Genomic DNA, 57,671 nt, shown 5'->3' on the forward strand with positions numbered 1-57,671 from the left:
ATGCCAGACGTTCCACGATCAGCCTCAGTGTTCCAGAGGGTGCCTTTGCCGACTGCGCAGCGTCCTCAAGGCCAGTTGCAATCGCTTGCGCAGCTGGCTCGATTTTCAAAAGTAAATTTTTTCCCGCCTCTGTGAGCGCCATCTTGCGAGTTGTGCGATGGAAGAGCGGTAAACCAAGGCGATGCTCCAGTTTCTGCAACGCTTGGCTGATTGAACCTGGGGTTTTGCCAAGGTCAAGAGCAGCTTTACGAATACTCAGCCGCTTAGAAATGGCTAGAAATTCTGATAATCCATCAAAGCTGTCGGGGTGGTTCATCTCGTCTCTTTATAACGTTTAGCACGTCAACAGTCGGCTGCTTACGTGCACTGTACGCCGATTTCAAGGGCCAATCCAAAGCAATTAGATTGTTTTTTTAAACAATCCATTCGGTTTTGGGTGGCTATTTTTAGCCGCTGGTCGCGGATACAGTGATCTCGACAGACAACAAACTGAAGGAACTGAACATGTGGATGGCAAAGTTTTTTGCTGGTCTTGCAGGCGCAATTGCTGCGCTTGCGATTGCTGCGCCCCCTGTTACCGCTCAAGAAAACCTGAACAGCGAAAGAATACTGATTGTGGTCTCCAGCCTGGACAAGAAAGCACCGAACCTCGTCGGTGGCTTCTGGTTTCCAGAGCTGACGCATCCCGTCGAGGTCTTTGACGAAGTCGGACTAAATTACGATATTGCAAGCCCAAAGGGTGGTCTTGCTCCGTTCGATGGCTTCGACCTTAAAGATCAAGCGAGCCTTAACTTTTGGACCCAACCTGAACACCGGAACAAACTCGGTAACACCCTCAAGCTTTCGGATGTCGACCCGTCGAAATACGCCGCAGTCCTACTTGTCGGCGGTCATGGCCCGATGTGGGATTTCGTCCGCAACCCTGAACTTGATGAAATCGTGCGCACCATCTACGAAAACAACGGCATTGTCAGTGCCGTATGCCATGGCCCCGCAGGACTGATCGACGTCAAACTCAGCAATGGCCAGAGCTTGATCAAAGACCGTCGCCTGACAGCATTCACAGCGGAAGAAGAGAGTGCGCGCCAGTACGACAAGATCGTTCCGTTTGCACTGGAAAGCGCTTTGAAGAATGCTGGCGCAAAATTTGAAGAAGCCCCCATCTTCGAAAAGCGAGTGGTGGTCGATGGCCGTCTGGTCACTGGTCAAAACCCAGCGTCAGCGAAAGCTCTCGGAGAAGCAGTGATCAAAGCCCTTCAATCGAAGTCAATATGAGTTAGTTTGGTCTTGGTGTTGGCCAATACGAAGCCCGACGCCAAGATTACTGCCCGCTATCAAATAGGGACATGGATATTTTCTGCTTACTCGTCGCCTTTTTAACAATCGAATAACTGAGAAAAAACTCAGTACATCGGGGATGTATGACATGCAGCGGTTTAACTTCTTATTGAGGTACACAACATTACTGGGTGTTTTTTGGGCGCTGCAACTGGGAAACTGCGCCAAAGCTACCGACCTCCATGTTTTGGCTACAACAGCACTAAAACCTTTTTTCGAGCAACTGGCCCCCGATTTTGAACAGGCAACCGGGCATCACTTGATGTTTGTCTGGGGCGCATCTTTTGGAGCTGCTTCCGATGCATTGCCCGTACGAATCAAAAACGGGGAAGCCGTTGACGTGGTCATTATGATTGGCACGTCGATTGATGAACAAATAGAACTGGGGTACTTGCACAGGGAAACCGCTTCTTATCTTGCAACATCTCGCGTCGGATTAGCTATCAAGTCTGGCGCCCCAAAGCCAGATATCACGAGTATTGACAGTTTACGGCACACCCTGCTCGCGGCAAAATCAGTCGCATACTCAAGCGGGGTAAGTGGGGTTTATGTTGCCGGGACGATGTTCCCTCAATTGGGCATAGCGGATCAATTGAAGTCAAAGAGCATTGTTGTCGAAGCACCAGAGCTGGTTGGACATGCCCTTCTACGTGGTGATGCAGAGGTTGGGATACAGCAAATGAGCGAACTCTTGGCGGTGCCGGGAATTCAAATCGTTGGGCCGCTACCAGATGAAGTTCAAAGGGTGAATGTGATTGCTGCGGCCATCGCAAATAATGCTGAACAACCGCAGGTGGCAGAAGCTTTGATCGCCTTTCTGCAAGGCTCTCACGCCGCACAGAAGCTAAAGGCTTCAGGATTTGATCCCATCATTTCGCAATAGCCTCTGAAGGCCCTTGGCAGGAATCAGGCAATGAGAAGCCTCTGAAAATCCAGACTTGAACCCGGCCGTAAAAAGGCGCCATGCTCAGAGGAAGGGCATGGAGCCAGACGGCAACACATCAAGCCCCCGAATCGAAAGGTTCGGTTTTTTTTGTGGGCAAAAAAGCGCTGCAGGTTGAAAAAGCCTGTCGAGGTCGCTGCCAGAACAATAATCCGGCGCCAAAAAGGCAATATGGTCCGGATCCTGCTTTCTTTTTCCGACAACCCAAGCTGTCACGTGAGCGTCATGACAGGGCCGCAAACTGGCACTGTCCGCCAACAACAGCTTCAAAACAACAAGGACGAAGCTATGCCCACGCAAAATCCTCACCGCATTGTCGGCCTGTGCACCTCCAGCAAGGTGTACAACGTACTGACCGAACTCAAGCAACTGGAAGGCCACCGCAGCGCCAAGTTCCTTTCCCTGCTGGCGGAAAACCTGGTGCGCAAGGGCCTGCTCAACGAGCAGGAAGTGGTGCACATGCTCGATCTGGTCGTCGATTGAGCGGCATCGATTCCTACTATTGAGCCAGTTGATTTTCCGTCCTTCCCCCTGAGCCGTAAGGTAGCCCCATCGATTGATGGAGGTTTCCCATGCCCAAGGTTCAAATCATGTCTGTCATTGGCAGCGCCGTCCCCGCCCCACTCCGGGAGCTCGGGTTGCTGGCCTGCTGGTACCTGGTGCAGGACGGCGTGACCATCAGCGGCCCACTGACTTCACTGCCCGCCGCCCAGGCACTGTCGCAACGCATCGGGCCCTACCTGCTGAGGGCCTAGGGCAACTGCACACGCGGCGTGCTCTCGACGAACAAGGCCCAACAGGACATGAACAGCGCGGCGATCAGCGGCCCGATCACGAAGCCGTTCAGCCCGAACACCGCCAGCCCACCCAGTGTCGAGACCAGCACCATGTAGTCAGGCATCTTGGTGTCCTTGCCCACCAGGATCGGCCGCAGGAAATTGTCCACCAGGCCGATTACGAACACCCCGAACAGCGTCAGCACCACGCCCTGCCAGATTGCCCCCGAGAGCAGGAAGTACACCGCCACCGGTGCCCAGACGAGGCCCGCCCCCACCGCCGGCAACAACGACAGGAACGCCATCAGCACCGCCCATGGCAATACCGTCGGAATCCCCAGGATCCAGAAGATCAGCCCACCCAGCGCACCTTGGCTGATGGCGACCAGCAGGTTGCCCTTCACCGTGGCCCGCACCACCCGATTGAATTTCAACTGCAGGCGGCGCTTTTGATGTTCCCCCAGGGGAACGGCCATGCGCACTTTGCGCACCAGTTCCGCACCGTCGCGCAGAAAGAAGAACAGCAGATAGATCATCACGAAGAAGCTGACCAGGAACTGAAAGGTGCCCTGGCCGAAACTGAAGGCCTGGGTGGCGAAGAACTCGCTGCCCTGCATTGCGCTCTTGACGATCTTGTCGCGCAAGCCGTTCAGGTTGCCCAGACCGAAGCGGTCCAGCAGGTGCTGGAAGTACGGTGGCAAGGCATCCTTGAAGCGGGCCAGGTAATCGGCAATGTCCAGCTCGCCGCTTTCCAGGCTCTTGTACAGCGCCGCGCCCTCCTGGACCAACAACGTACTGATGATGATCACCGGCAAGATCGCGCAGACCACACAAATGCTCAACGTGACCAGCGAGGTGACATTGCGGTGCCAGCCGAACTTCAACTGCAGGCGGCGCTGCATCGGCGCAAAGACGATACCCAGGATGACCGCCCAGAACACCGCACCGTAAAATGGCAGCAGAATCCAGATGAAGGCGACCGTGACCAGCACCAGGAGCAACATCTGGGCTTTGTTTTGCAGCATCTTTCGATTCATCAGCTTTCCATGTCCAAAGGCGGGATACACATTAGTCCGCCAGGACTCGCCGGAGTGCCTTCACGTTTGCGCTGCACATTGATTCAGGTCAATGAGGCCTGGCCGACCCTGGCGTAGCCTCCCCGCTTTTTGCGACCTGACCCCACCATGACCCTCGCCGCCCCCGAACTGCTGGCGCCCGCCGGCACCCTGAAAAACATGCGCTATGCCTTCGCCTACGGTGCCGATGCGGTGTACGCCGGCCAGCCGCGCTACAGCCTGCGGGTGCGCAACAACGAATTCGACCACGCGAACCTGGCCTTGGGCATTGCCGAGGCCCAGGCCATGGGCAAGCGCTTCTATGTAGTGGTGAACATCGCCCCGCACAACGCCAAGCTGCGCACGTTCCTCAAGGACCTGGAGCCGGTGATCGCCATGGCGCCGGACGCATTGATCATGTCCGACCCGGGGTTGATCATGCTGGTTCGCCGGCATTTCCCACAGATGCCAATCCACCTGTCGGTACAGGCCAATACGGTGAACTGGGCGAGCGTCGAGTTCTGGCAGCAGCAGGGCTTGAGCCGGATCATCTTGTCCCGGGAATTGTCCCTGGAGGAAATCGCCGAGATCCGCGAGCAGGTGCCGGCCATGGAGCTGGAAGTGTTCGTCCATGGGGCGCTGTGCATGGCCTACTCCGGGCGCTGCCTGCTCTCGGGTTACATGAACAAGCGTGATGCCAACCAGGGCAGTTGCACCAATGCCTGTCGCTGGAAGTACTCGGCGCAACCGGCGGTGGAAAACGTCGTGGGCGACATTGTGCAAAGCTATCCACCCGAACCGACCCTGGGCCTCGGCGCGCCCACCGACCAGGTGTTTCTGCTCCAGGAAGCCAACCGCCCGGACGCCTCCCTGCCAGCCTTCGAGGACGAACACGGCACCTACATCATGAATGCCAAGGACCTGCGGGCCGTGCAGCACGTCGAGCGCCTGGCGCGCATGGGCGTGCATTCGTTGAAGATCGAAGGCCGGACCAAGTCGCACTTCTATTGCGCCCGCACCACCCAGGTGTATCGCCGGGCCATCGATGACGCGGTGGCCGGTCGGGAATTCGATCGCAGCCTGATGACCGACCTGGAGTCCCTGGCCCAGCGTGGCTATACCGAAGGTTTTCTACGGCGCCACGTGCACGACGAATACCAGAACTACCAGAACGGCAGCTCAGTCTCGGAGCGCCAGCAGTTCGTCGGCGAACTGACCGGCGAGCGGCGCGAACGCCTGGCTGAAGTGCGGGTCAAGAACCGCTTCGGCCTGGGGGATCACATGGAACTGATGACCCCCAAGGGAAACTTCCACTTCGACCTGCACCAATTGCAGAACATCAACGGCAAGAGCATAGAGGTGGCACCGGGGGATGGGCATGTGGTGTACGTGCCCATCCCGGATGCGGTGGATCTGCGGTTTGGGTTGTTGATGCGGGATGTGCGTGAGCCGTAGCACTGGCGCTGATCCAGGTGCCGCAGAACAACTGTGGGAGCGAGCTTGCTCGCGATAGCGGTGTGTCAGCCAAATGAATACTGCTGATCTGACGCTATCGCGAGCAAGCTCGCTCCCACAGGGTTTTGTTGTGTTGGCGCCTGTTGAGCCCGGCAGGAACTGCCGAAGGCTGCGATCCTTCTTTCCCGATAAGACCCGGTTGCCCAGGTGAAAACATCTGGATCGAGAGCGAAAGATCGCAGCCTTCGGCAGCTCCTGAGGGTCAGGTCAGATCCGGAACTGCCCCACCAATTTGCCCAGGCGCTGGCCCAGGTCGGCCAGGCTGCGGGAGGTCTGGGCACCGAGCTGGGTTTCGTCGGCGACGCTGTCCACGGCCACGGCGATCTGATGCACGCTGCGGTTGATTTCCTCGGCCACCGCGGTCTGCTCTTCCGCGGCGCTGGCGATCTGGGCGTTCATCGAGTTGATGGTGCCGATCAGCTGCGCCATGGTGTCGAGGGAGGCGCCCGCCTCGTTGGCCCGCTCCGAGGTGCCATCGCCGGCCTCACTGGAACGGCGCATCGCTTCCACCGCCGCGTGGGTGCCGGATTGCAGACGGTCGATCATGCCCTGGATTTCCTGGGTACTCTGCTGGGTCCGGCTGGCCAGGGCCCGCACTTCATCGGCCACCACCGCGAACCCACGCCCCGCCTCACCGGCACGCGCGGCCTCGATGGCGGCGTTGAGGGCCAGCAGGTTGGTCTGCTCGGCAATCGAACGAATCACCCCGAGCACACTGACAATCGAGGCCACGTCCTGCTGCAGGCTGTCCAGGGACACGCCGCTGCTGCGGATATCGTTCACCAACGCATGAATCTGCTGGATGCTGCCGGCCACCACGCGCTTGGCGGACTGGCCTTCTTCGTCGGTCTGCTGGGCCGCGACGGCGGCGCCCTGGGCACTGCGGGCGACTTCCTGGGCAGCCGAGGACATCTCGTTGATCGCCGTGGCGACCTGATCGGTTTCGTGGCGCTGACGTTCCATGGCTTGCTCGGAGCGCTGGGCCTGCTCGGAAACTTGTGTCACCAGGCCGGTCAGTTGCGAAGTCATGTCGGTGATCTGCCTTACCAGGCCATGGATCTTGTCGACGAAGCGGTTGAACGAACCGGCCAGTTGGCCAAGCTCGTCCTGGCTGGTGATGGTCAGCCGACGGGTCAAGTCACCCTCGCCCGCGGCGATGTCGTCGAGGTTGTCCTTCATCAGGTGCAGGGGACGCAGGATCGTGTTGGCGAGCACCAGGCCCACCACCGCAATCACCAGCAACACCACCGCGGCAATCCCGACGATGCTCAAGATCACGCCTTGCAGGCGATCGTGGACCTTGGCCTCCACCAGTGCCACCTGGGCTTCGATGCCGTCCAGGTTGACCGAGCTACCGACCGCGAGGTCCCACTTGGGCAGGTATTCGGTGTAGCCAAGCTTGGGCACCAGGTCATTGCTGCCGGGCAGTGGCGAGCTGTATTCCAGATAATGCGTTCCGTCCTTGGCGACTTTCACCAGGTCACGGTTGACGTAGACACCGTTCGGGTCGCGGTTGTCCTTGAAACTCTTGCCCACGCCATCGGGGCTGTTGGCCTTGAACAGACGAATGGTCTCGGAGTCGTAGCCGAAGAAGTAGCCGTCCTTGCCATAGCTGATATTCGACAGCAACTTGATCGCCTGGGCACGCGCCTCGTTATCGCCAGGCGCGGCGGCATCGTAGAGCGGCTTGATGGCGGTGAGGCCCACCGCCACGTAGTTCTGCAGCGTGGCCTTGGCCTCGCTGAGCAGGCGTTCGCGGGTCTGCTGGACCTCTTTGCTAGCTTGCTCCTTCAAGATGAAAGCCGTGGTCAGGCTGATGATCACGGCGGACAGCAATACCGGCAGTATCGCAAGGGACAGGACTTTAGCCTTCAGGCTCAGGCGCATGCTGTTCACTCTTGTAGGTGTTATTGGCGTGGTTAGCTGTATTAACGGCACCGCACGGCAAAACTGTAGGACAAGGTGAACGGCCCGTTGGCTGGGTCGCTGAATTCAAGGGCCTCATCGCGAGCAAGCTCGCTCCCACAGGGTTCGGCGGCGTCCACAATGCTTGTGTTCACACCGATCCACTGTGGGAGCGAGCCTGCTCGCGATTGAAGCGATTCGGTCTCGAGGCTACAACACCATCGCCGCCACCCAACCAAACGCCAGCAGCGGCAGGTTGTAGTGGATGAAGGTCGGGACCACGGTGTCCCAGATGTGATGGTGCTGGCCGTCGATGTTCAGGCCGGAGGTCGGGCCCAGGGTCGAGTCCGAGGCGGGCGAGCCAGCATCGCCCAGGGCGCCGGCAGTGCCGACGATGCAGACGATCGCCAGCGGGCTGAAGCCCAGTTGCAGGCACAGCGGCACGAAAATCGTCGCCAGGATCGGCACCGTGGAAAACGACGAGCCGATGCCCATGGTCACCAGCAGCCCCACCAACAACATCATCAGCGCGCCGATGCCCTTGTTGTGGCCGATCCAGGCCGCCGAGGTCTCCACCAGGCTCTGGACTTCACCGGTGGCCTTCATCACTTCGGCAAAGCCCGAGGCGGCGATCATGATGAAGCCGATCATCGCCATCATCTTCATGCCTTCGGTGAACAGGTCGTCGGTCTCGCGCCAGCGCACCACACCCGATACCGAGAAAATCAGGAAGCCGACCAGGGCGCCGATGATCATCGAGTCGACCAGGAGCTGGATGGCGAACGCCGCGACAATCGCCAGCCCCGCCACCAGCAGGGTCATGGGGTTGTAGCGCACCGCCACCTGCTCGACCCGGGCGATCCTCTTCAGGTCGTAGACGCGTTTCTTGCGGTAGCTGAACAACGACAGCAGCAGGCCGAACACCATGCCCAGCGCCGGAATGCCCATGGCGTGGGTGACGTTGATGCCACTGACGTCCACGCCGCTGCGGGCGATGTTGGCCAGCAGGATTTCATTGAGAAAGATATTGCCGAAGCCCACCGGCAGGAACATGTAAGGGGTGATCAGGCCGAAGGTCATGACGCAGGCGATCAAGCGGCGGTCCAGTTGCAACTTGGTCAGCACATAGAGCAGCGGCGGCACCAGCAACGGGATGAAGGCGATATGGATCGGCAGAATGTTCTGGGAGGCGACCGCGACCGTCCCCAGCAGGCCGATCAGCACCCACTTGACGCCCGTGCCACCGGCGGCGTCCTGGCGATCCACCAGGGCCAGGGCTTTGTCCGCCAGGGCGTGGGCCATGCCAGACTTGGCAATCGCCACGGCGAAAGCGCCGAGCAAGGCGTAGGACAGCGCCACCGTCGCACCGCCACCCAGGCCGGCATTGAACGCCTTGAGCGTCGCCTCGATCCCCAGGCCACCCGTCAGGCCACCCACCAACGCGCCGATAATCAGCGCGATCACCACATGCACGCGGGACAGGCTGAGCACCAGCATGACGCCAACCGCGGCAATTACTGCATTTATCATCGTTACCTCAAAGCACAGCGATGGAAAGCCACCGGACAAAAAGGTCGCGACTTTGCAGCAAGCGGCGGCAAGCTGCAAGGGCCGTGGGGCGGGTTTTCAAGTCTCGCAATATTGACGACCACCACCGCCCCCCCCTCTGTGGGAGCGAGCTTGCTCGCGATAGCAATCTTTCGGTGGCTATCCATGTGGCTGAACTGACGCCATCGCGAGCAAGCTCGCTCCCACAGGGGGGACGGTGCCGTGAGATCAGCGCTTGGGCAGCTCGATCACGACCTTCAATCCACCCCACTCGCTGTCGTCCAACGCCAGCATTCCGCCCCAGGTGTCGACGATGTCCCGCACGATGCCCAGGCCCAGGCCGTGTCCATCGGTCTGTTCATCCAACCGCGTGCCGCGGCTGAACACCTGGTCGCGGCGGTCCGCGGGGATGCCCGGGCCGTCGTCCTCCACGGCCAGGCTGAAACCCTCGGCCGTCTCGGTCATGGTCAGGCGGACCTCGGCATCGGCCCATTTGCAGGCGTTGTCCAGCAGGTTGCCCAACAGTTCCAGCAAGTCTTCACGGTCCCAGGGCAGGTGCAGGCCTGGCGGGGCGACGTAGCTCAGGTGCAGGTGTTCACCGTGGATCATGTTCAGCGTGGCCAGCAACCCCGGCAGCTCGGCGTCACAGTCCAGGTGCGCGCCGGGCAAGGCATCGCCGGACAGGCGGGCGCGGTTGAGCTCGCGGTTCAGGCGCTGGCGGACCTGTTCCAGTTGATCGAGCAACAGTTTGCGCAGCTCGGGATACGGGTCGAGCTTCTCGTTCGACGCCAGGCTTTGCAGCACCGCCAGTGGGGTTTTCAAGGCGTGGCCGAGGTTACCCAAGGCATTGCGCGAACGCTTGAGGCTGTCTTCGGTGTGGGCCAGCAGATGGTTGATCTGCGTCACCAGCGGTTCCAACTCCCGTGGCACCTGTTCGTCGAGTTGCGAACGTTGCCCGCGCTGCAACTGGGCAATTTGCTCCCGGGCGCGGTCCAGCGGACGCAAGGCTCGGCGCACGGTGATGCGTTGCAGCAACAGAATCAGCAACAGCCCCGCCAACCCGAGCCCGAGGCCGATCTGTTGCATCCGGCGGAAGCTGTCACGCACGGGGGTGTAGTCCTGGGCCACGCTGATGGAAATCGCCTGGCCCAGCCGTCGATAATCGGTACGCAGCACCAGCAGCTTCTGGCCCTCGGGCCCCAGTTGCAGGTTGCTGTGCAGGCCGGGGTGGTCGAGCCGAGGCAACTCCTGGTCCCACAGGGAGCGGGAACGCCAGTGCGCATCGGCAAAATCGATGCGGAAATAATGCCCGGAAAACGGCCGCTGATAGGCCGGCGACAGGCGGCGCTCATCCAATTGCAAGCCCTGCGGGCCGCGCACCAGGGCCACCAGCAGGTTCTCGCTGTCGTTACGCAGCCCCGCTTCCAGGTAACGCTGCAGGCCCAGCTCGAACAACCACAGGCTGGTTTGCGCCAGGACCAGGCCGACCACCACCATCACACCGATCAGGCCCAGGCTCAGGCGCCGCTGGATGGATCTCACTGCGCCTGCCCGCCGAACAGGTAACCCTGGCCGCGGCGGGTTTCGATCACGCTGCGTCCCAGCTTGCGCCGCAGGTGATTGACGTGGACTTCCAGCACGTTGGAATCGCGCTCGGTCTCACCGTCGTACAGATGTTCGGCGAGATGGCTTTTGGAGAGGATCTGCTCGGGATGCAGCATGAAATAACGCAACAGGCGAAATTCGGCCGCCGTGAGCTGGATGTCGGTGCCGTCGCGGACCACGCATTGGCGGCTCTCGTCCAGGTGCAATCCGGCAGCCTTGAGCGTCGGCTGGTTGACTTGGCCATGGGAGCGGCGCAGCAGCGCCTGGATCCGCAGGTGCAGCTCCTCAGGATGAAAGGGTTTGGTCAGGTAGTCGTCGGCCCCGGCCTTGAGGCCCTCGATACGTTCGGCCCAGGACCCGCGGGCGGTGAGGATCAGCACCGGCGTGGCCAGGCCGCCAGCGCGCCATTGGGCCAACACGTCGAGCCCCGGCACGCCCGGCAGGCCGAGGTCGAGGATGATCAGGTCATAGGGCTCGCTGCTGCCCTGGTACACCGCATCGCGACCATCGGCCAGCCAGTCGACGGCGTAACCCTGGCGTGCAAGCCCGGCCATCAGTTCATCGGCCAGGGGCACGTGATCTTCCACCAGAAGCAGGCGCATCAGTCTTCCTTATCTTTGAGTAAGCGGCCGGTCGTGGCCTCCAGGTCCAGTTCGCGCACGACGCCGTCGGTGTCCAGCAGCTCGACCTCATAAATATAGACGCCGTGTTTCTCCTCCAACTCGGCTTCCAGCAGTTTGGCGCCGGGGTGCAGGTCCAGCGCCTGTTGCAGCAGGTGCTCGAGCGGCAGGATCACGCCCTGCTGACGCAGTTGCAGGGCCTCGTCCTGATCCAGGTCCCGGGCCATGGCCAGCGAACAAAACGCCAGCAGCGCCAGCGCCCATCGACCATGGGCGCGTAGATTAAGCTTCATTACGTATCCTGATGATTCTTGAGTACCTCGCCGTTGACGGCATCCAATTCCAGGTCCCACTCAATGCCCTTGGCATCGCGCAAATCCACCTTGTAGAGGTACTTGCCGTACTCTTCCTCCAGCTCGGTGTCGGTCAAGGTAGCTCCAGGGTGCTCGGCCAGGGCAGCGGCGTCGAGTTTTTCAAAGGACAGGATGGTACCAGCGTCTTGCAGTTTGCGGGCTTCGTCCGCGTCCAGGTCTCGTGCCTGAGCCAGGCTCGTACCTAGGGCCATGAGGGTCGCGATGAAAAAGGCAGTCAGGCGGTTCATGGGTTGTCTCCTTTTTTATAATCTTTCACGGGGGCGACTGTATCGGGGTGAACTTAACTGAAACTGAATCGCCATCATGCAACCCACATCAATAATGTGGGAGCGAGCTTGCTCGCGATGACAGTGGGTCAGCGTGTAACGATGCAGGATGTGCCGCCGCTATCGCGAGCAAGCTCGCTCCCACAGGGTCTTGTGTCGTTATAATCATCCGCTTGTACGCATTCGAGACCGGTATGACCGCCATCCACATCAAGTTTCCCGCCCTCACCCTCAAGGCCGGCCCCCGTGCGTTCGGGCGGATTCGCCAGGCCGGCTTGAACGCCGCCGACGTCGGTATCCTGCCCGGCGCCGCCGGTGGCCCCAAGGCCCTGGGCATCCAAGGGCTGGACCTGGCGCTGTTCGGCGAATGGCTGCCCGCCGCGCCCCGGGAACGCTCGCTGATCGGGGCCTCGGTGGGAGCCTGGCGCTTCGCCAGCGCCTGCCTGCCGGACGCCGCCGAGGGGATCCGGCGCCTGGGCACCTTGTACAACGAACAAAGCTTCGCCAAAGGCGTGACCATGGCCGGTGTCAGCCAGAGCTCGCAGCGCATGCTCGAAGACTTGCTCGACGGCCGCGACACCTCGATCCTCGACAACCCGCGGTACCGGCTCAACATCATGGTCGTCAAGAGCCACGGCCTGCTCGCCCAGGATCATCGCGGCCGGCTGGGCCTGGGGCTGTCGTCGGTGATCGCCGACAACCTGCGAGGCCGTGCCCGGCTGTCGCGGCATTTCGAACGGTTGATCATCCATGACCCGCGCCTGGCCCCGCCCCTGCATCCGTTGAATGACTTTCCGTCGCGTTTCGTGCCGTTGGCCGCCGGCAACCTGCGCCAGGCCCTGCTGGCGTCAGGCTCGATCCCGATGGTGATGGAAGGCGTGCGCGACCTGCCGGGCGCCGGTGCCGGCACCTACCGCGACGGCGGTCTGCTGGACTATCACCTCGACCTGCCCTACAGCGGCGAGGACATCGTGCTCTACCCGCATTTCACCGACCGGGTCATTCCCGGCTGGTTCGACAAGGGCCTGCCGTGGCGTCGGGGCAACGTCGACCGTCTGCAGGACGTGCTGTTGCTGGCACCGTCCCGGGAATACCTGGCGCGCCTGCCCTACGGCAAACTGCCAGACCGCAACGACTTCAAGCGCTTCATGGGCGATGACCCGAGCCGCCGCAAATATTGGCGCACGGCGATGGACGAGAGCCGCCGGCTCGGTGACGAGTTCCTCGAGCTGACGGCCAACGGCGGTTTGGGCGAGCGTTTGCTGACCCTTTAGTCAGCACGGTCGCGCAACGCCGTTATCAAACTGATAAACTCCGCCGCCTGCCTCGCGACCGCTACCTTAAAGAGCCCGAACCTGTGGAAATCTTCAAAGAGTTTACCTTCGAATCCGCCCACCGCCTGCCCCACGTGCCGGAAGGCCACAAGTGCGGCCGCCTTCATGGCCACTCGTTCAAGGTGGCGATCCACCTGAGCGGCGATATCGACCCGCACACCGGCTGGATTCGCGACTTCTCGGAGATCAAGGCGATCTTCAAGCCCCTCTACGAGCGCCTGGACCACAACTACCTCAACGACATCCCTGGCCTGGAAAACCCCACCAGCGAAGTGTTGGCCAAGTGGATCTGGAACGAGTTGAAGCCGTTGCTGCCGGAGCTCAGTGCCATCCGCATCCACGAGACCTGCACCAGCGGTTGCATCTACCACGGCGAATAAAACCTGTGGGAGCGAGCTTGCTCGCGATGACGGCGGCACATTCAACACCTAGGTGACAGACAGACCGCAATCGCGAGCAAGCTCGCTCCCACAGGCTTGGCTGCCATCACTGTGTTTTCCTGTCCCGTCAGCATTGGCCTATGCTTGCTCCCCTGAGCCATTTTCAGGGGAGTATCGAGCATGACCCACTGGCCGCTGGATCAAATCTACGACTTCAACGGACACCCCATCCGCTACGCCATCCACGGCGATGGCCCGCCGTTGGTGTTTGTCCACGGCACGCCCTTCTCTTCCTACGTGTGGCACCGGATCGCCCCGTTGTTCTTCGCCACCCACCGGGTGCATTACTTCGACCTGCTGGGGTATGGCCAATCCGCGCAACCCGATGCCGACGTGTCTCTCGGCGTGCAAAACCTGTTGCTCGCACAATTGCTGGAGCATTGGCGCCTGGATTGCCCGGACGTGGTGGCCCATGACTTTGGCGGTGCCACGGCCCTGCGCACGCACCTGCTCAACGGCAAGGATTATCGCAGCCTGACCCTGATCGACCCCGTGGCGCTGTCGCCCTGGGGTTCGCCCTTTGTACAGCATGTCCGCCAGCATGAAGCGGCCTTCAGCGGCCTGCCCGACTACATTCAGCGGGCCATCGTGCCGACCTATGTCCGCGGCGCGATCAAACGGGACATCCCGGACGTGGAACTGGCGCCCTACGTGCAGCCGTGGCTGGGCGAACCGGGCCAGGCGGCGTTCTACCGGCAGATCGCGCAGATGGACGAACGCTACACCCGTGAAGCCGAGGGCCTGTATCCGAACGTGCGCTGCCCGACCCAGATCCTGTGGGGCGAGGATGATCAGTGGATCCCCATCGAACGCGGCCGGGACCTGCAACGGCTGATCCCGGGGGCACAATTGCACCCCGTTCCAAATGCCGGGCACCTGGTTCAGGAGGACGCGCCGGAGGCCATTGTCGCGGCGGTTTTGCGGTTTCTGCCATTGTTCTCCCCGACCTGAAAAACACTGCATTCCCCTGTGGGAGCGAGCTTGCTCGCGATGGCGGCATGGCAGTCACCTTGATGCTATCTGACACACCGCTATCGCGAGCAAGCTCGCTCCCACAGGGGCTCGTCGCGAATGAGATCTGTGTTCCAACTTGAATCACTCGCGCACCGCTTTTGATCCCTGCGCCCACCCAATCCCCAGGATTGTCTATAAATAATCTCGCGATCACCCGCTTGGCACGGCCGCTGCACGCTTGCGACATCCCTCACCCGCAAGGACCGCCACATGACTCAGAACGATCCAGGCAATGACTATCCCCTGAGCGAAGTCCCGCTGCACGCTCGCAAGGGCCTGGCCTCCACGGCCATGGTGCTGCTGGGTTTCACCTTTTTCACCGCCACGATGTTTGCCGGTGGCAAGCTGGGGGTGGCGTTCGGTTTTGCCGAGATGCTCACCGTGATTGTGATTGGCAACCTGCTGCTGGGCCTCTATGCCGCCGGCCTGGGTTACATCGCTTTCAAGAGCGGGCTCAATTCGGTGTTGATGGGGCGTTTCTGTTTCGGCGAGGTGGGCAGCAAGCTCAGTGACTTGATCCTCGGGTTCACCCAGATCGGCTGGTACGCCTGGGGCACGGCGACCGCCGCCGTGGTGCTGGGCAAGTATTTCGAATTGAGCGAGAGCACCGTGCTCGGGTTGATGGTGCTGTTCGGCCTGGGGTTCTGCGCCACCGCCTACGTCGGTTATCGCGGGCTGGAAATCCTTTCGTACATCGCCGTACCAGCCATGATGTTGCTGCTGATGCTGTCGATGTGGGTGGCGACGGTGAAGGTCGGCGGCTTCGAAGGCTTGCTGACGGTGGTGCCTACGAGCAGCCTCGATTGGTCCACCGCCATCACGCTGGTGTTCGGCACCTTCGTCAGCGGCGCGACCCAGGCCACTAATTGGACGCGGTTCTCCCGCTCGGCGAAGGTCGCGGTGCTGGCGAGCCTGATCGGCTTCTTCCTGGGCAACGGCCTGATGGTGCTGATCGGCGCCTACGGAGCCATCGTCTATCAGCAACCGGACGTGGTCGAAGTGTTGCTGCTGCAGGGCTTCGCCATGGCGGCGATGGCGATGCTGCTGCTCAACATCTGGAGCACCCAGGACAACACCATCTACAACTTCGCCGTGGCCGGTTGCAACCTGCTGCGCACCCGCCGGCGCAAGACCGTGACCCTCTGCGGCGCAGTGATCGGCACGCTGCTGGCCCTGTTGGGCATGTACGATCTGCTGGTGCCGTACCTGATTCTGCTGGGCACCGTCATCCCACCGATTGGCGGGGTGATCATGGCCGATTTCTTCTTCCGCTGGCGCGGCCGTTATCCACGCCTGGCCGAAGCCCGGTTGCCGGCGTTCAACTGGCCTGGGCTGTTCGCCTATGGGCTCGGCACGGTCGCCGCGTTCAATTCGCCGTGGGTCGCGCCACTGGTAGGAATCGCCACCGGCGCGCTAACGTATGTGCTATTGATCGGCGTAATGGGTATTCGCACCGCTGACGCACCTCTACAAGACCTATAAAGGATTTGCCCGATGCACATCATCAACGCCCGCCTGCGCAACCGCGAAGGCTTGCATGAACTGCACCTGGAAAACGGCCTGATCGCCAACATCGCCCGTCAGACCGAAGCCCCCAGCCTCGGCCCGGAAGACCTCGATGCCGGCGGCAACCTGGTGGTCCCCCCTTCGTCGAACCACACATCCACCTGGACGCCACCCTCACCGCCGGCGAACCGCGCTGGAACATGAGCGGCACGCTGTTCGAAGGCATCGAGTGCTGGGGCGAACGCAAAGCCACCATCACCCAGGAAGACACCAGCACCCGCGCCAAGAAAACCATCCAGGCCCTCGCCGCCCATGGCATCCAGCATGTGCGCACCCACGTCGACGTGACCGACCCCGAACTCACGGCCCTCAAGGCGATGCTGGAAGTGCGCGAGCAAAGCCGTCATCTGATCGACATGCAGATCGTCGCGTTTCCCCAGGAAGGCATCGAGTCCTACCGCAATGGCCGCGAGCTGATGGAAGAGGCGATCCGCATGGGCGCCGATGTGGTGGGCGGCATTCCCCACTTCGAGTACACCCGCGACCAGGGCGTCAGCTCGGTGAGATTCCTAATGGACCTGGCCGAACGCACCGGCTGCCTGGTGGATGTGCATTGCGACGAAACCGACGACCCGCACTCGCGCTTTCTCGAAGTGCTCGCCGAAGAAGCCCGCAGCCGCGACATGGGCGCCCGCGTCACCGCCAGCCACACCACGGCCATGGGTTCCTACGACAACGCCTACTGCGCCAAGCTGTTCCGTCTGCTCGGGCACTCGGGCATCAGTTTTGTCTCTTGCCCCACCGAAAGCATTCACCTGCAGGGGCGTTTCGACACCTTCCCCAAACGCCGTGGGGTCACTCGGGTCAATGAGCTGCTCGAAGCCGGGATGAACGTGTGCTTCGGCCAGGACTCCATCGTCGACCCGTGGTATCCCCTGGGCAACGGCAACATCCTGCGTGTGCTGGAAGCCGGGCTGCATATCTGCCACATGCTCGGCTACCGCAACCTGCAAAGCGCCCTGGACCTGGTCACCGACAACAGCGCCAAGGCCATGGCCCTGGGCGAGCGCTACGGGCTGGAACCCGGCCGCCCGGCGAACCTGCTGATCCTGTCGGCGGACAGCGACTACGAAGTGATCCGCAGCCAGGGCTTGCCGCTCTACTCGATTCGCAATGGCGAAGTGCTGATGAAGCGGCAGATGCCGGTGGTGGAGTTTGCGCAGCAGCCCGGCTGATTTCCCTGTGGGCGAACTTGCTCGCGACGGCGGTGGGTCAGTTGCATTGATGTTGGATGTAGTGCCGCCATCGCGAGCAAGCTCGCTCCCACAAGGGATCTTCAGTGGACATAAATGTTGAGTCCGGCACAGGGCCCCTGTGGGAGCGAGCTTGCTCGCGATAGCGGTATGAACCGCACCGCAAAATCTCCAGAACGCCCTACGGCACAAGCCGCGCCGTACCGAACAACCTGACCCGCACCAACTCGCCCGCCGCTTCTTCCAGCAAAATCGGCGCCGTGCCGCCGGGCATCACCACCCTCACCACGCCCGCCTTCACCCAGCCCACCCGCCACGCAGCACTGGCCACGGCACTGGCACTGGTACCCGAGGACGCGGTAGGGCCTTCGCCACGCTCAAACACCCGCGCCGCGATTCGCCCTTCGGCTGCCAGGCGGGCCCATTGCAGATTCACCCCGGCGGGGCACGGCAGCCCGGCGCCGCCCGGGGCGGCATAGGCGATGCGAATCAGGCTTTGCGACAGCGCCGCAGTGCGCATCTGCGAATTGCTCGGCAACGCCTCGGCACCGTCCACCAGCGTCACGCAATGGGGGTTGCCAATGTTCACGAATTGGCTGTTGCCCCACGCCGGATTCAACCGTTCAAGCGCCGCCACACGGCTGACCTCGCACTGGTTGAACATCACACGCTCGACGTCCTGGGCACCGACGGCCCCGGGCCCGAACAGCGGTTTGCCCAGGTCCAGCCAGAAGCCTTGGGTGCCTTCGAATTCAGCAGCGCGAACCGAGGTTTGCAGCGGTGACAAACCGTCGGATTTATCGTGATGAACCTGCAGCAAGCAATCACCCATCCCCGCCAGCAAGCCCTGCTCTTGCAAGGCCTGGGAGAAAATCGTCAGGCCATTGCCGCTGCGCTCGGCCAGTGTCCCGTCGGTATTGACGATCAATAGATCAAAGGGCGGTTCACTCTGGAACGGGCCAATCAGCAACCCATCACTGCGATGAGCCTTGGCATCCGGCGGCGCCTCACCCGGCGCCCAGGCGCAGAACGCGTGCACGGCCGCCGCTGCCCAGGACTCGCGGGTCTGCGCGGCCTGGGCGGCCGACGGAGGCAGATCGATGCCATGGTCACGGGCCTGCTGCGGTGAAACGACTCCATAGGTATTGCCGCGTGCGTCGTAGAACGGTGCCATGCATCGGGTCCGGAGAAAGCCAGAAGGGGCCGGTAGTTTAGGCGAAGCCTGCTTCATACAGCCAAATCTTTGCGCCGCAACCTGTCAGGTTCGACAGGTGCGCAGCTATCTGGTGAACCAGTACTTTAGGCACGCAAGCTCCCAGCACAAGGACGCCCCCATGAAGAGTAAACATCCCTCCAGTCCCATGGCCGAGCTCTACAGCGAAGGCCGAAAACATTTCATCGAGCTGGTGCCGGACGGCGGCGCACGACTCGACGCGCTGTTCCATACCGCGCCAGCGCTCGGTGAGTTGGCGGTCGGCGTCGTCTACGGCCATTTGCAGAGTCGCCCCGGCCTTGACTCGCGCTTGCGCGAAGCCGCGACGCTGGCAGCCATCGTCGCGGCCAGCACGGTGGGGCCGCCCTTGAGCGTACATTTCAGGACCGGCGCAGCGTCCGGCCTGGCGCCAGGAGAAATCGTCGAGCTGGTCGTGCAAGCTTCGGCGTTCACCGGTTTCCCTAGAGCTGTCTCCGCGGCCGATCAACTCAATCGGCTGTTCGAAGAAGCGGGCCTTGTCTCACCCCCACCACCAACGCCACGAGAAGTGACGCTGGCGTTTTGCGAAAGCGTGCGCAAGGGCCGCCCGCCCATCCCGGTCTCCCCCGAAATCAAGCGATTGTTGCGCCAGGCCCGACGCTTCTCGGCCCAGGCAACGTCAGCCCGAAACGTGATCGTTGAGTGCTTCGATGAGCAACAGGTATTCCCCATCGCTCTTATTTATTTTGATGTGGAGGCAGACCGGGTGGTGAGCATCAGGCTGTACAAGGCCCAGTGACCCACGGTGTCCAAGGAGGGTGCTTCAGGGCTTCGGCACCTTGGGGTCGCGGTGCGGTCAGTGAATATGCAAGCATAGCCCCCCTGCCTGTACCACCGCACTGCACCGCCCGAAAACCAAGGACGCTTCATGACTGCCATCACGCCCCCGCCCACCTTTGTCCCCGGACGCCTGGAACAGATGTCCACCCGCATCGCCTACCTCATCGCCGGCATCGGCATCGCCGCCTGGGCGCCGCTGGTGCCTTATGCCAAGGTGCGGGCGAACCTGGATGAAGGCACCCTCGGCTTGCTGCTGTTATGCCTGGGGGTCGGGTCGATCCTGGCGATGCCGATTTCCGGTGCGCTGGCGACGCGGTTCGGCTGCCGCCGGGTGCTCAGCGGCGGCACGCTTCTGATCTGCCTGGCATTGCCGTTGCTGGCGACGATGACTTCCCTGCCCTGGCTGGTGGCGGCGCTGTTCCTGTTTGGCGCCGGGCTTGGCACCGTAGACTCGACCGTGAACCTGCAAGCGGTGATCGTCGAGCGGGCCAGTGGCAAGACCATGATGTCGGGTTTCCACGGCATGTTCAGCCTCGGCGGGATCATTGGCGCGGCCGGCGTGAGCGCCCTGCTCGGCCTGGGGCTTTCGCCGCTGGGGGCGACGCTGGTGGTCAATGGCGTGCTGCTGGTGGCGTTGTTCAAAGCGGCGCCGCACTTGTTGCCCTACGGCAGTGAAAGCTCGGGGCCAGCGTTCGCCATTCCCCATGGTGTGGTGCTGTTTATTGGCATCCTCTGTTTCATCGTGTTCCTGGCCGAAGGCGCGGTGCTGGACTGGAGCGCCGTGTTCCTGACCACCGAGCGCGCGGTGGATACCGCCTATGCCGGGCTGGGTTATGCCGCCTTCGCGCTGACCATGACCGTCGGCCGCCTGACCGGCGACTCGGTGGTGCATCGCCTGGGGGCCAAACGCGTGATCATCTATGGCGGGTCGATCGCCGCCGCGGGGTTCCTGCTGGCGACCCTCGCCCCGATGTGGCAAGCGGCGCTGCTGGGGTATGCGTTGGTGGGTGCCGGGTGTTCGAACATCGTGCCGGTGTTGTACACCGCCGTCGGCAAACAGACCCTGATGCCGGAAGCGATCGCGGTACCGGCCATCACCACCATCGGCTATGCCGGCATCCTCGCCGGTCCGGCGCTGATTGGCTTCGTCGCCCATGGCAGCAGCTTGAGCTTTGCGTTTGGGTTGATTGCGTTGTCGCTGGTGGCGGTGGCGGCCAGTGGCAAAGTGTTGAAGGTCTGAGTTCTCTACAGACCTTGTAGGAGCAAGGCTTGCCCGCGATGAAGATGACGCGGTCCTTTTGAGACCGAGGTGCCTGCATCGCGAGCAAGCTTTGCTCCCACAGCGTAAAGCTCACTCAATCCTTGGCCCGATCAGAATCCCACACTCGCCTGCACAAAGAACGTACGCGGTGCGCCGACGTAAATGCCCGAGTTGTTGTCGCTGGAACGGGTGTAGTACTGGTGATCGAACAGGTTTTTCACCCCGGCGCCGACTTTCAGGTTCGACAGCTGCGCACCGAAGTCATAGCCGGCGCGCACGTTCCAGAGCACGTAGCCCGGCATGTCGCCGTACTGCCCATCGGCGGTGCCGTCGGTGATGTAGTCGCCGCTGAAGCTGCCATCGGCGTTCACGTTGTTGCCCGGTGAGCGCTGCTTGGACTGGGCAAAGGCGTCGAGGTTATAGGTCCAGCGATTGACCTCGTAACGCAGGCCCACGTTGGCCACCTGGCGAGAATAGAACGGCAGGTCACGGCCCTTGAAGCTCGGGATCTCGCCTTCGTAAGTCGCGCGGGTGTAGGTGAAACCGGCGTTGGCGGTGAGGCCTTCGAGGCGCGGGTCGAACGCGGCCATGTCGTAGTGCACCGAAGCCTCCAGCCCCTGGTGCTTGGTCGCGCCCATGTTGGTCCAGCCCACGTCGTTGCTGATGTATTGCAGTTCGTCGTCGAAGTCGATGTAGAACAGCGTCACTTCCCCGCCCCACACGTCATCGTTGTAACGCGTGCCGATCTCGTAGGTCTTGGCTTTCTCCGGGCTCAGGCCATTGGCGGTGTTGTTGCCGTCGCCGCCCTGGCCGAGCTGGAAGTATTGCAGGCTGCCGAACGAGGTCTCGTAGTTGGCGAACAGCTTCCAGGCATCGGACAGGTGATACATCACGCTCAGGGCCGGCAGCGGTTCGTTGCTGTCGATGCTGCGGCGTTTCTCCTGCACGGGGCGGCCAGCGGTGTCGAGCACCGGGCGGTCGTGCCATTCGGTGCTGATGCTTTCGAAGCGGATGCCCGGGGTGATGGTCCACTGGCCGACATCGATCTTGTCATCGATATACACCGCGTGGGCTTCAGTGCCGCCGGTACGGTCCTGGTAGACGTGGCCATCGGCCCCCGGACGCACCACGGGTTCGTTATTACGCAACGCCAGGCGGCTGGCCTCTTCGTGCATGCCTTCCTTGAGGTAACGATAACCGACGCTGGCTTCCTGGGTGGTGGGGCCCAGGTCGAACACGTGGGACACCCGGGGTTCGATGCCGAAGGTGTAATAGGTGCGCGGGTAGGACACCAGGTTGCGCTGGTCCCGGGAGGCGATGGTGCTGCCCCGGTAGCTGTCGGAGTAATAGGTCAGCACTTCGGCCCGGGTGCGCTCATTGATCTCGCGGATCCACTTGAACGACACATCCTTGCGCCGGCCACTGAAGTTGTCCCAGTCGCGGTCGGACTGGTACGGGTCCGCGTCGTACTGGGCCTGGGTCAGGCCGCCGGGCATGTCGGCCTTGGCGTCGTAGTAGTGGAAATTCAGCGAGAAGTCGTCGACATCGGTCGGCGCCCAATGGGTCTTGAGAATCACGTCGTCAATGTCGTTGCCGTTGTTGCTCTGGCGATACCCGTTACCGTTGACGCCCGAATACAACAGTGCCACGCCCAGGCCGTTGTCAGCGGTGCCGCCAAGGAAGGCCGTGTCGATGTGCTTCCAGCCGCCGTGCTGGGAGGTTTCCAGGGTGGTGCCGATTTCACCGGTGGCTTTCTGCGGAATCGCACGGGTCACGAAATTGATCACCCCACCGACGTTCTGCGGCCCGTAGCGCACCGAGCCTGCGCCACGCACCACGTCGATGCTGTCCAGGTTGCCCAGGGCAATCGGCGCCATGGACAGTTGCGGCTGGCCATAGGGCGCGAACGCTGCCGGTACGCCGTCGATCAACACCGTGGAGCGCGGCGACAAGCGCGAGGTCAGGCCACGTACGCCGACGTTCAGGGAAATATCGCTGCCGCCGGTGCCGTTGGCGTCTTGCACCTGCACCCCCGGCACCCGCCGCAGCACGTCGCCGAGGTTCATGGCGCCCTGCTCCACCATCGCTTGGCGGCGGATCACCGTACGCGCACCGGGGTGGTTCTGCACCACTTCGGCGTTGGCATCGCCGAGCCAGTCACCGACCACCTGGATTTCAGTCGCCCCCAGCTCCAGCGGGCCGGCGTTGGACGCCGAAGGTGCTGGCGACACGGTCACCGAACCCTTATCGATCTGGTACTGCAGGCCGCTGCCCTGCAGCAATTGGCGCAAGGCCGCTTCCGGGGACAAGTTGCCGTCCACCGCCGGCGCTTGTTTGTCGGCCACCGATTCGGGGCTGAAAAACACCTGCAACGCGGTCTGCTGGGCGAGCTGGGTCAAGGCTTGCCCCAACGGTTGCGCCTGGATGTGAATAGCGGTGGCGGCCTGATCGGCGAACGCCTGGGGCACAGCGGCGCCGACCGCCAGGGTCAGGGCCAGGGGCAGCCAGCGCACGTGGGTACGGTTGTTGTTTTTGGCGGTTGTTTTCACGTCGAACCTTGTCCTGTTGATCGCAAGAATACGCGTCTGTTAATGCAAACCAGTTGCAGTTGGACAAGAAGACGAAGAACTCGGAAAAAACCTGAATCTATCGTGCGATTATTTCCTGGCTGCCGTCATCCAGGTTACGCACGGCCACCGGCAGGATGTTCGGCAGCGCCTTGAGCAGCGCCTCGGGGTCGTCGGCGCGAAACACGCTGGTCAGGCGCAGGTTACCCACCGCCGCGCTGCCGACCCGCAGGGGCTGGGGGCGATAACGAGAGACTTCTTCAGCCACTTCCTTGAGCGGCGCGTCGTTGAACACCAGCTTGCCATGGCGCCAGGCGGTGAGCGCCTCGGTGTTGACCGCGTAAGGCGTGGCGACTTTGCCTTGGGCATCGATCTGGGTGCCGAAGCCCGCTGTCAGGCTGACCAACTGAGCCGGGGGCGCGGCGTGGCCCTGGACCTTGACGCTGCCCTGCGCCACCGCCACCCGGGTCTTGTCGGCATCGCGGCGTACATCGAAGCGCGTCCCGGTCACCGTCACCTGGCCGTTGCCCGCATCGACGGTGAATGGCCGGCCAGCATCGTGTTCGACGCTGAACAGGGCCTCGCCCTCGACCAGTTCCACCCGGCGCTGACGGTGTGCGAATTGAATACGCACCCGGCTGCGGCTGTTGAGGTCGATCACCGAACCGTCCGGCAAGGCGATATGCCGACGCTCGCCAAGGGCGGTGGCGTATTCGCCGCTGTAGTCGGTGGAAGAACTCAAACCGCTGAACAGCCCCAACCCCAGCGCTACCGCGAACAGTCCGGCGGCGACGGCGTAGCGCAGCAGCGGCCGACGCTTGGGACGTTCGGCGGGAGGTTCGCACAGCGCTCGCAGGCGTTCCTTGGGCAGCAGGTCCGTGGCGCTCCAGATCCCCTGGAGCAATTGAATTTCGTCACGGTGGTTGGCATGTTCGTCCAGCCAGGCTTCGAAACGCTGGCGCTCCTCGACACTCATGGCCGGCGCTTGCAAACGCACGAACCATTGCGCCGCCGCGTCGCGAACCCTGTCCTGCCCGCACGGGCATTCACGGCTATCCATCATGGAAGGTCCTGTGGCTCAGGTGGAAGAGGACGACGGATCATTGGCCTGGTCCGTCCAGGCGATCACGCAGATGCCGCAGGGTGCGGATCATATACTTTTCCACCATGTTTTTTGACAGGCCCAGGCGCTCGGCGATTTCCGCCTGGGTCAGGCCTTCGATCTTCTGCCAGACGAACACCGTGCGGCAGTTGGCCGGCAGCTCGGCAAGCGCCCGCTCGATGGAGTCCGCCAGTTGGATCGCGTGCATGAAGTGCTCCGGGTCGCCCGAAAACGACTGACCAGGGTCGATGACAGCCTCTTCCATGGCCCCCCGTCGATCTTCGCGCCGATAGCCATCCACTGCAATGTTGCGCGCGGTCTGATGCAAATACGCCCGTGGCTGCTCGACCCCGCTCGAATCGGACTCAAGCACCCGCACGAAGGTGTCATGGGCCAGGTCCTCGGCCTGCTGGCGATTGCGCAGGCGACGGGTCCAGGTGCCGATCAACTCTTCGTAATGCTCGAAAAAGCCGGGTCTGCGGGGCAGCTTGGGGGTCATCGCGGCGCGCTGTGGAAACGGGGCGTGAATAGTAATGGTTACTATTCATGTGAAGCAAACCTATTACGGCGCCTGTCGTCCGAAGCTTTAAAACTGAGGCATAAACCTTTGTGGGAGCGAGCTTGCTCGCGATGGCGGTGTGTCAGTCAAGGGTGCATTGACTATCAGACCGCTATCGCGAGCAAGCTCGCTCCCACAGGTTTTTTTCTTCTTCGCCCGACTACGCCTCAGGCATCTTGCGAAAGCCCACCGCCAAGCGGTTCCAGCCATTGATGGCGTTGATCGCCACGGTCAGGTCGACCATTTCCTTGGGGCTGAAATGCTCGCTCAGCAGGGCATAGTCGGCGTCCGGCGCGTGGGTGTCGCTCAGGCGGGTCAGGGCTTCGGTCCAGGCCAGTGCGGCGCGTTCGCGGCCGGTGAAGAACGGCGCTTCGCGCCAGGCGGTCACGGCGTACAGGCGACGTTCGGTCTCGCCGCCCTTGCGGGCATCGGCGGTGTGCATGTCGATGCAGAAAGCGCAGCCGTTGATCTGCGAGGAGCGCAACTTGACCAGCTCCAGCAGGGACTTCTCCAGGCCCAGGTTCGAAGCGGCGTTTTCCAGGGCCAGCATGGCTTTGAAAGCGTCAGGGGACGCGGTGTAGAAATCGATACGCGGTTGCATGGTGAACTCCAGAACAATGAGGTGTAGCGCTACGTTAGCCGTGCAGTGGCGCGGTACAAATAGCCAATTGTTGGGAAGTTCGGGTGGCCAATGGGGAACGCGTCGGGGTTTACCTGAAGGAGGGCTGGAGGCGCTTGTGGCGAGGGCGCCACAAGGGACATGGGGACTTCAAGATAGGCTTCAGGCCCGGCTGCGCAGCCACTGCAGGAAGCGCTTCTTGGCGACGGGCTTGGGCAGGTCGCGGGTGAGGTTCTGGGCCAGGTGCATGCGCACGTCCAGCAGGTTTTTCATCGCATCGTTGATGTCGCGACGGGCCTCGAGGCACGGCTTGAGATAGCTGTTTTCGATGCGGTACAGGGTGCAGAACGTCTTGGCGGAAAAAGTCGCCAGGGCCGCCTGATCCGCGACGATCCCGGCTTCGCCGATCACTTCCCCCGGCCCCATGCGTCCGCCCTCGAGTGGCTGGCCGTTGCGCATCAGGGTGACACTGACCACCCCTGACTCGATGATGAACAGATGATCGCTGACCTCCCCCGCCGCCAGGATCACATCGCCGGCGCGGAAGGTTTGCAGGGTCATGTTCTGGCTGAAGGTGTCTTTCTCATCCTGGCGCAGGGTGGAGAAAATGCTCGAGCTTTCCAGCAATGCCCGGGGCCGCGACACCGCCTGGGGCGTGGCGCTTTCACTGGTGGACAGCAGGCTCACGCCCGACGCCTGCAAATGCCGGAACGCCAGGTCGAACAACTGGTTGCGCACCGTGCGTTTCAGGGCCATGGAGGCGACGAACCCGCTGACTTCATACTCCGCCCCGCCACTGCCGCTGCTCTTGAGCGCGACGCTGGGTGCCGGGGTGGCGAGCAGGGAACGACAGCCAATCATGGCCCGCTCCAACGCATCGATCACGGTTTGTGGCCGCGCATGCGGGCTGACCTGGATGCTGATGGACAGGCCATGGACATCGCTGGGGCGACTGAAGTTGATGACCTTGGCCTTGGCCGCCAACGAGTTGGGAATCACCGCCATGCTGCCCTGGGCGGTCTGCAAGCGCGTGGCCCGCCAATCGATGTCGGTGACCCGGCCTTCAGTGCCGTCGATGGAAATCCAATCATCGAGCTGATAGGGCTTGGTGGTGTTGAGCACGATTCCGGAGAACACGTCGCTGAGGGTGCTCTGCAAGGCCAGGCCGACGATGATCGCCATCGCGCCGGACGTGGCCAGCACGCCCTTGACCGGTAAATCCAGCACGTAGGCCAGTGCCGCGATGACAGCGATCAGGAAAATCACCGCGCCGAGCAAATCCTGCAACAACCGCCCGGTGTGGCCGACCCGTTGCATCATCGCCGCCACGATCAGCACCGTCAGGGTTCGCGCGGCGAACAGCCACCAGGTGATCTGCAAACCGGTAGCGGCCAGGTGCCTCGGCACATCGTCGACCCACTGCGCCGGGACCATGGGGTTGAGGCCTTCGTTGAACAGCAGCACGCTGAACAACGAAAAAATCACCAGCCTTGCGCCGACTTTCCAATAGATCCGATCCGCACTGACCAGATGCCACATCAGTAGGTCGAGCACCAGCAGCGCCAGGGCACAGAGCAGCGGGTGCTCGGAGATCAGAAACAGCATCGGGACAGCTCCAGGAGGGCGATTGGCGAAGATTGGCACAGTTTGAACACGCTGTAGAGATCCCCCGCAGATCCCCATGTGGGAGCGAGCTTGCTCGCGATAGCGGTGTGTCAGTCAAGGGTGCATTGACTATCAGACCGCTATCGCGAGCAAGCTCGCTCCCACAGTGGGTGTAGGTGCTGCGCGACTGTCGGTTTCGCGTTCAATCGTCCATCCGGCCAAAGCGCCCGGAGTGGAAATCATTGAAGGCCTGGTGGATTTCCTGTTCGCTGTTCATCACGAACGGACCATGGCCCACGATGGGTTCGTCGATCGGCTCGCCACTGAGCAGCAACACCACCGCGTCGTTATTGGCTTGCAGGCTCAATTGGTCGCCGGCCCGGTCGAACAGGGCCATCTGCCCGGCCTCGACCCGTTCGCGGCCATTGGCCTGGACCGAGCCCCGCAGCAGCACCAAGGCGGTGTTGTGGCCTTCGTGCAGGTCAAGGGTGAGGGTTTTCCCGGCATTCAAGCGGATGTCCCAAACGTCGATGGGGGTGAAGGTCCGTGCCGGGCCTTGATGCCCTTCGAAACTTCCGGCGATCAGGCGCAGGCTGCCGGCGTCGTCCTTCAGGGCGATGTTCGGAATGTCGCCCTTGAGGAGCGTCTGGTAGCCGGCCGGGGCCATCTTGTCCTTGGCGGGCAGGTTGACCCACAGTTGGACCATTTCCATGAACCCGCCCTGGCGGGCAAACGCTTCGGAGTGGAACTCTTCGTGGATGATGCCGGAAGCGGCGGTCATCCATTGCACATCGCCGGGACCGATCTTGCCGCCGCTGCCGGTGGAGTCACGGTGTTCCAGTTCGCCCTGGTAGACGATGGTCACGGTTTCGAACCCACGATGGGGGTGCTGGCCGACGCCGCGACGCTCGCTGGTCGGCGTGAATTCGGTGGGGGCGGCGTGGTCCAGTAGCAGGAACGGGCTGATGTGCTTGCCCAGGTTGTCGTAGGAAAACAGCGTGCGCACCTGGAACCCGTCGCCGACCCAATGAGGCCGCGGGCTGGTGTAGAGGCCAATGATGTTTTTCATGCTGTGTCTCCAAAATCAGGTACTGCGATTTGATGGACACAGCTTAAAACCCACACCCTTGAAGCACTAGACAGCAAAAACCGGCCTTAGCGTTCCATTTGGAGAACGATCAAGAACCTGTGGGAGCGAGCTTGCTCGCGAGAGCCGTGGTTCAGCTTGCATAAGTGTTGGATGTGCCAACGCCATCGCGAGCAAGCTCGTTCCCACAGGGTTGGGTGTCACTCATTCAAAGGTGATTGCGCTTGGCAAACTCCGACAACCCCACCAAGGATTGCAGCCCCAGCTTTTCCAACAGACGGCTCTTGTAGGTGCTGACGGTTTTTGGACTCAGGAACAGGCTTTCAGCGATGTCCTTGCCGCGCATGCCCATGGCCAGCATGCGCAAGATGGACAGTTCGCGGGTGGAAAGGCTTTCCAGGGCTTGCTGTTCGCTGCGTTGCTGGAAATCCAGCCTGACGGGCATCTGGGGGAAATAGGCATAACCGGACTTCAACGCCTGGATGGCCTTGGTCAGTTCCTTGAGATCGCTTTTCTTGGTCACAAAGCCCCGGGCCCCGGCCGAGATGCAGCGGTTGCAGAAGTGCTGCGCATCCTGGGACGTGAACACCAGCACGCTGCATTCAGGAAACTGGGCCATGATCCAGACCAGCAGGTCCAGGCCATCGAAGCCGTTCATCACCAAATCCAGGATCACCAGGTCTGGCGCACTCTCCTTGATGATGCCCCGGGCATCGGCCGCGCCGCTGGCGTCCCGGATGTGGGTGAACGCCTCATTCTGGCAAATGAGCCGCAGCGCCCCTCTAATGACAGGGTGGTCATCCACGATCAACACGTCTTTCAAGGCAGCTCCCCAAAACAATACAAACGGCACCGGTGCCATGACCGCACCGGACTCTTGCACAAGTGCCAGGCCCTGCCACCTGTCAAACCTGACAGTGCGGACCAACGGTCTGGTTCAGCGTCCATGACCCTGCCTGAGGGGGCGAACCCACGGTTGAAACGGCTCATGGATAGGAGGATCGACCCGTTCCATCAGGCGTCGCAGTGACGCGAGATCAGGCAGTGGCGCCTGGCTCAGATGCACGTTCGATCGACGCGCCACAGGCACCGGCGACTGACTGGCCGGTTGCGCGTTGTAGATCATCCCGTGACGAATCTGCGGGTTGTAGATCACAAAATCGTGCAGGTCCAACGCCCCGTCCGCCAACGCCCCGTTGACGACAATCAGGTCGAACGGCTCGCTGCCGTACTCCACCAGCGTGAGCAGTTCCTGCAAATGGCTCACGGGGACAATCCGGTGGTAGCCCTGTTGGTTGAACAGACGCTCCAGCACGATTCGATAGGTCTGTTGTGGGTCGGCAATCAGGATACGAAGTGCTTTGTTCGGCATGGCAAGCTTTCCAATAGCAACGCGCCAGGTAGGCACCGGCTCAAGAACATTCAGGGCGCTCAGGCTAGAGGAAGCGTTTGAAGGGCGATGTAGGACTAATCCTAAAATAAGGACAGACACAGCCCCTATGGCGAGGGAATTTATCCCGCTCGGCGCTTTGCAGGCGCTGGCGAAGCCTGCGATCTTTGATCGTTCGCTTGGGATTGTAGGAGCTGGCGAAGCCTGCGATCTTTTGATCTTTCGCTTGGGATTCAAGGGTCTTTGGAAAGATCGCAGCCTCGTTGCACTCGTCAGCTCCTACGGTTCATACAATTCATACAGCTCCTATAGCGCCTATTCCTCCAGGTGGGTTTTCAGTCGTTCCGCCAGGTGCTCGATGGCTTGGCGAAGGTCTTCCACGGCCTCGGCGAGCAGCACCGTGTCGTTCCCTCGACAAGCGCTTTCCAGCGCCTCGCAGGCGGCGATCAGGCGTTGCGCCTGGATGATCCGCGCCCCGCCCTTGATCCGGTGCGCCAGGTCCGCCAGGCCCGGCAAGTCCTGTCGGGTAGACAAGTCCAGCAGTCGCGCTTGATCCGCGGCATTGCTGCTGACCAGTTCCTCCAGCAACGCCCTGATCGCACTGGTGTCGCCACCGGTCAGTTGCTCCAGCCCGGTCAAGTCGAGGCCATCGCCGGACTGGGGCGCCCGCGCATCCGGCATGACCGAAGCCAGGCACGCATTGAGTGCCTTGAGGCCGATGGGCTTGAACAGGCAATCGTCCATCCCGGCTTCGGCGCAGCGCTGCTTTTCCTCGGGCTGGGCGTTGGCGGTGAACCCCAGGATCACCACCGGCGACAGGCTATGATCGCGCTCTTCGGCGCGAATGGTACGGGCCAGTTCGTAGCCGCTCATCAAGGGCATGTTGCAGTCGGTGATGACCACATCGAAGTGTTCGCTGCGCCAAGCCTGCAGACCGTCGACACCGTTCTGCGCCTCCCGGACGCGATGGCCCAGGTAGCCCAATTGCTGGGACAGCAGCAAGCGGTTGGCCGGGTAGTCGTCGACCACCAGGATACTCAGCGCCGGGACCGGCAGCAGCGCCTCGACCTCGGCAGGCGCCGCCGGCAGCGCATCGAGCAAGGGCAGCTCCAGCAGAATCTCAACCTGCGTGCCCTCCCCCGGCACGCTATGCAACACCAGGGTGCCCCCCATCATTTCGCACAACGTCCGGCTGATGACCAACCCCAACCCGGAACCGCTGCGAGCCGACTGCGGGTGCTGGCCGGCCTGGGCAAAGGGGCTGAACAGGCGGCGCTGATCCTCGGGGGAAATACCGCAACCGGTGTCCTCCACCCGCAGGCAAAGACCCAGGCGTTCGTGCCCAGGGACCGGCTCGCCGCGCACACTCAGGCGCACTTCACCCTGGTCGGTGAACTTGATGGCGTTGCTCAACAGGTTCGAGACGATCTGCTTGAAACGCAATGGATCAATCAACACGTCGCGGTCGATCCCGGCATCCAGCACCCAATGCAAGCGCAGGTGTTTCTGCCAGGCCAGGCCCTCGAAAATCCGCGCCACCGACTCGATCAACGTGTGCAGATTGGCCCGCTGCGGCACCAGCGACAACTTGCCCGACTCGATGCGGGCGATGTCGAGGATGTCGCCGATCAGATCCAGCATGCCATGGGCCGCACCCGACGCGACTTCGATGGCGAATCGGTCGACGATGCCTTGGTCGGCTTTTTTCAGGGCCAGCTCCAGCAGGCCGATCACCGCATTCATCGGCGTGCGGATCTCATGGCTCATGGTCGCCACGAAGGTGGTCTTGGCCCGATTGGCCTCGTCGGCGCTTTCCTTGGCCACGCGCAGCTGTTCCAACAGCCGTCGCAGATAGATGCCCCAGCCCAAGGCCACCAGCAACAGCAGCGCAGCAACGGCGAACCCCTGGAGAATCGTGGTGCGGTTGCGCAGCCAGTAACTGTCGTCGATCACCACTTCACTGCGCCAGCGGTTGGTCAGCTCGTCCATTTCTTCCGGGGAAATACTCAACAGCGCCTTGTCCAGGATCGAGTAAAGCTCCAATGCGCCCCGGTTCGTCGCCAGGGCGATGTGCGCGGGCAAGGTGCCCACGGTGCTGGTGACTTGCAGCGTGTCGCGGTACTGGCGGGAAATCATGTAGCGGGCGCTGATCAGCGGGTTGATCGCAGCATCTGCCGTGCCGGCGGCGACCATGGCCATGGCGTCGGCCGCATTCTGCGCCGCCACCAACTGCACGCGGGGGAACTGCTCCAGCAGGAACTCGCGCAGCACGTTGCCACGCACCAGCGCCACGCGCTTGCCCGCCATCTGGTCCAAGGTCAGCGCCTTGGCCCTGACCGGCACCACCAACACGAACGGGTTCGTCAGGTACGGTCGGGTAAAGCGCAACTCGTCCTCGAGTTCGGCGCTGGGTATGGCGGTTGCCAGGACGTCGGCCTTGCCGCTCTTGATCTGCCCGATCAAATCGTCAACCGAATCGCCCCGCTGCACATCGAATTTCAAACCGGTGCGCAAGCTGATCCGCGCCAGCACATCGGCGCCGATGCCGCGCAAATGGCCTTGCTCGTCGAAGAACGTCAGCGGCAGGAAGTTTTCATTGGCGGCGACTTTGATGCGGGGGTGGGCGTCCAGCCAACGCTGTTCGTTGACGCTGAAATGCAGCGCCTGCAGACCGGGCATGCTCGCCCCGCCGGCGCTCCAACGCCGCAGGATGATCATGCGTTCGCTGGCGGGAATGGCGTGCAGCGCGGCATTGACGATGCGCAACACGCGCTCGTTGCCGCGACTGACCGCAAAGGCGAACGGCTGCACTTCCATACGCGAGAAATCGGCCAGTTGCACATTGTTCAGGTAATTCTTGCTGATCAGGTAGTTGGAACTGATCGAATCCCCCAGGTAGACGTCGGCCTGACCAAACGCCACGGCGCCGATGGCACTCAAGGTCGAGGGGAACAGCTGCAACGAAGCCTCGGGATAAAACCCCTTGACCGTCTCCGGCGGTAAATAGTGATACAGCATGGCCACCCGCTTGCCCGCCAGGTCCGGGGGCAAGTCCTGGCTGTCGTCGATGCGGGCCACGAGGGTCGGCAGGTCATCGGCATAGGCCTGGGACATCGCCAGGTCCGGATCGGCGGCTTCGAAGCCGTTGGCGGTGCCGAGCAGGTCGATCTCACCGCCGCGCAGGGCCTGGAGCGCTTCGGCGTGGGACGGATAGCGCTGGACCTGCACCGTGACGTGCAAGAGTTGCCCCAGCAATTGCGCATAGTCGGCAGTCAGGCCTTCATAGTCGCGACCATTGCCGGTGATGCTGAAAGGCGCATAGTCCGGCGCCGAGGCCCCCAGCCGCAACGTGCCCTTCTGGCGCAGCCAGGCCCAGTCGGCAGCGTCCAGGGACACCGCATAATCCTCCACATTGGAGCGCCCGAGCACCTGCAACGACTCAGGAGTCGCGCCTACCGGTAGCGCCAAGCTCAATGAGCCCAGCAACAGCGCCACCAGGCCTGTGCGTAAAAGCAGCATCATCTGGTCAGGGTGTTTCGCTTGGCGTGGTCGGCCCGGCGCACCACCGACCTCAGTCAGGGTGACCGGTTGGGGGTTCAGACTGCCAATACGAGGGAACAGCGAACCGTCGATGCGCCTGTCCAACAGACGCATGACATGAGTGTAGGAAGTTTCTGAAGAATTTCCTGCGAGTGACCAGAGAGCGGACCTATGGCCTGTGGGAGCGAGCTGGCTCGCGAAGGCGTAGTGTCAGCCACTTCAGTATTGGCTGAACTGACGCCATCGCGAGCAAGCTCGCTCCCACAGGGGGTGACTCGCTCCTACAGGGCCTATACAGCGGCCAACAGCATGTCGCGTACTGGACGAGCCTGTCCGCGATTGTTCCCATGCTCATACAGCGAGCCGGCAATCTCATCGGCACGCACCGGCAGGATCGACAGCAACGTATCGCTCAGGCCATGGCTGGCCTGGCAGAAGCCCTGCATGTAGATCGCCGCCTTGCAGCGCTCGTCGGTAATCAGCTTGTAATTGCGATCCACCTCGAAATCCCCCAGGTACTGCGCCAGCGGCTCCAGCAGGGTGCGGTGCATCTGCCGCTCGTAACCGGTGGCCAGCACCACGGCGTCATAACGGCGTACCGTCAGCTCGCCGGTGGCGTTGTTGCGCACCGCCAGTTCCACGCCGGCGGCGGTGGCCGTGGCCTTCTCCACCGTGGTGAGGGTGCGGAATGCATGACGGGCGATGCCAGAAACTTTCTGGCGATAGAAAATCCCGTAGATACGCTCGATCAGGTCGATGTCCACCACCGAATAGTTGGTGTTGTGGTACTCGTTGACCAGGCGCTCGCGCTCGCTGTGGGGTTGCTGGAACACCAGGTCGGTGAACTCCGGCGAGAACACTTCGTTGACGAATGGGCTGTCGTCCGCCGGCTTGAGAGCCGAGCCGCGCAGGATCATGTCGACCTGTACCGAAGGAAAGCTGTCGTTGAGGTCGATGAAGGCCTCGGCCGCGCTCTGCCCACCGCCGATGATGGCGATCTTCATCGGCTGGCCCTTCACGCACGGCTGACCCGCCATGCGCTCCAGGTACTGGGAATGGTGGAACACCCGCGCGTCATCCTTGAACGCCTTGAACGCGTCGGGAATGCGTGCGGTACCGCCGGCGCTGACCACCAGCGAGCGGGTGGTGCGGACCAGCTCTTCGCCCTGGCCGTCGCGGGAAATCACCCGCAGCGCCTCGACCTGCTGGTTGTGCAGCACCGGTTCGATGCGCAGCACTTCCTCGCCATAGCGGCTCTGTGCGCTGAAGTGTCCGGCCACCCAGCGCAGGTAATCATTGAACTCCATGCGGCACGGGTAGAAGGTGCCGAGGTTGATGAAGTCCACCAGGCGGCCATGGTGCTTGAGGTAATTGACGAACGAATACGGGCTGGTGGGGTTGCGCAGGGTCACCAGGTCCTTGAGGAAGGAAATCTGCAACTCGCTCTGGGTCACCAGGGTGTTGCCGTGCCAGCGGTAGTCGGCCTGCTTGTCGAGGAACAGCACGTCCAGTTCACCCTGGACCGGCCCCCGTTCCTGCAGCGCGATGGCCAGCGCCAGGTTCGAAGGGCCGAAGCCAATGCCGATCAAGTCGTGAACGATGGGCGATGCAATTGCCTGTGTCATGTCCAGTGTCCTCTGGAAAAGCCCCTCAACAGGGCACGAAAAGCCTGGGGAACCTGACCGGCACTGAAGGCGCCGGCAAGTCGTCTGTTGAGAGGAACGAGGACAGTGAAAAAAAATTTACCGCCGGGTGACCGGCGACGCTCGAATCAGGGCGCGTCCCACTGACGCACGCGAACGCGGCAGTGCTTCATGGCGTTGACGATGTGCTTTTCCACCAATGCCCGGGAAATGCCCAGGCGCTCGGCGATTTGCGGGTGGGACAGGCCTTCGAGCTTGCGCAGCAGGAAACTCTCGCGGCACAGCGGCGACAGCTCGGCCAGGGCGCGCTGCAGCATGTCCAGGCGCTGGCCATGGTCGAGACTGGTGTGGGGCGATGGCGTGAAGAAGCGCTCTTCGTTGTCCAGCACATCCAGGGATTCGACCTGGCGCAGGACGTTGCGTCGATGCCCGTCGATCACCAGGTTCAGCGCCGTGCGGTAGAGGAACGCCCGAGGCTGTTCGATGGGCGTGTCGCTGGCACGCTCCAGCACCCGCACATAGGCGTCATGCACCACATCCTCGGCCGCCTGGCGGTTGCCTAGCCTGGCGTTCAGGAAACACACCAGCTCGCGATAGTAGTTTTCCAACATGACTCCCGTGCGCAATGGCCGCGCCAGCTATCCCAATGCCACCCGGCATGCCTGAAAAGGGCATGGCACGATAATGGCAGCTTCGATCGCGTAATTTATAGTAATTCTCATATAGATTTAAAGCGTTGGTTTGTATCGGGGTTGATTCGTTCAGTTGACGAGGTGTCGGCCTCTGGCTTTTGTGGCGAGGGAGCTTGCTCCCGCTGGGCCTGTAGGAGCTGACGAGCGGAGCGAGGCTGCGATCTTTCCCCAGACACTTGAGTCTCAAGCGAAAGATCAAAAGATCGCAGGCTTCGCCAGCGCCTACACAGCCCAGCGCGAGCTTGCTCCCTCGCCACAGGGTTCGGGGTCGCTTCGGCTGATTCGCCAACCTGCTACCAAGTGTTTCAAGCCAGTAAATTCCCGTCCAAAGCGCTCGTTTACCAGAACAGCCCCCCGTCCCTGCCCTTCCTGGGACGGGCCCGATATCACCGGCCGGAACCCTGCATGAAACGTCCCCGCCCTACCCGACGCGCCTGGCTTCTCACCTTCGCCCTGCTTCCGGCCGTGGCCTTCGCCGCGTGGCAAGCGGTCGTGCCCAGTCGTGCGCCCCTGGTCACCGCGCCCGTTACCCGTGGCGATATCGAAAACAGCGTCACCGCCCTGGGCACTCTGCAACCGCGGCGTTATGTCGACGTCGGCGCCCAGGCGTCCGGGCAGATCCAGAAGATTCACGTGGAGGCCGGCGACGAGGTGCGCGAAGGCCAACTGCTGGTGGAAATCGACCCGTCCACGCAAAAGGCCAGGCTCGACGCCGGGCGTTTTTCGATCGAGAACCTCAAGGCCCAGCTTCAGGAGCAGCGTGCCCAGCACGACCTGGCGCAGCAGAAATTCCGCCGCCAGCAGCAACTCAAGGCCGGCGGCGCCACCCGCGAGGAAGACGTGCAGACCGCCCAGGCCGAAGTGCGGGCGACCCAGGCGCGCATCGACATGTTCCAGGCCCAGATCCGCCAGGCCCAGGCCAGCCTGCGCAGCGACGAGGCCGAGCTGGGCTACACGCGCATCTATGCGCCGATGAGCGGCACCGTGGTCGCCGTCGGTGCCCGGGAAGGCCAGACCCTCAACGCCCAGCAGCAAACCCCGCTGATCCTGCGCATCGCCCGGCTGTCGCCGATGACGGTCTGGGCCGAAGTCTCGGAAGCCGACATCGGCCACGTCAAGCCGGGCATGACCGCCTACTTCACCACCCTGGCCGGCGGCAGCCGTCGCTGGAGCAGCACCGTTCGCCAGATCCTCCCGGTGCCGCCGCGCCCACTGGAGGCCAGCCAGGGCGGCAGCCCCACCGGTGGCCGCAGCGGCAGTGAGCGGGTGGTGCTCTACACCGTGTTGCTGGACGTCGACAACGCCGACCGCGCGCTGATGACCGACATGACCGCCCAGGTGTTTTTCGTCGCCGCCCAAGCCAAGGACGTGCTGACCGTGCCCATCGCCGCCCTGCAGGACGCCGGCCAGGTGCGGGTGCTGGCCGACAATGGCGACGTCCAGCCGCGCACCGTTCGCACCGGCGTCAGCGATCGGCTGCGCACGCAGATTGTCGACGGCCTGCGCGAAGGCGACCGGGTGCTGATCGGCCCGGCCAGCGGCAGCGGAGGCTGAATGAACACGCCCCTGATCGAACTGCGGGACATTCGCAAGGCCTACGGCGGTGGCGACAGCCCTCGGGTGGAGGTGCTGCGCGGCATTGATTTGTCCATTCACGCCGGGGAGTTCCTGGCGATTGTCGGGGCGTCCGGCTCCGGTAAATCCACCCTGATGAACATCCTCGGCTGCCTGGACCGCCCCACCAGCGGTGAGTACCGTTTCGCCGGCGAAGACGTCGCCGGCCTGGGCAGTGACGAGCTGGCCTGGCTGCGGCGCGAAGCGTTTGGCTTCGTGTTCCAGGGCTATCACCTGATTCCTTCCGGCACCGCCCAGGAAAACGTCGAGATGCCGGCCATCTATGCCGGCACCTCCGCCGCCGAGCGCCACGCCCGGGCCAGCGCACTGCTCGACCGCCTGGGCCTGGCCAGCCGCACCGGCAACCGCCCCCATCAACTCTCCGGTGGCCAGCAGCAGCGGGTGTCGATTGCCCGGGCCTTGATGAACGGCGGCCACATCATCCTCGCCGACGAACCCACCGGCGCCCTCGACAGCCAGAGCGGCATCGAGGTCATGGCGTTGCTCGACGAACTGGCGAGCCAGGGCCACGTGGTGATCCTGATCACCCACGACCGCGAAGTGGCGGCCCGGGCCAAGCGCATCATCGAGATCCGCGATGGGCTGATCATCAGTGACAGCGCCCCCTCTTCGCCACACGAAGTGCACGCCAACCCCAAGGCCCTGCAAGCCGTGGACCTGCGCCAGCGCCTGAGCGCCGGCAGCGAACACAACGGCGCCTGGAAAGGTGAGCTGGTGGACGCGGTACAGGCGGCATGGCGGGTGATGTGGATCAATCGCTTTCGCACCGCCCTGACCCTGCTCGGCATTGTCATCGGCGTGGCCTCGGTGGTGGTGATGCTGGCCGTGGGCGAAGGCAGCAAGCGCCAGGTCATGGCCCAGATGGGCGCGTTCGGCTCGAACATCATCTACCTCAACGGCAGCGCGCCCACACCCCGAGCCGCCAAGGGCATCATCAGCGAATACGACCTGGCCGCCCTCGCCGACCTGCCCGAAGTGCAGCGCATCATGCCGGTCAACGGCGCCGAAGCCAGCGTGCGTTTCGGCAACCTAGACCACACCAGCTACGTTGGCGGCAACGACACGAATTTCCCGGCCATCTTCAATTGGCCGGTGGCCGAGGGCAGTTACTTCAGCGACGCCGATGAACGGGGCGCGGCGGCTGTGGCGGTGATCGGCCACAAGGTCCGGCAGAAACTGCTCAAGGACGTCGCCGACCCCATCGGCCGCTACATCCTGATCGAGAACATGCCGTTCCAGGTGGTCGGCGTACTGGCGGAAAAAGGCGCCAGCTCCGGGGATTCGGACGCCGACAATCGCATCGCCGTGCCCTACTCCGCCGCCAGCGTGCGGTTGTTCGGCACGCGCCATCCTGAATACGTGGTGATCGCCGCCCGGGACGCGGGCAAGGTCAAGGAGGCCGAACAGGCGGTCTCCCGCACCTTGTTGCGCCTGCACGACGGCAAGCAGGATTTCGAACTGACCAACAACGCCGCGATGATCCAGGCCGAGGCACGCACCCAGGGCACGCTGTCGTTGATGCTCGGGGCCATTGCGGCGATTTCGCTGTTGGTGGGCGGCATCGGCGTGATGAACATCATGCTCATGACCGTACGCGAACGGACTCGCGAGATCGGTATCCGCATGGCCACCGGCGCCCGGCAACGCGACATCCTGCGCCAGTTCCTCACCGAAGCGGTGATGCTCTCGGTGGTCGGCGGGCTCGCCGGTATCGGCCTGGCCCTGCTGGTGGGCGGTGCCTTATTGCTGGGCAAGATCGCCGTGGCCTTCGAATGGCTGGCGGTGTTCGGCGCCTTCGGCTGCGCCCTGGTCACCGGCGTCGTCTTCGGCTTCATGCCCGCCCGCAAGGCCGCCCGCCTCGACCCGGTCGCGGCCCTCACCAGTGAATGAACCCCACCCTATGAAAGCGCACCTGACCCTCCTGGCCGCCAGCCTGTTGCTGGCGGCCTGCGCCACTCCGGCGTCGGCACCGGACAGCGGCATCCAGCCGCCACCGGCCTGGCAGCACCTCGATACGCCCAGCGCCCAAGCGGATAACCAGCAATGGTGGACGCACTTCGGCAGCCCGCCATTGAACCGCTTGATCGAACAGGCGCGCCGGGACAGCCACGACCTGGCCGCCGCCATGGCCCGGGTGCGCCAGGCCCAGGCCAGCGCGGTGATCGCCGGGGCGCCGTTGCTGCCGGCGGTCACGGCCGGGCTCAACGGCAATCGCCAGGAATTGTTGCACGGCAAAGGCTACAGCCAACTGGACGTCGACCGGGACAACCGCACCATCGACTACTACGACGCCAACCTCAGCGCCACCTATGAGCTGGACTTCTGGGGCGGCAAGCGGGCGGCCCGGGACAGTGCGCTGAGCACGCTGTCGGCCAGCCAGTTCGACCGGGCGACCGTGGAGTTGACCCTGCTCAGCGGCGTCGCCAACAGCTACACCCAGGCGTTGTCCCTGCGCGAACAACAGCGCATCGCCGAACAGAACCTGGACAACGCCCAACGCGTACTCGACCTGGTCCAGACCCGCTACGACGCCGGCAGCGCCACGGCCCTGGAACTGTCCCAGCAAAAAAGCCTGGTGGCGGCCCAGCAACGCCGCGTACCCCAAGTGCAGCAACAGGCCCGGGAGGCCGTGATCACCCTGGCGACACTGCTGGGGCAGCCGGTGCAGTCGGTCCGGCTCGACGACGACAGCTTCGACCGCCTGCACTGGCCCGCCATCGACGCCGGCGTGCCCAGCGAACTGCTGCGCCGCCGCCCGGACATCGCCGCCGCCGAAGCGCGCCTCGCTGCCGCCCAGGCCGACATCACCGTGGCCCGCGCCGCCATGCTGCCCACCGCGACCCTCGGCCTGAGCCTCGCCACCGGCGCCGACATCGCCGACCAGTTGCTGCGCAACAACGTCTACAACCTCACCGCCGGCCTGGCCGCGCCGATCTTCAACAACGGCCGCCTGAGTGCCGAACGGGACAAAGCCACCGCCCGCCAGGAAGAACTGCTGGAGCTCTATCGCGCCGCCATCATCAACGGCTTCGCCGACGTCGAGAAAGCCCTGAACGGCATCCACGGCCTGGACCAGCAACGGCAATGGCAAAGCGAAGAACTGCACCAGGCCCAGACCGCCTTCGACATCGCCCAGCGCCGCTACCAGGCCGGCGCCGAAGACCTGCTCACCGTGCTGGAAACCCAACGCACGCTGTACGCCGCCCAGGACATGAACGTGCAGTTAAGGCTGGCGCGGGTACAGGCGAGCGTGGCGTTGTACAAGGCATTGGGTGGGGGTTGGCGGGTGATGTAGGCCTCGAACACACCTTCAAGCCAAGTGACAGATGAAGGAGAGGGAAACTTATCCCCTGTGGGAGCAAGGCTTGCCCTGGGGATCCAGCAGATGGTCGAGCTGAGTGATACCTGTGGCGAGGGAGCTTGCTCCCGCTGGGCTGCGCAGCAGCCCCAATGGCCGGCACCTCGGTGGGACAGAGGTTTTGAGGGGCTGGTTTGGGGGCCGCTTCGCAGCCCAGCGGGAGCAAGCTCCCTCGCCACAGGTAATTCCCGTTCCGACAAAGGGTGTTCGGCTTTGGTTCTGTTTATCCAGCCATGTAGGACTCCCGAGCGAGGCTACATCGCCTTGCGCCGTTACCTACAACTGCGCCAGAATCCGCCGGCTTGTGCGCCTGGCTCGTGGCTTTTACTGTTTCCGGGTCGCTGATTTCAGCGATCGGGTTTGGTAGCCCGCGAGTCAACTAGGCGCAAGCGCCACCTCCTACAGACGCTCTCTCGGTGTCTGTTTCATGGTGGCCGTGCGCAGGGCGTCTTCGGGCGCGCCGGGTTCCTAGTGCTCCGGTCTACCAACCCGCGTACGGCCGCCACCCAATCGTTTGGTAGCGATGGTGTCGGCTCCTGAAAATGAATACTAGGAGTTACGCCATGTTCAAGATCACCCCCAATCCCCCCGCAGACGATTCCAAAAAACTCGACGAAGCCGCTGATCGCGCCCTCGCCTTTTACCTCGACCCCAAATCTGAAAAACCCAATCCACCACCGGGTCAGTTGTTCACTGTTGTAGAAGGCGCGGACATGGAATGCCTGCTGGCCAACCTCAGCGAAACCCTCGCTTCGGTCAACGTCATGGCAAGCGAGCACGCCTTTGAACTGGAAGGCTCGCGGCGCCATTTTGCGCTGGGCATACAGCAAATGATCGAGTTGGCAGAACTGCTGGCAAACCGCGCCCTGAACATCGCCGCGCCGCGCTAAACGCACTCAAGCCAAGTGACACCTGTGGCGAGGGAGCTTGCTCCCTCGCCACAACGGCGTTCACTTCAGCTTTTTGGGATGGCGGGATTTACACCGGCTTGCTCTTGAGATTGCGCGCATACCACGGCCGCTGCGGCACGCGGCGGAACAGTTCGGAGAGCTTTTTGTCATCGCTGCCGAAGGTGATGCGCAAGGCCAGTTTCATGGTTTCCGGGTCCATCTCCACCGAGCGCCCAACCTGCAGCCCCGGCGTGGTGCTGCAACCGTGGGTGTCCGGGCCCAGCCAGGGGTCGGCGATTTCGACCCAGCGGCCCGGGGCGAACCAGGGCACACCGTTGACCTCGAGCCGGCTCACTTCCCCCGGATGGAAACGCTCGTGGGCGCGGAACCAGTCTTCGAGGCGGTCGTCGATCCAGCCGTGGAAGGCCCAGAACACCGGGCTCACGTGGGAAGAAAACGGATCGCCGAGAAAGTCATTCTCCGGGGCGTACCAGCGCTGGGCGAAGTCCGCCGGGTCGCGGGCGAACGGCACCGGGTGGCCGTTGGATGGGTCGCGCGGCACCGAGGCCCAGCGCATGTGCAGCCAATCGTGCAGGCCCAGTTCCACTTCCGAACCAAACTGGCCCAGGGTCAGTTTCGACAGGTAGCGCGGGTCGCGGTAGCGCGATTCCCAGACCTGGAAATTGCTGTGGTAGGTCTCGGCGGTCTTGATGTCGCTGACCCACTGGGCGTACTGCTCGTCGCCATCGGCCAGCCAGGTCGGCGGCAAGGACGTGCCATCGTGGTTATCGAGGTAGCGGGCGAACCCCAGGCGATCGCGCTCCAGCTCCGGTTGCGGCAAGGGAAAGCGCGGCCACGACGGCAGTGCCTGGAACGATCGGGCGGTGCCGAGCATGTGCCGGTGCATGAAAAAGAAGTCCACGCCCGAGCCATTGCGATCCTTGCGCGGCCCGCGGGCATCACGCTCCTGGTCCCGTGGGCCGGGCTGCCAGCCGATGCCGCGCAGGGCGTTGCGCTTGTCTTCGTCCAGGGTGTGCCATTTGTCCCGCGACGCATGCCAGAGCTGGTGGAACAGCCGATGCTCGGGCGACACCAGCCAGGCCAGCAGCGCCGGGCTCAGCGGCGTGCGCTCCCGCGCCTCGGGGAAGCGCTGCTTGACGGCGATGAAGTGATTGTCCTGTTCAGGCAACGCCAAGGGACGGTCCAGGCGCAACACCCGACCGCTGAGAGTGGCGCTGCCGGCATTGCCGAAACCGGCCCAGACTTCGTCCAGGGTCATGATGAGTTCATAGTCCGGCGCGTCGTGCCGAGCCCCCGTCAACCGCCAGCTCAGTTGTTTCGGGTCGGTTCCGGCCAGGTCGCCCAACACCCGATAACGGGGCTCATCGGCACCGCGTAAACGTTCGGCGCTGTCGAGGTAACCCACCAGGCCACGGCCCCTCTGGCCGATATCGAGGAAGATCTGCAGATCGTCCTGCGGCAAGCCTTCGAGACCGGCGTCGCGGCCGGTGAAACGGATCGTCCAGATGCCCCGCAACGTATCGGCCCGGCGCTGGCCCGCCACGTCCGCCACGTCGAACGAGGCCTCGCCGGGGGTAATGGTCGGGTCCGGCCGGGTCAGTTCGCGATGCCCGTAATACACCGCAGGCACGGCGGCACCGGTCAGCGCCAGGCCTGCCATGAACCATCGTCGAGAAATCGTCATTGCCTTACCTGTGTCCAGCCCTGGAGCGGGCTTTATCCAAGCTAGAACGATGGGTGGGCTGACAAATTTATAGGGAGACTGTGAGGGCCTCATCGCGAGCAAGCTCGCTCCCACAGGTGAACGCATTCCAAATTGTGGGAGCGAGCTTGCTCGCGATGGCGGCCCCGAGAGCACCTAAATTTCCCGCCCGATCACTCGTTCCTCCCAGATAGCAAAGGCCCCGCGCCTGTCCTTCCAAGGCGAACCTGACTGAGATCGGCAATGACAACACCTCGTTCGAAAAAGGCTCTTTTCATCGGCCTGCCCCTGGCCCTGGCGTTGGCCGTCGGTGCGGGCGTCGCGGCCTGGGACCATTGGTGGCGGGACAACCCCGGCTACCCGGTCAAAGTGATGAAAGAGGCCAGGGAACTGCACGAACGCCTGCTGTCCTTCGACAGCCACATCACCGTGCCGCTGGATTTCGGCACCGCCGGCAATGAAGCCGACAAGGACGGCAGCGGCCAGTTCGACCTGGTCAAAGCCAACCGCGGCCATCTGTCCGGCGCGGCCCTGACGGTGTTCGGCTGGCCGGAGTTGTGGAACGGGCCCAACGCGCCGCACAAGCCCACCGCCGGTTTTGTCGAGGAAGCGCGCAACCAGCAGGAAGTGCGCTACAAGATCATCACCGGCCTGGTCCGGGACTTTCCCAATCAGGTCGCCATCGCCTACACCCCGGATGATTTCCGCCGCCTGCACGGCGAAGGCAAATTCGCGATTTTCATCAGCATGCTCAACGCCTACCCCCTGGGCCATGACCTGAGCTTGCTGGACCTGTGGACGGCGCGGGGCATGCGCATGTTCGGCTTCAGCTACATCGGCAACAACGACTGGGCTGACTCCTCCCGCCCGCTGCCGTTCTTCAATGACTCGCCCGATGCCCTGGGCGGTCTGTCGGACATCGGCAAGCAAGCGGTGACGCGCCTGAACGACCTGGGCGTGATCATCGACGTGTCGCAGATGTCGACCCTGGCCCTGGAACAAGTCGCGCAATTGAGTCGCACGCCGCTGGTGGCCTCTCATTCGGCACCTCGGGCGATGGTGGATATACCGCGCAACCTCAGCGACAAGGAAATGCAACTGATCAAGGCCAGCGGCGGCGTGGTGCAGATCGTCGGTTTCTCCCAGTACCTGCGCCCGCTGACGCAAAAGACCCAGGACAGACTCAACGCCCTGCGCGAACGCTTCGACCTGCCGCCGCTCCCCAACCTGGCGATGGCGCTGATGCCCGGCGACCCGATCATCGCCGCCTGGCCGGAACAGAAGTTCGGCGAATACGCCGGCCAGCTCTACGGCATCCTCGAAGAAGAACCCAAGGCCAGCCTCAAGGACCTGGGGGACGCCATCGACTACACCGTGCGCAAGATCGGCATCGACCACGTCGGCATCAGCTCGGACTTCAACGAAGGCGGCGGCGTGAAAGGCTGGGAGAACGTCGGCGACATCCGCAACGTCACCGCCGAGCTGCTGACCCGCGGCTACTCGGAAGCCGACATCGCCAAACTGTGGGGCGGCAATTTCCTGCGGGTCTGGGATCAGGTGCAGAAAGCCGCCCGCCCCGCCATCGCCTCGACCCAGAAGGCGGCCCAACCATGAATGAACGTCGCACCTTCCTGAAGCAGGCCGGGATCCTCGCCGCCGGCCTGCCCCTGGCCGCCAGCCTGCCCGCCACGGCCAGCACCGATCGACTGGCACCGCTGCCCAAGAACAAATGGGCGCAACTGCGCTCGCTGTTCAACCAGGACCCGGACTACCTGCACTTCTCCAACTTCCTGGTCACCACCCACCCGCGCCCGGTGCGCGAGGCCATCGACCGGCACCGCGCCGCCCTGGATAAAAACCCGGGGCTATTGATGGACTGGGACCTGGGCGTCACCGAAGAGCGAGAGGAAAACGTTCGCACCTGGGCCGGCCGCTACCTGCAAGCTTCGCCCAAGCAAATCGCCCTCACCGGCAGCACCACCGAAGGCCTGTCGATCATCTACGGCGGCGTCCACGTGGCGGCCGACCAGGAAATCCTCACCACCGCCCACGAACACTACGCCACCCACACCATTCTCGACCTGCGCACCCAACGCAGCGGCACCCGGGTGCGCAAGATCAAGCTGTTCGACAACGCCCACGACGCCAGCCATGAACAGATCCTCACGGCCATCGACCGCAACATCCGCCCCGAAACCCGGGTGCTGGGCATGACCTGGGTGCACTCGGGCAGCGGCGTGAAGCTGCCGATCGGCAAGATCGGTGCCCTGGTGGACAAGCACAACCAAGGCCGCAGCGATGAACAACGGATCATCTATGTGGTGGACGGCGTGCACGGTTTCGGCGTCGAAGACCTCAGCTTCCCCGCCATGAATTGCGACTTTTTCATTGCCGGCACCCACAAGTGGATGTTCGGCCCACGGGGCACCGGCTTGGTGTGCAGCCGCAGCGAAGAACTCAAGTACGTCACGCCGATCATTCCGACCTTTTCCGAAGCCACGGCGTTTTCCACCGTCATGACCCCGGGGGGCTATCACGCCTTCGAGCATCGCTGGGCCGCCGACGAAGCGTTCAAGCTGCACCTGCAACTGGGCAAGGCCGAAGTGCAGGCGCGGATCCACGCCCTCAATAGCTACCTGAAAAAACAGCTGGTGGCACAGCCGCAGATCGAGCTGATCACCCCCATGAGCCCGGAGCTGTCCGCCGGCTTCACCTTCTTCCGGGTCAAGGGCCGCGACAGCGACGAGGTCGCCGCTTACTTGATGAAGAACCGCGTGATCGCCGACGCCGTGCACCGCGATGCGGGACCGGTGGTGCGCACCGCGCCGGGGCTGCTCAACACCGAAGCCGAGATCGATCGCTTCATGGGGTTGCTGGGCAAAACGCTCTGAGCCGAACCTTTTTGACCTTATCGAGAGAGATGGATGAACAGTTTTTCGCTGAAGCTACTCCCGGCACTGGCCCTCGCCGCCCTGTTGCCCTCCGGCGCCCAGGCGTCGCAACCGGGCCAGGTCTTTCGCGACTGCAAGGATTGCCCGGAAATGGTCGTGCTGCCCACCGGCACCTTCCAGATGGGCACCCCGGACGACGAAGTGGGACGCGAGCCCGACGAAGGCCCGCTGCACCCGGTGACGTTTGCCAAGCCCCTGGCGATCAGTCGCTTCCAGGTGCTCAAGGGCGAATGGTTCGCCTACCTGCGCGACACCGGCTACACCATGCCCGACGGCGATGAACGTCCCGGTCGAGCGTGCAAGGCCGGCATCCCGGACTACCAGGGCAGCGACCCGCGCAAGCAATACACCGACCGACACCCGGCGGTGTGCATGGACTTCGACGAGGCCAATGCCTATGTGGCGTGGCTGTCGAAAAAAACCGGCAAACAATACCGGCTGGTCAGCGAGTCCCTGCGCGAATACGCGGCACGCGGCGGCAGCACCGGGCCGTTCCCCTTCCCGTTCGATGCAGGCAAGGAGTACAGCATCGCCCAGCACGCCAACACCTACGGCGCGGCCGACGGCTACAACTTCACCGCCCCGGCCGGCAGCTTCGCGCCCAACGCCTTCGGCGTGTACGACATGCACGGCAACATCTACGAATGGACCGCCGATTGCTACAACGAAAACTATGTGGGCGCCCCGAGCGACGGCAGCGCCTGGCTGACTGGCAAGTGCGAATTCAAACGCATCCGCGGCAACGACTGGGGCGAGGCGCCGGTGTTCTCCCGCTCTGGCAACCGCAACGCGTTGGTGCCGGGCAATCGGGGGACTGGATCGGTTTTCGGGTGGCGCGGGATATGTAGGCGCCTCTGTGGGAGCAAAGCTTGCTCGCGATGCAGACACCTGGATTTCACAGAAAACCGTATTGCCTTCATCGCGGGCAAGCCTTGCTCCCACAGGATAAATTCCCTTCTCCTCCAATCGTTCTAAAGATGGGCACAACCCAATCCAGCGTGCCTGCGTCCGCCAGCCCATGCGGTGAATGCCCCGCGATGGCCTTCGCCCTTTTCATCTAGCAGGGAAACCTCCATGAGCCAACCAAAACGCGGGGTGATCAATGAATTGTTCACCCTGCTCAAACCCTTCCGGCTGATTGTCATCGGCGCCATCCTGCTGGGCATGGTCGGTGGCCTGAGCGTGACCGTGCTGCTAGCGACCATCAACAAGGTGCTGCACGCCGACGGCGGGCTGAGCCACACCGTGGTGGGCGTGTTCGCCGGGTTGTGCCTGCTGGCCCTGGTCAGTTCCATCTGTTCCGACATCGGCACCAACTACGTCGGCCAGAAGATCATCGCCAAGCTGCGCAAGGAGCTGGGGGAAAAAGTCCTGTCGGCGCCCATCCAGCAGATCGAACGCTACCGCAGCCATCGCCTGATCCCGGTGCTGACCCACGACGTCGACACCATCAGCGATTTCGCCTTCGCCTTCGCCCCCCTGGCCATCTCCCTGACCGTTACCCTCGGCTGCATGGGTTACCTGGCCATGCTGTCGTGGCCGATGTTCCTGATGATGGTCGTGGCGATTGTCATCGGCACCGTGGTCCAGTACATCGCCCGCGGTCGTGGGATCAAGGGCTTCATGGAGGCTCGCGATTCCGAGGACGAATTGCAGAAGCACTACAACGCCATCGCCGAAGGCGCCAAGGAACTGCGTATCCATCGCCCCCGGCGGCAACGCATGTTCGTCTCGGGCATCGAACACACCGCCGACAAGATCTGCGACACGCAGATCCGCTCGGTGAACATTTTCGTGATCGCCAAGACCTTCGGCTCGATGCTGTTCTTCGTGGTGATCGGCCTGGCCCTGGCCCTGCAATCGCTGTGGCCGAGCGCCGACAAGGCAGTGATGAGTGGTTTCGTGCTGGTGTTGCTGTACATGAAAGGCCCGCTGGAACACCTGATCGGCACCCTGCCGATCGTCAGCCGCGCGCAGATCGCCTTCCGCCGCATCGCCGAATTGTCGGAGCAGTTTTCATCCCCTGAACCGCACCTGTTGCTCAACGACCAGGGCCAGCCGAAAACCCCGGTGCAGACCCTGGAGCTGAGCAATGTGGCCTACAGCTTCCCGGCGGTGGAAGGCGCCACGCCGTTCCGCCTGGGACCGGTGAACCTGAAGATCGAACAGGGCGACATCGTGTTCATCGTGGGTGAAAACGGCTGTGGCAAAACCACGCTGATCAAGCTGCTGCTGGGCCTGTACGCACCGCAGCAAGGAGAAATCCGCCTCAACGACCACGTCGTGACAGCCGTGACCCGCGACGATTATCGCCAGTTGTTCACGACGATTTTTGCCGATTACTACCTGTTCGACGACATCGTCCAAGGCGACACCCATATCCCGGACGACGCCAATAAATACCTGCAACGCCTGGAGATCGCCCACAAGGTCAGCGTGCGCGACGGCGCCTTCACCACCACCGACCTGTCCACCGGCCAACGCAAGCGCCTGGCACTGGTCAATGCGTGGCTGGAAGAACGCCCGGTGCTGGTGTTCGACGAATGGGCCGCCGACCAGGACCCGACCTTCCGGCGGATTTTCTACACCGAGCTGCTGCCGGACCTCAAGCGCCTGGGCAAGACCATCATCGTGATTTCCCACGACGACCGTTACTTCGACGTGGCCGACCAATTGGTGCGCATGGAAGCCGGCCGGGTGGTCACCGAACTGCAATCCGCGTAAATAATCACGATTCTCATTCTGGTTTTTTCTGGGTCGTGCGTCCTAATTAAGAATTGATGACAACTACACCCCTATTAAAACTAAAACCTGCAAGAGTGAAACACATGCCAGCAACTCCGGGGATTCCACGTTTTACCAAGGCACTGATCATGCGCCGCCTGCTGCAACCAGGCTTCAGCGCCAGCGCATTCAGCCTGGCCTTGGCCATGCCGTTCAGCGCACAGGTCCAGGCACAGGAAGTCGATCTCAACATTCCGGCGCAGTCGCTGGCGAGCGCCCTGCAGGCATTGAGCAATCAATCGAACATGCAAGTGCTCTACAGTGCCGATGATGTCCAGGGCCTGCGCAGCCAACCGGTCAGCGGCCGGTTGTCGCCGGCTCAGGCGTTGTCGCAGATGCTGGTGGGGACCGGCGTCATGTTCACCATCCAGGGCAACACGGTCAGCGTGCGCGCCAGGACGGCGGGGAATTCGCTGGAACTGGGCGCCACGACCATCACCGGTAAATCCGCGGAAACCGCCTACGGCCCGGTGGACGGCTACGTCGCCACCCGCAGCGCCACCGGCACCAAGACCGACACGCCGATCCTGGAGATCCCGCAGACCATCAACGTGGTCACCGCCGAGCAGGTCGCCACCCAGGGCGCACGCAACCTGACCCAGGCCTTGCGCTACACGCCGGGCCTGAACACCGGCGGCTTCACCGACCGCAACGCCATCGCCGACGAAATCACCAGCCGGGGTTTCTCGCCCACGCCGCTGTACCTCGACGGGGCCTACCTGCCCTATGCCGGCAGCCTCGGCGGCGCGCCACAAATCGACCCGTACACCCTGGAGCGCATCGAAGTGCTCAAGGGCCCTTCGTCGGTGCTGTACGGGCAGAACCAGCCCGGCGGCCTGATCAACATGGTCTCCAAGCGCCCGACCACGGAACAGCGCAGCCAGATCAAGCTGGGCGCGGGCAGCTACAACCGGGTCAACGGCGCGTTCGACACCAGCGGCCCGATCGACGACCAGAAGGAATTCAGCTATCGCGTCATCGGCGTGGCGAAAAAAGGCAACCAACAGGTCGATCACACCCACAGCGAACGCATGCTGCTGGCACCGAGCCTGACCTGGGCGCCCAACGACGACACCTCGCTGACCGTGCTGGCGCAGATCCAGCGCGACGATGGCCTGGAGGACTATCAGGCGCTGCCGCGGATCGGTTCCCTGGAGCGCGGCCCCAACGGCCAGCGGATCGACCGGGACTTCTTCTCCGGCGACACGCGGTGGAACGACTACAAGCGTGACCAGTTCATCCTGGGCTACGACTTCAGCCACAACATCACCGATGACCTGAAATTCCGCTCCACTGCGCGTTACACCGATGTGCGCGACCAGTACCGGGGCTTCTACCTGCGCAGCTTCGTCACCACCGGTGGCGTCACTGACCAGACCCAGGCCAACCGGGTAAAACTTGACTGGCAACAGCACAACACCGCGTACACCGTCGATAACAACGTGGAATACAAATTCAATACCGGCGCCCTGGAACACACCACCCTGGCAGGCGTGGACTATCGGCATTTCAACCGTAAGTACGATGGTTACAACGCCTACAACGTCGCGCCGATCGACCTGTACGGCAATAACAACAACTACGACACCAGCAGCGTAACCCCAACGCTGGACACCCAGTGGGACAACACCGTTCGCCAGACCGGCGTCTACCTGCAGGACCAGATCAAGCTGGACAAGTGGATCCTGACCGTGGGTGGCCGCCAGGACTGGGCCGAAGTGGACAACAAGGACCTGCTGGCGGGCACCGTTTCCTCACTGCGTGACAACAAGTTCACCGGCCGGATTGGCCTGACCTATGTCACCGATTTCGGCCTGGCGCCCTATATCAGCTACTCCGAGTCCTTCCTGCCGACCGTGGGCACAGACGCCGCTGGCGAGTCGTTCAAGCCGACCGAAGGCGAACAATACGAAGTGGGCGTGAAGTACCAGCCGTTCGACAAGACGATGATTACCGCCTCGGTGTTCCAGATCAAACAGAAGAACCTGGTCACCGCCGACCCCGCCGATCCGCAGAACTCGATCCAGTCGGGCCAGGTGCGTTCACGGGGGGTTGAACTGGAAGTCAAATCCACCGTCGACAACATCGACGTCATGGCCGCCGCCACCTACCTCGACTCGTTCTACACCAAGGACAACTACGGCAACGAGGGCAACCGCAGCGAGCAACAGGCACCGTTCTCCGCCACGCTGTGGGTCGACTACCACTTCACCCAGGCCGTCCTCAATGGCCTGACCTTCGGCGCAGGCGCTCGTCACACCGGCCGCAAGCCGGGCGACGCGGCCAACTCGTTCGACGTACCGGCCTTCACCGTGTTCGACACCACCATCAGCTATGACATGGGCAAGGCCACCTCGAGCCTGCGTGGCGTCACCACCAGCCTGAACGTGCAGAACGTCTTCGACCGCGAGTACGTGTCCCACTGCAACTACTCGTTCGGCTGCTACTACGGCCAGGAACGCGTGGCCTCGCTGGACGTGACCTACGACTTCTAAACAACACCCAGAACCGGGCCTGGCCCTAATGCCAGTCAGTTAAGGATCAAACGACTCAAAACCTGTGGGAGCAAAGCTTGCTCACGATGGCGGCGGACCAGTCAATGACATTGTCGACTGGCACACCCCAATCGCGAGCAAGCTTTGCTCCCACGGGTTTGGGGATTAACTGACCGGCATTAGGCCTGGCCCGGTTTTTTTGTGCCTGCCAATCCTGAAACCCTCCCACAGAGGATGTGTGGCATATGCAAATCCTGAGACCACCCCACAAGGGATAGGTGGCATGTGCAAATCCTGAGCCCCCCCAAAACAACTGTGGGAGCGAGCTTGCTCGCGATAGCGGTGGATCAGCAAAATAATCTTGGCTGACACTCCGCTATCGCGAGCAAGCTCGCTCCCACAAGGGATTGTGGTGTTTCAGGCGGTGAGTGCAGTCCGCAGGGCTTGGCTCAATTGCGCGTACACCTCGTCAATCTCCGGCACCACGCTCTGCAAGCGCAGGTAGTCGTGGATCAGGCCGGTGTATTCGATCAGTTCCACGCTCACCCCCTGCGCCTGCAAACGCCGGGCGTAAGCGCGGCCTTCGTCGAGCAGCGGGTCATGGCCGGCCAGGGCGATCAGGGCCGGGGCCAGGCCTGGGCAACCGGGCGCCAGCAACGGCGAGAAGCGCCAGTCCAGGCGATCGGTGGGCTCATTGGCGTAGTGCCGGTAGAACCACTCGAGGGTTTCGCTCTCCAGCAGATACCCTTCGCCGAACAGCTCGGTGGACGGGCTGCTGGTGGACGCATCGGTCACCGGGTAACAGAGCAATTGAAAGCACGGCTGGATCGCCAGGGAGGCTGGTTCCAGGGCCGCTTGCAGCGCAAGCACCGTCGCCAGTGTCGCGCCGACGCTGTCCCCGCCGAACGCCACGCGGCTGATGTCCAGGCCTTCGGCGCGAGCCTGCCGGGCCAGCCAGTCGAGGGCGTCAGCGCCGTCGTTCAGCGGCGTCGGGAAGGTGTGTTCCGGGGCCAGGCGATAGCCCACCGACAACACCGCGCACGGTGTCCGGGCGCAGAATTCGCGGCAGACGCCGTCGTGGGATGCCAGGCTGCCGACCACATAGCCGCCGCCGTGAAAATACACCAGCACCGGCAGCGCCTGGGCCGCAGCCGTGGCGGGACGATACAGACGCAGCGCCAGCGTCGCGCCGTCACGGGCGGTGACGGCGTGAGCGGCGCACTGCACATCCGCCGGAGCGTCCCAGCGCAATTGCCCGGTGGTGCGCTCGAACGCCTCGCGGGCCTGGGCCGGCGTCGACAGGTGAAACGGCCCGGGGCCGTCGGCCTGGCTTTCTTCGGCCAGGTCGAGGAAGGCGTTGAGTTCCGGATGCAAGGACATCGCAGGGGTTCCTTATGTAAAACCATGGGTAAAAGATGAGCCACTCAGACTCATGCAAAACCCTGTGGCGAGGGGGTTTAGCGAAACGCCATACGTCCCGCTGAATTGCGCTCTGTAGGAGCTGCCGAAGGCTGCGATCTTTTGACTCTGCGCTTGGGACTCAAGCGTCTGAGGAAAGATCGCAGCCTCGTTGCACTCGTCAGCTCCTACATCCGGCTCGTCTTTGTATAACGATAAACCCGCCCCGATCCTTAAGCCGCTTGCGCCACGCAGTGCTCGATCAACGCCTCCAGTTCCTCCTGGTAGGCGCGCATCAACCCCTCGACGGTCTCGGCACGGTAGCGGCGGGTGCTGAAGATGCAGCGCAGTGCCAGTCGCCCGTCGTACACCTGCCCCACCACTTCCAGCCAGTTGCCCAGTGCGGCATGAGGGCTGTAGCAGCTGCCGTAGCTTTCCGCCGCCGGCACCAGCAACGCCTTGTCGTCGAAGCTCTGGTCGAACTGCCCCAGGTAGTTGAACGTCACCCGTGCCTGGGGCGCGCGGCCCAGGGTGGCGGCCATCGGCTCGCCGCTCATGTAGCGCAACACGCCATAGCCCAATCCCTTGTTCGGCACGGCGGCCAACTGCCGTTGCACCGCCCGCACCGAGGTGCCGATGTCGGCTTCATGGCTCGGGGTCAGGCGCACCGGGAACATGCTGGTGAACCAGCCCAGGCTGCGGCTCAGGTCGATGTCCTTGACCAGGTCCTCGCGACCATGCCCCTCCAGTTGGATCAGCACCGACGGCTGCTGGCTCCAGCGGCACAAGACCCGGCTCAGCGCCGCCAGCAGCACGTCGTTGATCTGCGTCTGGTAGACCGCCGGCACCTGTTTGAGCAACTGCTGGGTGTGCTGCTCCGACAGGCTCAAATGCGCCACCGATTGGTACTGCACCTGGTTCTTGCCCCGCAGGTTGTCACACGGCAACTCACTGCCCGGCTGGTCGATCTGCTCCAGCCACCAGGCTTTTTCCGGCGCCGGATAGTCCCGCGCATAGGCTTGCAGGCCCTCGGCCCAGGCCCGGTAGCTGCTGGTGCGAATCGGCAGGTTCGGCGTCTGGCCGTCGCTGTAGGCCGCATAAGCCGTCTGCAAATCCTGCAGCAGCAAACGCCACGACACCGTGTCGATGACCAGGTGATGAATCACCATCAGCACACGAATTTCACCGCTGCCCAGGGTCACATGCGCCGTGCGCCACACCGGCCCGTTGTGCACATCAAGGCTGCGTTGCACCTGCTCGGCGTACAACTCCAACTCGGCTTCATCGGCCACGCTGTGCTGCCACAGCAAAGGTTCGTTGGCCCACTGGGCCTGCATCTCCTCCAGCGCCTGGTAATGCTGCAGGTGGCGCCCGCCGACTTCACTGAAGCGCAGGCGCAAGGCATCGTGCTGCTGCATCATGCCGCGCAAGGCCAATTCCAGTGCCGTCAGGTTCAACCCCTGACGGGCCCGCAGCATCAACGCCTGGTTGTAATGATGGGGTTCGCTCATGCGCTGGTCGAACCACCATTGCTGGATCGGAATCAGGTTGAACTGCCCTTCGGCGGCCACCTGGGTCACGTCCTCGACCGTCACGGCAAACGTGTTCGAACGCTGGTCGAAAATCGCCTCGATGGTCTGGCCGCGCATCAGGTCCCGCAGCTTGAGCTCCATCTTCAGCTCCCCATGGTTACGCACCCGCGAGACCACTTGCAGGCTGAGGATCGAGTCACCGCCCAACTCGAAGAAATTGTCGGTAATGCCCACCCGTTCGACTTGCAACACATCAGCCCAGACCTCGGCCAACAGTTGCTCATCGCGGTTACGCCCCGGCACATACTCGGCCCCCTTGAATTCCGGCTCCGGCAAGGCCTGGCGATCGAGCTTGCCGTTCGGCGTGACCGGCAACGCCTCCAGGCAGATGACCTGGGCCGGCACCATGTAATCCGGCAATTGCGCCCGCAGCTCGGCCTTGAGCCGATCGCCGATGGCCACGCCATCGGGGGTGACCACGTAGCCAATCAGTTGCTTGCCCGAGGCACTGTCGCGAGCGATCACCAACGCATCACTGACGTCGTCCAGTTGCCGCAGGCTGGCCTCCACTTCTCCCAGTTCGATGCGGAAACCTCGCACCTTGATCTGGTGGTCGATACGGCCGACGTAATCGAGCACCCCATCGACGCGCTGGCGTACCAGGTCGCCGCTGCGGTACAGGCGATCGCCCGGCTGGCCGAACGGATCCGGCACGAAGCGCTCGGCACTCAGGTCCGGGCGGCGGTGATAACCACGGGCGATGCCCGCGCCACCGATGTACAACTCGCCGGCAATGCCTGGCGGCAACGGGTTGAGGTTGTCGTCCAGTACATACAAGGCGCGCTCCCCCACCGCACGCCCGATCGGCGCGTAGGCGGCTTCGCAACGTTCGCTGGCCGGCACCTTCCACAGCATCGGCGTGACCACGGTTTCAGTCGGGCCGTAGCCGTTGGTGAAGAATTGCGGACGCAACGCCGCCTTCACTTGCTCGAAGGTCTGGTCCGGCACCGCATCGCCGCCGAAGCAGTAGACCCGCACCGGCGGTGGCGCCAGTGAGCTATTGGCAGCGTACTCGGCCAGTTGCTTGAGGTAGGCCGGCGGGAAGCAGGCGATGGTAATGCCGTGGCGGTGCAAGGCGTCGAAGGTCTGCTCCGGCGTCCACAGCGCGCCGTCACGAATCACCAGGGTGCCGCCGCTGAACAGCGTGCTCAGCCAGCGTTCATGGGCGCCGTCGAAGGCGAACGACATGAAATGCAGTTCGCGGGTCTGTTCGTCCATGTCGTACAGCCCGGCGATGGCCTGGCAATGCATGCTCATCGGCCCGTGCGCCACGGCGACGCCTTTGGGTCGACCGGTGGAGCCCGAGGTGTAGATCAGGTAGGCCAGGTTGCCGCCGAGCAAACCGCTGTGGGGCGGCAAATCGCTGTAGCCGCGGCTGTCGAAACCGTCGATGGCCAGGCGCGCCAGACCGTCGAGATCCGGCAGGCGTGCCTGCACCCGGCTGTGGGTCAGCAACAGCGCCATGGCCGAATCTTCGATCATGAACGCCAGGCGCTCGGGTGGATAATCGATGTCCAGCGGCACATACGCCGAACCGCTTTTCATCACCGCCAGCAGCGCCACGACCATGTCCACCGAACGCTCCAGGGCCACACCGACCACCACTTCCGGGCCGGCGCCAAGTTCGATCAAACGGTGGGCCAGGCGGTTGGCCCGGCGCTCCAGTTCGCCATAGTCCAGCGAGTCGTCGCCACACACCAGCGCCGTGGCCTGCGGACGCGACTGGGCATGCCGGCCAATCAGCTCCGGCAACAACTGCGCCTGATAGCAGCCGTTCGGCGCCGCGCTCCATTGTGCGAAGGCCTGCCACTGTTCCAGCGACAAGCGCTGCAGGTTGCCCAGGCACACGTGGGGCGCATCGATCATCGCTTCCAGGGTGTCTTCCAGGGTCCGGCGGATTCGCTCCACCGCTTCGACGCTGAAGGCGTTGCGCAGGAACAGGTACTCGATGGACAGCGTTTCACCCAGGTTGACTGCCAGGTCCATCGGGAAGTTGGTCACGTCATGATTGCGTGACTCGCCGAAGCTCAGGCCGGTGTCCTGCTGGTCGCCCAGGCGTTCGTCGATGGGGTAGTTCTCGAACACGATGATGCTGTCGAACAAGCCCTGCCCGCCCAGGCCCGACCAGCGCTGGATGTCCGCCAGTGGCGCATGGGAATGCTCACGCAGGTCCAGGTTGTAGGCCTGCAACTGTTGCAGCCATTGGTCCAGCGGCTGCTCGGGGTCCAGGGTCTGGATCACCGGCAAGGTGTTGATGAACAGGCCGAGGATGTTGTCGGCGTTGACCAGCCCCGCCGGACGCCCGGCGACGGTGGCGCCGAAGACCACGGTGTTCTGCCCGGTGAAGCGTTGCAGCAACAGCAGCCACGCCCCTTGGATCAAGGTATTGGGTGTGATCTGCAAGGCGCGGCAGGCCTGTTGCAGGCGAGCGGTCTGTGCCACGTCCCAGCGCGAATACAGCGCCTCGTGCCCCGGCAATGCCTCGACATGCCGCGGGAACATCGCCTGGTTAAGGGAAGTCGCCTGTTCCAAGGTGTCGAGGCGGCTGCGCCAGAAACCTTCCAGCGCGCCCTGGTCCTGGCGTTGCAGCCATTCGATGAACTCGCGGTAGCGACCATTGCGGCTGGGCACCTGCCCATGGGCGTAGAACTGCAACACCTCACCGAACAACCGCGAACTGCTCCAGCCGTCCATGAGGATGTGATGGCAGGTCCAGATCATCTGGTAGCGATCGTCTTCCAGGCGCAGCAGCAACACCCGTTGCAAAGGCGCGCGGCTCAGGTCGAAACCGGCCAGGTAGTCGGCGGTCGCCCGGACGCTGATCGCCTGCTCGCTGATGTCCTGTCCACGCCAGTCTTCAATCTGCAACGGCAACTCGACATGGCGATGGACGATTTGCACCGGCGCGTTCAAGCCATCCTGCCAGTGGAAACTGGTGCGCAGGATGTCTTCGCGCTCGATCACCGACGTCCAGGCCCGGGCGAAACGCTCGGTGTCCAGGCCATGCACCGGCAGGCTGATCTGGTTGATGTACAAGCCGGAGCTGTCGTCGGCCAGGGTGTGGAACAGCATGCCGTCCTGCATCGGCGACAGCGGATAGATGTCCTCCACCTGCGCCACGGGCACCGGCAGGCCATTGAGTTGCGCCTGGCTCAGGCGCGCCAGCGGGAAGTCCGAGGGTGTCAGGCCCAAGTGCCCGTCGGTGCAGCAGTGATCGATCAGTTGTTGCAACGCCACGGCGTAGGCATCCGCCAAC

The 57,671-nt window shown here is 63.0% G+C and carries 42 protein-coding genes and 3 pseudogenes (2 of these 45 cut by a window edge); 21 read left to right on the plus strand and 24 right to left on the minus strand.

Annotation, left to right across the window (positions count from 1 at the left end; genetic code table 11):
* Window positions 1–316: the 5' portion of a LysR family transcriptional regulator gene (locus ACZ5M5_RS20910; protein ID WP_464737915.1), read on the minus strand. 587 nt of this gene lie to the left of the window's left edge; 316 of the gene's 903 nt are visible here — the first part of the coding sequence; its start codon is at window positions 314–316; the stop codon falls past the left edge of the window.
* A 188-nt stretch (window positions 317–504) separates the two neighbouring features.
* Here ACZ5M5_RS20910 and ACZ5M5_RS20915 point away from each other — a divergent pair, with 188 nt between their 5' ends.
* From ACZ5M5_RS20915 to ACZ5M5_RS20930, 4 genes are all read left to right on the plus strand, one after another.
* Window positions 505–1,275 carry a type 1 glutamine amidotransferase domain-containing protein gene (locus tag ACZ5M5_RS20915; protein WP_464737916.1) on the plus strand — a complete coding sequence of 257 codons (771 nt, stop codon included), beginning with the start codon at window positions 505–507 and terminating at the stop codon, window positions 1,273–1,275.
* 151 nt (window positions 1,276–1,426) lie between these two features.
* Complete coding sequence (locus ACZ5M5_RS20920) at window positions 1,427–2,221, plus strand: substrate-binding domain-containing protein (protein WP_464737917.1); 795 nt, start codon at window positions 1,427–1,429, stop codon at window positions 2,219–2,221.
* A gap of 348 nt (window positions 2,222–2,569) precedes the next feature.
* The gene (locus ACZ5M5_RS20925) at window positions 2,570–2,764 is read left to right on the plus strand and encodes a hypothetical protein (RefSeq protein WP_003203896.1); all 195 of its coding nucleotides are present in this window, start codon (window positions 2,570–2,572) and stop codon (window positions 2,762–2,764) included.
* A gap of 89 nt (window positions 2,765–2,853) precedes the next feature.
* Window positions 2,854–3,036: a hypothetical protein gene (locus ACZ5M5_RS20930; protein ID WP_046063464.1), complete on the plus strand. Its 183-nt coding sequence runs from the start codon at window positions 2,854–2,856 to the stop codon at window positions 3,034–3,036.
* On the opposite strand, the gene ACZ5M5_RS20935 is transcribed toward ACZ5M5_RS20930, so the two are convergent.
* Window positions 3,033–4,094 (minus strand): AI-2E family transporter, encoded by a 1,062-nt coding sequence (locus ACZ5M5_RS20935; protein WP_060741429.1) that lies wholly within the window; start codon window positions 4,092–4,094, stop codon window positions 3,033–3,035. The genes ACZ5M5_RS20930 and ACZ5M5_RS20935 overlap by 4 nt on opposite strands.
* A gap of 147 nt (window positions 4,095–4,241) precedes the next feature.
* On the opposite strand from ACZ5M5_RS20935, the gene trhP reads away from it, so the two are divergent.
* Window positions 4,242–5,567 (plus strand): prephenate-dependent tRNA uridine(34) hydroxylase TrhP, encoded by a 1,326-nt coding sequence (gene trhP, locus ACZ5M5_RS20940; protein WP_060741428.1) that lies wholly within the window; start codon window positions 4,242–4,244, stop codon window positions 5,565–5,567.
* A 267-nt stretch (window positions 5,568–5,834) separates the two neighbouring features.
* Here the strand turns inward: trhP and ACZ5M5_RS20945 are convergent, their stop codons facing one another.
* The 7 genes and pseudogenes from ACZ5M5_RS20945 to ACZ5M5_RS20975 form a co-directional block, all read right to left on the minus strand.
* Complete coding sequence (locus ACZ5M5_RS20945) at window positions 5,835–6,656, minus strand: methyl-accepting chemotaxis protein (protein WP_371914218.1); 822 nt, start codon at window positions 6,654–6,656, stop codon at window positions 5,835–5,837.
* Between the two features lie 84 nt (window positions 6,657–6,740).
* Window positions 6,741–7,514 (minus strand): annotated as a pseudogene (locus ACZ5M5_RS20950) (cache domain-containing protein); the annotation flags it as partial.
* A 228-nt stretch (window positions 7,515–7,742) separates the two neighbouring features.
* The gene (locus tag ACZ5M5_RS20955) at window positions 7,743–9,059 is read right to left on the minus strand and encodes a Na+/H+ antiporter family protein (protein ID WP_162491262.1); all 1,317 of its coding nucleotides are present in this window, start codon (window positions 9,057–9,059) and stop codon (window positions 7,743–7,745) included.
* Window positions 9,060–9,308: 249 nt separating this feature from the next.
* On the minus strand, window positions 9,309–10,622 hold the full coding sequence (locus ACZ5M5_RS20960; RefSeq protein WP_060741425.1) for a sensor histidine kinase: 1,314 nt from the start codon (window positions 10,620–10,622) through the stop codon (window positions 9,309–9,311).
* Window positions 10,619–11,287 carry a response regulator transcription factor gene (locus ACZ5M5_RS20965; RefSeq protein ID WP_053123507.1) on the minus strand — a complete coding sequence of 223 codons (669 nt, stop codon included), beginning with the start codon at window positions 11,285–11,287 and terminating at the stop codon, window positions 10,619–10,621. Before ACZ5M5_RS20965 ends, ACZ5M5_RS20960 begins: the two co-directional genes overlap by 4 nt.
* Window positions 11,287–11,598, minus strand: coding sequence for a PepSY domain-containing protein (locus ACZ5M5_RS20970; protein ID WP_060741424.1), 312 nt, complete (start codon window positions 11,596–11,598; stop codon window positions 11,287–11,289). The genes ACZ5M5_RS20965 and ACZ5M5_RS20970 overlap by 1 nt, the downstream gene beginning before the upstream one ends.
* Window positions 11,598–11,906: a PepSY domain-containing protein gene (locus tag ACZ5M5_RS20975; RefSeq protein WP_103308775.1), complete on the minus strand. Its 309-nt coding sequence runs from the start codon at window positions 11,904–11,906 to the stop codon at window positions 11,598–11,600. The genes ACZ5M5_RS20970 and ACZ5M5_RS20975 overlap by 1 nt, the downstream gene beginning before the upstream one ends.
* 233 nt (window positions 11,907–12,139) lie before the next feature.
* Here ACZ5M5_RS20975 and ACZ5M5_RS20980 point away from each other — a divergent pair, with 233 nt between their 5' ends.
* The 5 genes and pseudogenes from ACZ5M5_RS20980 to codA all read left to right on the plus strand — a co-directional run bounded on the left by ACZ5M5_RS20980 (window position 12,140) and on the right by codA (window position 17,474).
* Window positions 12,140–13,219 carry a patatin-like phospholipase family protein gene (locus tag ACZ5M5_RS20980; RefSeq protein WP_464737918.1) on the plus strand — a complete coding sequence of 360 codons (1,080 nt, stop codon included), beginning with the start codon at window positions 12,140–12,142 and terminating at the stop codon, window positions 13,217–13,219.
* 83 nt (window positions 13,220–13,302) lie between these two features.
* A complete protein-coding gene (gene queD / locus ACZ5M5_RS20985) occupies window positions 13,303–13,659 on the plus strand; it encodes a 6-carboxytetrahydropterin synthase QueD (protein ID WP_025212792.1) in 357 nt (118 codons plus the stop codon).
* A gap of 180 nt (window positions 13,660–13,839) precedes the next feature.
* Complete coding sequence (locus ACZ5M5_RS20990) at window positions 13,840–14,670, plus strand: alpha/beta fold hydrolase (RefSeq protein WP_464737919.1); 831 nt, start codon at window positions 13,840–13,842, stop codon at window positions 14,668–14,670.
* A gap of 273 nt (window positions 14,671–14,943) precedes the next feature.
* Window positions 14,944–16,215 (plus strand): cytosine permease, encoded by a 1,272-nt coding sequence (gene codB, locus ACZ5M5_RS20995; RefSeq protein ID WP_464737920.1) that lies wholly within the window; start codon window positions 14,944–14,946, stop codon window positions 16,213–16,215.
* A gap of 12 nt (window positions 16,216–16,227) precedes the next feature.
* A pseudogene (gene codA / locus ACZ5M5_RS21000) lies at window positions 16,228–17,474 on the plus strand (cytosine deaminase).
* A 199-nt stretch (window positions 17,475–17,673) separates the two neighbouring features.
* On the opposite strand, the gene ACZ5M5_RS21005 reads toward codA, so the two are convergent.
* Window positions 17,674–18,666 (minus strand): diaminopimelate epimerase, encoded by a 993-nt coding sequence (locus ACZ5M5_RS21005; protein WP_464737921.1) that lies wholly within the window; start codon window positions 18,664–18,666, stop codon window positions 17,674–17,676.
* Window positions 18,667–18,826: 160 nt separating this feature from the next.
* Between ACZ5M5_RS21005 and ACZ5M5_RS21010 the strand changes: the two genes are divergently transcribed.
* Both ACZ5M5_RS21010 and ACZ5M5_RS21015 read left to right on the plus strand, forming a co-directional pair.
* Window positions 18,827–19,483: a carboxymuconolactone decarboxylase family protein gene (locus ACZ5M5_RS21010; protein WP_060741417.1), complete on the plus strand. Its 657-nt coding sequence runs from the start codon at window positions 18,827–18,829 to the stop codon at window positions 19,481–19,483.
* 129 nt (window positions 19,484–19,612) lie between these two features.
* Complete coding sequence (locus ACZ5M5_RS21015) at window positions 19,613–20,764, plus strand: MFS transporter (protein ID WP_192260850.1); 1,152 nt, start codon at window positions 19,613–19,615, stop codon at window positions 20,762–20,764.
* A gap of 131 nt (window positions 20,765–20,895) precedes the next feature.
* Here the strand turns inward: ACZ5M5_RS21015 and ACZ5M5_RS21020 are convergent, their stop codons facing one another.
* The 11 genes from ACZ5M5_RS21020 to ACZ5M5_RS21070 form a co-directional block, all read right to left on the minus strand.
* Window positions 20,896–23,334, minus strand: coding sequence for a TonB-dependent siderophore receptor (locus ACZ5M5_RS21020; protein ID WP_464737922.1), 2,439 nt, complete (start codon window positions 23,332–23,334; stop codon window positions 20,896–20,898).
* Between the two features lie 97 nt (window positions 23,335–23,431).
* Window positions 23,432–24,415 carry a FecR family protein gene (locus ACZ5M5_RS21025; protein WP_464737923.1) on the minus strand — a complete coding sequence of 328 codons (984 nt, stop codon included), beginning with the start codon at window positions 24,413–24,415 and terminating at the stop codon, window positions 23,432–23,434.
* Between the two features lie 37 nt (window positions 24,416–24,452).
* Window positions 24,453–24,953 (minus strand): sigma-70 family RNA polymerase sigma factor, encoded by a 501-nt coding sequence (locus ACZ5M5_RS21030; RefSeq protein ID WP_060741413.1) that lies wholly within the window; start codon window positions 24,951–24,953, stop codon window positions 24,453–24,455.
* A gap of 220 nt (window positions 24,954–25,173) precedes the next feature.
* Window positions 25,174–25,614, minus strand: a complete 441-nt coding sequence (locus ACZ5M5_RS21035) for a carboxymuconolactone decarboxylase family protein (protein WP_060741412.1) — start codon at window positions 25,612–25,614, stop codon at window positions 25,174–25,176.
* A 180-nt stretch (window positions 25,615–25,794) separates the two neighbouring features.
* A complete protein-coding gene (locus ACZ5M5_RS21040; protein ID WP_464737924.1) occupies window positions 25,795–27,237 on the minus strand; it encodes a mechanosensitive ion channel domain-containing protein in 1,443 nt (480 codons plus the stop codon).
* A 202-nt stretch (window positions 27,238–27,439) separates the two neighbouring features.
* On the minus strand, window positions 27,440–28,306 hold the full coding sequence (locus ACZ5M5_RS21045; protein ID WP_464737925.1) for a pirin family protein: 867 nt from the start codon (window positions 28,304–28,306) through the stop codon (window positions 27,440–27,442).
* Window positions 28,307–28,532: 226 nt separating this feature from the next.
* The gene (locus tag ACZ5M5_RS21050) at window positions 28,533–29,147 is read right to left on the minus strand and encodes a response regulator transcription factor (protein ID WP_060743165.1); all 615 of its coding nucleotides are present in this window, start codon (window positions 29,145–29,147) and stop codon (window positions 28,533–28,535) included.
* A gap of 114 nt (window positions 29,148–29,261) precedes the next feature.
* Window positions 29,262–29,696, minus strand: coding sequence for a PleD family two-component system response regulator (locus ACZ5M5_RS21055; RefSeq protein WP_103310183.1), 435 nt, complete (start codon window positions 29,694–29,696; stop codon window positions 29,262–29,264).
* 333 nt (window positions 29,697–30,029) lie between these two features.
* A complete protein-coding gene (locus ACZ5M5_RS21060; RefSeq protein WP_464739434.1) occupies window positions 30,030–33,236 on the minus strand; it encodes an ATP-binding protein in 3,207 nt (1,068 codons plus the stop codon).
* Window positions 33,237–33,544: 308 nt separating this feature from the next.
* On the minus strand, window positions 33,545–34,879 hold the full coding sequence (locus ACZ5M5_RS21065) for a lysine N(6)-hydroxylase/L-ornithine N(5)-oxygenase family protein (protein WP_060741408.1): 1,335 nt from the start codon (window positions 34,877–34,879) through the stop codon (window positions 33,545–33,547).
* A gap of 146 nt (window positions 34,880–35,025) precedes the next feature.
* On the minus strand, window positions 35,026–35,508 hold the full coding sequence (locus tag ACZ5M5_RS21070) for a sigma-70 family RNA polymerase sigma factor (protein WP_060741407.1): 483 nt from the start codon (window positions 35,506–35,508) through the stop codon (window positions 35,026–35,028).
* A gap of 486 nt (window positions 35,509–35,994) precedes the next feature.
* Here ACZ5M5_RS21070 and ACZ5M5_RS21075 point away from each other — a divergent pair, with 486 nt between their 5' ends.
* From ACZ5M5_RS21075 to ACZ5M5_RS21090, 4 genes are all read left to right on the plus strand, one after another.
* The gene (locus ACZ5M5_RS21075; protein WP_207282756.1) at window positions 35,995–37,143 is read left to right on the plus strand and encodes an efflux RND transporter periplasmic adaptor subunit; all 1,149 of its coding nucleotides are present in this window, start codon (window positions 35,995–35,997) and stop codon (window positions 37,141–37,143) included.
* A complete protein-coding gene (locus ACZ5M5_RS21080; RefSeq protein ID WP_207282755.1) occupies window positions 37,144–39,114 on the plus strand; it encodes a MacB family efflux pump subunit in 1,971 nt (656 codons plus the stop codon).
* 10 nt (window positions 39,115–39,124) lie between these two features.
* Complete coding sequence (locus ACZ5M5_RS21085; protein WP_464737926.1) at window positions 39,125–40,519, plus strand: efflux transporter outer membrane subunit; 1,395 nt, start codon at window positions 39,125–39,127, stop codon at window positions 40,517–40,519.
* Between the two features lie 626 nt (window positions 40,520–41,145).
* On the plus strand, window positions 41,146–41,472 hold the full coding sequence (locus ACZ5M5_RS21090; RefSeq protein WP_464737927.1) for a DUF6124 family protein: 327 nt from the start codon (window positions 41,146–41,148) through the stop codon (window positions 41,470–41,472).
* Between the two features lie 88 nt (window positions 41,473–41,560).
* On the opposite strand, the gene pvdP is transcribed toward ACZ5M5_RS21090, so the two are convergent.
* Window positions 41,561–43,177, minus strand: a complete 1,617-nt coding sequence (gene pvdP / locus ACZ5M5_RS21095; protein ID WP_464737928.1) for a pyoverdine maturation tyrosinase PvdP — start codon at window positions 43,175–43,177, stop codon at window positions 41,561–41,563.
* Between the two features lie 261 nt (window positions 43,178–43,438).
* Between pvdP and pvdM the strand changes: the two genes are divergently transcribed.
* The 5 genes and pseudogenes from pvdM to ACZ5M5_RS21120 all read left to right on the plus strand — a co-directional run bounded on the left by pvdM (window position 43,439) and on the right by ACZ5M5_RS21120 (window position 51,425).
* Window positions 43,439–44,809, plus strand: coding sequence for a pyoverdine-tailoring dipeptidase-like protein PvdM (gene pvdM, locus ACZ5M5_RS21100; RefSeq protein ID WP_092174148.1), 1,371 nt, complete (start codon window positions 43,439–43,441; stop codon window positions 44,807–44,809).
* Window positions 44,806–46,086, plus strand: a complete 1,281-nt coding sequence (gene pvdN / locus ACZ5M5_RS21105) for a pyoverdine-tailoring periplasmic protein PvdN (RefSeq protein WP_464737929.1) — start codon at window positions 44,806–44,808, stop codon at window positions 46,084–46,086. Before pvdM ends, pvdN begins: the two co-directional genes overlap by 4 nt.
* Before the next feature lie 33 nt (window positions 46,087–46,119).
* Window positions 46,120–46,994: pseudogene (gene pvdO / locus ACZ5M5_RS21110) on the plus strand (dihydropyoverdine dehydrogenase).
* A gap of 226 nt (window positions 46,995–47,220) precedes the next feature.
* Window positions 47,221–48,870, plus strand: coding sequence for a cyclic peptide export ABC transporter (locus ACZ5M5_RS21115; protein ID WP_464737930.1), 1,650 nt, complete (start codon window positions 47,221–47,223; stop codon window positions 48,868–48,870).
* Between the two features lie 104 nt (window positions 48,871–48,974).
* On the plus strand, window positions 48,975–51,425 hold the full coding sequence (locus tag ACZ5M5_RS21120; RefSeq protein WP_464737931.1) for a TonB-dependent siderophore receptor: 2,451 nt from the start codon (window positions 48,975–48,977) through the stop codon (window positions 51,423–51,425).
* 417 nt (window positions 51,426–51,842) lie between these two features.
* Here the strand turns inward: ACZ5M5_RS21120 and ACZ5M5_RS21125 are convergent, their stop codons facing one another.
* Window positions 51,843–52,805 carry an alpha/beta hydrolase gene (locus ACZ5M5_RS21125; RefSeq protein WP_464737932.1) on the minus strand — a complete coding sequence of 321 codons (963 nt, stop codon included), beginning with the start codon at window positions 52,803–52,805 and terminating at the stop codon, window positions 51,843–51,845.
* A gap of 251 nt (window positions 52,806–53,056) precedes the next feature.
* Window positions 53,057–57,671, minus strand: partial view of an amino acid adenylation domain-containing protein gene (locus tag ACZ5M5_RS21130; protein WP_464739436.1) — the 3' portion only. Its footprint extends 191 nt past the window's final position; only the last 4,615 of its 4,806 coding nucleotides appear in the window; its start codon lies beyond the right edge, outside the window; it ends in the stop codon at window positions 53,057–53,059.

It is taken from the genome of Pseudomonas sp. Van50 (genome assembly GCF_055390755.1).

Bases quoted from the DNA above. Each gene is read 5' to 3' on its own strand.
- ACZ5M5_RS21045 (WP_464737925.1), bottom strand. From the start codon at position 28,306: ATGAAAAACATCATTGGCCTCTACACCAGCCCGCGGCCTCATTGGGTC.
- ACZ5M5_RS21005 (WP_464737921.1), bottom strand. From the start codon at position 18,666: ATGGCACCGTTCTACGACGCACGCGGCAATACCTATGGAGTCGTTTCA.
- ACZ5M5_RS20930 (WP_046063464.1), top strand. From the start codon at position 2,854: ATGCCCAAGGTTCAAATCATGTCTGTCATTGGCAGCGCCGTCCCCGCC.
- ACZ5M5_RS21065 (WP_060741408.1), bottom strand. From the start codon at position 34,879: ATGACACAGGCAATTGCATCGCCCATCGTTCACGACTTGATCGGCATT.
- ACZ5M5_RS20980 (WP_464737918.1), top strand. From the start codon at position 12,140: ATGACCGCCATCCACATCAAGTTTCCCGCCCTCACCCTCAAGGCCGGC.
- ACZ5M5_RS21060 (WP_464739434.1), bottom strand. From the start codon at position 33,236: ATGATGCTGCTTTTACGCACAGGCCTGGTGGCGCTGTTGCTGGGCTCA.
- ACZ5M5_RS21070 (WP_060741407.1), bottom strand. From the start codon at position 35,508: ATGTTGGAAAACTACTATCGCGAGCTGGTGTGTTTCCTGAACGCCAGG.
- ACZ5M5_RS20990 (WP_464737919.1), top strand. From the start codon at position 13,840: ATGACCCACTGGCCGCTGGATCAAATCTACGACTTCAACGGACACCCC.
- ACZ5M5_RS21015 (WP_192260850.1), top strand. From the start codon at position 19,613: ATGACTGCCATCACGCCCCCGCCCACCTTTGTCCCCGGACGCCTGGAA.
- ACZ5M5_RS21115 (WP_464737930.1), top strand. From the start codon at position 47,221: ATGAGCCAACCAAAACGCGGGGTGATCAATGAATTGTTCACCCTGCTC.
- ACZ5M5_RS21125 (WP_464737932.1), bottom strand. From the start codon at position 52,805: ATGTCCTTGCATCCGGAACTCAACGCCTTCCTCGACCTGGCCGAAGAA.
- trhP (WP_060741428.1), top strand. From the start codon at position 4,242: ATGACCCTCGCCGCCCCCGAACTGCTGGCGCCCGCCGGCACCCTGAAA.
- pvdM (WP_092174148.1), top strand. From the start codon at position 43,439: ATGACAACACCTCGTTCGAAAAAGGCTCTTTTCATCGGCCTGCCCCTG.
- pvdN (WP_464737929.1), top strand. From the start codon at position 44,806: ATGAATGAACGTCGCACCTTCCTGAAGCAGGCCGGGATCCTCGCCGCC.
- pvdP (WP_464737928.1), bottom strand. From the start codon at position 43,177: ATGACGATTTCTCGACGATGGTTCATGGCAGGCCTGGCGCTGACCGGT.
- ACZ5M5_RS20970 (WP_060741424.1), bottom strand. From the start codon at position 11,598: ATGAAGCTTAATCTACGCGCCCATGGTCGATGGGCGCTGGCGCTGCTG.
- ACZ5M5_RS21025 (WP_464737923.1), bottom strand. From the start codon at position 24,415: ATGATGGATAGCCGTGAATGCCCGTGCGGGCAGGACAGGGTTCGCGAC.
- ACZ5M5_RS21075 (WP_207282756.1), top strand. From the start codon at position 35,995: ATGAAACGTCCCCGCCCTACCCGACGCGCCTGGCTTCTCACCTTCGCC.
- ACZ5M5_RS20935 (WP_060741429.1), bottom strand. From the start codon at position 4,094: ATGAATCGAAAGATGCTGCAAAACAAAGCCCAGATGTTGCTCCTGGTG.
- ACZ5M5_RS20975 (WP_103308775.1), bottom strand. From the start codon at position 11,906: ATGAACCGCCTGACTGCCTTTTTCATCGCGACCCTCATGGCCCTAGGT.
- ACZ5M5_RS21010 (WP_060741417.1), top strand. From the start codon at position 18,827: ATGAAGAGTAAACATCCCTCCAGTCCCATGGCCGAGCTCTACAGCGAA.
- ACZ5M5_RS20915 (WP_464737916.1), top strand. From the start codon at position 505: ATGTGGATGGCAAAGTTTTTTGCTGGTCTTGCAGGCGCAATTGCTGCG.
- ACZ5M5_RS21030 (WP_060741413.1), bottom strand. From the start codon at position 24,953: ATGACCCCCAAGCTGCCCCGCAGACCCGGCTTTTTCGAGCATTACGAA.
- ACZ5M5_RS21085 (WP_464737926.1), top strand. From the start codon at position 39,125: ATGAAAGCGCACCTGACCCTCCTGGCCGCCAGCCTGTTGCTGGCGGCC.
- ACZ5M5_RS20920 (WP_464737917.1), top strand. From the start codon at position 1,427: ATGCAGCGGTTTAACTTCTTATTGAGGTACACAACATTACTGGGTGTT.
- ACZ5M5_RS21120 (WP_464737931.1), top strand. From the start codon at position 48,975: ATGCCAGCAACTCCGGGGATTCCACGTTTTACCAAGGCACTGATCATG.
- ACZ5M5_RS20965 (WP_053123507.1), bottom strand. From the start codon at position 11,287: ATGCGCCTGCTTCTGGTGGAAGATCACGTGCCCCTGGCCGATGAACTG.
- ACZ5M5_RS20925 (WP_003203896.1), top strand. From the start codon at position 2,570: ATGCCCACGCAAAATCCTCACCGCATTGTCGGCCTGTGCACCTCCAGC.
- codB (WP_464737920.1), top strand. From the start codon at position 14,944: ATGACTCAGAACGATCCAGGCAATGACTATCCCCTGAGCGAAGTCCCG.
- ACZ5M5_RS21040 (WP_464737924.1), bottom strand. From the start codon at position 27,237: ATGCTGTTTCTGATCTCCGAGCACCCGCTGCTCTGTGCCCTGGCGCTG.
- ACZ5M5_RS21080 (WP_207282755.1), top strand. From the start codon at position 37,144: ATGAACACGCCCCTGATCGAACTGCGGGACATTCGCAAGGCCTACGGC.
- ACZ5M5_RS21035 (WP_060741412.1), bottom strand. From the start codon at position 25,614: ATGCAACCGCGTATCGATTTCTACACCGCGTCCCCTGACGCTTTCAAA.
- ACZ5M5_RS20945 (WP_371914218.1), bottom strand. From the start codon at position 6,656: ATGACTTCGCAACTGACCGGCCTGGTGACACAAGTTTCCGAGCAGGCC.
- ACZ5M5_RS21090 (WP_464737927.1), top strand. From the start codon at position 41,146: ATGTTCAAGATCACCCCCAATCCCCCCGCAGACGATTCCAAAAAACTC.
- ACZ5M5_RS21055 (WP_103310183.1), bottom strand. From the start codon at position 29,696: ATGCCGAACAAAGCACTTCGTATCCTGATTGCCGACCCACAACAGACC.